50 protein-coding genes, 6 tRNA genes, 1 other RNA gene and 1 pseudogene (2 of these 58 running past the window's edge) are annotated in these 56,160 nt (G+C 71.6%); 34 read left to right on the plus strand and 24 right to left on the minus strand.

Annotated features, from left to right (window positions below):
- From hrpA to ACIQAC_RS08410, 3 genes are all read left to right on the plus strand, one after another.
- Window positions 1-3,062 carry the 3' portion of an ATP-dependent RNA helicase HrpA gene (hrpA, locus tag ACIQAC_RS08400; RefSeq protein WP_402188292.1) on the plus strand. It extends 904 nt beyond the left edge of the window, so 3,062 of the gene's 3,966 nt are visible here — the last part of the coding sequence; its start codon lies beyond the left edge, outside the window; it ends in the stop codon at window positions 3,060-3,062.
- A 94-nt stretch (window positions 3,063-3,156) separates the two neighbouring features.
- Window positions 3,157-3,231: transfer RNA gene (locus ACIQAC_RS08405), tRNA-Asp, on the plus strand.
- 192 nt (window positions 3,232-3,423) lie between these two features.
- Complete coding sequence (locus ACIQAC_RS08410; protein ID WP_402188294.1) at window positions 3,424-3,627, plus strand: DUF6274 family protein; 204 nt, start codon at window positions 3,424-3,426, stop codon at window positions 3,625-3,627.
- Between the two features lie 455 nt (window positions 3,628-4,082).
- Here ACIQAC_RS08410 and bldC read toward each other — a convergent pair whose 3' ends face one another.
- Both bldC and ACIQAC_RS08420 read right to left on the minus strand, forming a co-directional pair.
- Window positions 4,083-4,289, minus strand: a complete 207-nt coding sequence (gene bldC, locus ACIQAC_RS08415; protein WP_003949541.1) for a developmental transcriptional regulator BldC — start codon at window positions 4,287-4,289, stop codon at window positions 4,083-4,085.
- Between the two features lie 501 nt (window positions 4,290-4,790).
- Complete coding sequence (locus tag ACIQAC_RS08420; protein WP_402188296.1) at window positions 4,791-5,642, minus strand: hypothetical protein; 852 nt, start codon at window positions 5,640-5,642, stop codon at window positions 4,791-4,793.
- Window positions 5,643-5,852: 210 nt separating this feature from the next.
- Here ACIQAC_RS08420 and ACIQAC_RS08425 point away from each other — a divergent pair, with 210 nt between their 5' ends.
- Together ACIQAC_RS08425 and ACIQAC_RS08430 are read left to right on the plus strand one after the other, a co-directional pair.
- Window positions 5,853-6,950 carry a Leu/Phe/Val dehydrogenase gene (locus ACIQAC_RS08425; RefSeq protein ID WP_402188297.1) on the plus strand — a complete coding sequence of 366 codons (1,098 nt, stop codon included), beginning with the start codon at window positions 5,853-5,855 and terminating at the stop codon, window positions 6,948-6,950.
- A 317-nt stretch (window positions 6,951-7,267) separates the two neighbouring features.
- Entirely contained in the window at window positions 7,268-7,522 is a 255-nt protein-coding gene (locus ACIQAC_RS08430; protein ID WP_402188299.1) for a DUF3073 domain-containing protein, read from the plus strand.
- A 155-nt stretch (window positions 7,523-7,677) separates the two neighbouring features.
- Here the strand turns inward: ACIQAC_RS08430 and purM are convergent, their stop codons facing one another.
- From purM to purS, 8 genes are all read right to left on the minus strand, one after another.
- A complete protein-coding gene (purM, locus tag ACIQAC_RS08435; RefSeq protein WP_402188300.1) occupies window positions 7,678-8,748 on the minus strand; it encodes a phosphoribosylformylglycinamidine cyclo-ligase in 1,071 nt (356 codons plus the stop codon).
- 34 nt (window positions 8,749-8,782) lie between these two features.
- Window positions 8,783-10,309 (minus strand): amidophosphoribosyltransferase, encoded by a 1,527-nt coding sequence (gene purF, locus ACIQAC_RS08440; RefSeq protein WP_402188302.1) that lies wholly within the window; start codon window positions 10,307-10,309, stop codon window positions 8,783-8,785.
- Between the two features lie 72 nt (window positions 10,310-10,381).
- Window positions 10,382-11,182 carry an META domain-containing protein gene (locus ACIQAC_RS08445; protein WP_402188304.1) on the minus strand — a complete coding sequence of 267 codons (801 nt, stop codon included), beginning with the start codon at window positions 11,180-11,182 and terminating at the stop codon, window positions 10,382-10,384.
- 37 nt (window positions 11,183-11,219) lie between these two features.
- Window positions 11,220-12,017, minus strand: a complete 798-nt coding sequence (locus tag ACIQAC_RS08450) for a sterol carrier family protein (RefSeq protein WP_402188306.1) — start codon at window positions 12,015-12,017, stop codon at window positions 11,220-11,222.
- Window positions 12,018-12,027: 10 nt separating this feature from the next.
- Window positions 12,028-12,864 (minus strand): M23 family metallopeptidase, encoded by an 837-nt coding sequence (locus tag ACIQAC_RS08455; RefSeq protein WP_402188308.1) that lies wholly within the window; start codon window positions 12,862-12,864, stop codon window positions 12,028-12,030.
- A gap of 74 nt (window positions 12,865-12,938) precedes the next feature.
- Window positions 12,939-15,197 carry a phosphoribosylformylglycinamidine synthase subunit PurL gene (purL, locus tag ACIQAC_RS08460; protein WP_402188310.1) on the minus strand — a complete coding sequence of 753 codons (2,259 nt, stop codon included), beginning with the start codon at window positions 15,195-15,197 and terminating at the stop codon, window positions 12,939-12,941.
- Window positions 15,194-15,874 carry a phosphoribosylformylglycinamidine synthase subunit PurQ gene (gene purQ / locus ACIQAC_RS08465; RefSeq protein WP_402188312.1) on the minus strand — a complete coding sequence of 227 codons (681 nt, stop codon included), beginning with the start codon at window positions 15,872-15,874 and terminating at the stop codon, window positions 15,194-15,196. The genes purL and purQ overlap by 4 nt, the downstream gene beginning before the upstream one ends.
- The gene (purS, locus tag ACIQAC_RS08470) at window positions 15,871-16,137 is read right to left on the minus strand and encodes a phosphoribosylformylglycinamidine synthase subunit PurS (RefSeq protein ID WP_402188314.1); all 267 of its coding nucleotides are present in this window, start codon (window positions 16,135-16,137) and stop codon (window positions 15,871-15,873) included. The genes purQ and purS overlap by 4 nt, the downstream gene beginning before the upstream one ends.
- A gap of 331 nt (window positions 16,138-16,468) precedes the next feature.
- On the opposite strand from purS, the gene ACIQAC_RS08475 reads away from it, so the two are divergent.
- The 8 genes from ACIQAC_RS08475 (at window position 16,469) to ACIQAC_RS08510 (ending at window position 21,141) form a co-directional block, all read left to right on the plus strand.
- Entirely contained in the window at window positions 16,469-16,786 is a 318-nt protein-coding gene (locus ACIQAC_RS08475; protein WP_402188315.1) for an Lsr2 family protein, read from the plus strand.
- Window positions 16,787-16,952: 166 nt separating this feature from the next.
- Window positions 16,953-17,024 (plus strand) — tRNA-Gly (locus ACIQAC_RS08480).
- A gap of 80 nt (window positions 17,025-17,104) precedes the next feature.
- Window positions 17,105-17,180 (plus strand) — tRNA-Gly (locus ACIQAC_RS08485).
- 127 nt (window positions 17,181-17,307) lie between these two features.
- Window positions 17,308-18,276, plus strand: a complete 969-nt coding sequence (locus ACIQAC_RS08490; protein WP_402188317.1) for an ABC transporter ATP-binding protein — start codon at window positions 17,308-17,310, stop codon at window positions 18,274-18,276.
- Window positions 18,273-19,088, plus strand: a complete 816-nt coding sequence (locus ACIQAC_RS08495; protein WP_402188319.1) for an ABC transporter permease — start codon at window positions 18,273-18,275, stop codon at window positions 19,086-19,088. Before ACIQAC_RS08490 ends, ACIQAC_RS08495 begins: the two co-directional genes overlap by 4 nt.
- Window positions 19,089-19,160: 72 nt before the next feature.
- A complete protein-coding gene (locus ACIQAC_RS08500; protein WP_402188321.1) occupies window positions 19,161-20,441 on the plus strand; it encodes a sensor histidine kinase in 1,281 nt (426 codons plus the stop codon).
- Entirely contained in the window at window positions 20,438-21,046 is a 609-nt protein-coding gene (locus tag ACIQAC_RS08505) for a response regulator (RefSeq protein WP_402188323.1), read from the plus strand. The genes ACIQAC_RS08500 and ACIQAC_RS08505 overlap by 4 nt, the downstream gene beginning before the upstream one ends.
- A 22-nt stretch (window positions 21,047-21,068) precedes the next feature.
- A tRNA-Gly gene (locus ACIQAC_RS08510) sits at window positions 21,069-21,141 on the plus strand.
- Between the two features lie 49 nt (window positions 21,142-21,190).
- Here the strand turns inward: ACIQAC_RS08510 and ACIQAC_RS08515 are convergent.
- The 6 genes from ACIQAC_RS08515 to ffs all read right to left on the minus strand — a co-directional run bounded on the left by ACIQAC_RS08515 (window position 21,191) and on the right by ffs (window position 29,998).
- Entirely contained in the window at window positions 21,191-22,090 is a 900-nt protein-coding gene (locus ACIQAC_RS08515) for a phosphoribosylaminoimidazolesuccinocarboxamide synthase (RefSeq protein WP_402188325.1), read from the minus strand.
- 82 nt (window positions 22,091-22,172) lie between these two features.
- Window positions 22,173-23,669: a N,N-dimethylformamidase beta subunit family domain-containing protein gene (locus ACIQAC_RS08520; protein ID WP_402188327.1), complete on the minus strand. Its 1,497-nt coding sequence runs from the start codon at window positions 23,667-23,669 to the stop codon at window positions 22,173-22,175.
- 147 nt (window positions 23,670-23,816) lie between these two features.
- Window positions 23,817-25,802 carry a hypothetical protein gene (locus ACIQAC_RS08525; RefSeq protein WP_402188329.1) on the minus strand — a complete coding sequence of 662 codons (1,986 nt, stop codon included), beginning with the start codon at window positions 25,800-25,802 and terminating at the stop codon, window positions 23,817-23,819.
- 317 nt (window positions 25,803-26,119) lie between these two features.
- Entirely contained in the window at window positions 26,120-27,373 is a 1,254-nt protein-coding gene (gene purD, locus ACIQAC_RS08530; RefSeq protein ID WP_402188331.1) for a phosphoribosylamine--glycine ligase, read from the minus strand.
- A gap of 54 nt (window positions 27,374-27,427) precedes the next feature.
- Window positions 27,428-29,842, minus strand: a complete 2,415-nt coding sequence (locus tag ACIQAC_RS08535) for a DNA polymerase III subunit gamma and tau (RefSeq protein WP_402188333.1) — start codon at window positions 29,840-29,842, stop codon at window positions 27,428-27,430.
- A gap of 59 nt (window positions 29,843-29,901) precedes the next feature.
- An RNA gene (ffs, locus tag ACIQAC_RS08540) (signal recognition particle sRNA small type) lies at window positions 29,902-29,998 on the minus strand.
- 72 nt (window positions 29,999-30,070) lie between these two features.
- Here ffs and ACIQAC_RS08545 point away from each other — a divergent pair.
- The 3 genes from ACIQAC_RS08545 to ACIQAC_RS08555 all read left to right on the plus strand — a co-directional run bounded on the left by ACIQAC_RS08545 (window position 30,071) and on the right by ACIQAC_RS08555 (window position 31,927).
- Window positions 30,071-30,158: transfer RNA gene (locus ACIQAC_RS08545), tRNA-Ser, on the plus strand.
- Window positions 30,159-30,470: 312 nt separating this feature from the next.
- Window positions 30,471-30,692, plus strand: a complete 222-nt coding sequence (locus tag ACIQAC_RS08550; protein ID WP_402188335.1) for a hypothetical protein — start codon at window positions 30,471-30,473, stop codon at window positions 30,690-30,692.
- 461 nt (window positions 30,693-31,153) lie between these two features.
- Window positions 31,154-31,927: an SDR family oxidoreductase gene (locus tag ACIQAC_RS08555; RefSeq protein ID WP_402188337.1), complete on the plus strand. Its 774-nt coding sequence runs from the start codon at window positions 31,154-31,156 to the stop codon at window positions 31,925-31,927.
- Window positions 31,928-32,019: 92 nt separating this feature from the next.
- Here ACIQAC_RS08555 and ACIQAC_RS08560 read toward each other — a convergent pair whose 3' ends face one another.
- Entirely contained in the window at window positions 32,020-33,546 is a 1,527-nt protein-coding gene (locus tag ACIQAC_RS08560; protein ID WP_402188338.1) for a radical SAM protein, read from the minus strand.
- Window positions 33,546-36,158: a glycosyltransferase gene (locus ACIQAC_RS08565; protein ID WP_402188340.1), complete on the minus strand. Its 2,613-nt coding sequence runs from the start codon at window positions 36,156-36,158 to the stop codon at window positions 33,546-33,548. Before ACIQAC_RS08565 ends, ACIQAC_RS08560 begins: the two co-directional genes overlap by 1 nt.
- Before the next feature lie 286 nt (window positions 36,159-36,444).
- Here ACIQAC_RS08565 and ACIQAC_RS08570 point away from each other — a divergent pair, with 286 nt between their 5' ends.
- Complete coding sequence (locus tag ACIQAC_RS08570) at window positions 36,445-37,845, plus strand: MFS transporter (RefSeq protein ID WP_402188342.1); 1,401 nt, start codon at window positions 36,445-36,447, stop codon at window positions 37,843-37,845.
- A gap of 286 nt (window positions 37,846-38,131) precedes the next feature.
- On the opposite strand, the gene ACIQAC_RS08575 is transcribed toward ACIQAC_RS08570, so the two are convergent.
- Complete coding sequence (locus ACIQAC_RS08575) at window positions 38,132-38,581, minus strand: DUF5707 domain-containing protein (RefSeq protein WP_402188344.1); 450 nt, start codon at window positions 38,579-38,581, stop codon at window positions 38,132-38,134.
- 254 nt (window positions 38,582-38,835) lie between these two features.
- Between ACIQAC_RS08575 and ACIQAC_RS08580 the strand changes: the two genes are divergently transcribed.
- From ACIQAC_RS08580 to ACIQAC_RS08595, 4 genes and pseudogenes are all read left to right on the plus strand, one after another.
- Window positions 38,836-39,183, plus strand: coding sequence for a DUF1330 domain-containing protein (locus ACIQAC_RS08580; RefSeq protein ID WP_402188346.1), 348 nt, complete (start codon window positions 38,836-38,838; stop codon window positions 39,181-39,183).
- Window positions 39,184-39,268: 85 nt separating this feature from the next.
- Window positions 39,269-40,183, plus strand: coding sequence for a sigma-70 family RNA polymerase sigma factor (locus ACIQAC_RS08585; protein ID WP_402188348.1), 915 nt, complete (start codon window positions 39,269-39,271; stop codon window positions 40,181-40,183).
- Between the two features lie 87 nt (window positions 40,184-40,270).
- The gene (locus ACIQAC_RS08590) at window positions 40,271-40,717 is read left to right on the plus strand and encodes an SRPBCC family protein (RefSeq protein ID WP_402188350.1); all 447 of its coding nucleotides are present in this window, start codon (window positions 40,271-40,273) and stop codon (window positions 40,715-40,717) included.
- 25 nt (window positions 40,718-40,742) lie between these two features.
- Window positions 40,743-41,057, plus strand: a pseudogene (locus ACIQAC_RS08595) (heme-binding protein); the annotation flags it as partial.
- Between the two features lie 36 nt (window positions 41,058-41,093).
- Here the strand turns inward: ACIQAC_RS08595 and ACIQAC_RS08600 are convergent.
- The 3 genes from ACIQAC_RS08600 to ACIQAC_RS08610 all read right to left on the minus strand — a co-directional run bounded on the left by ACIQAC_RS08600 (window position 41,094) and on the right by ACIQAC_RS08610 (window position 46,032).
- Window positions 41,094-42,956, minus strand: a complete 1,863-nt coding sequence (locus ACIQAC_RS08600; RefSeq protein ID WP_402189257.1) for a copper resistance CopC/CopD family protein — start codon at window positions 42,954-42,956, stop codon at window positions 41,094-41,096.
- Window positions 42,957-43,130: 174 nt separating this feature from the next.
- Window positions 43,131-43,769 (minus strand): GNAT family N-acetyltransferase, encoded by a 639-nt coding sequence (locus ACIQAC_RS08605; protein WP_402189259.1) that lies wholly within the window; start codon window positions 43,767-43,769, stop codon window positions 43,131-43,133.
- Between the two features lie 154 nt (window positions 43,770-43,923).
- Window positions 43,924-46,032 carry a penicillin acylase family protein gene (locus ACIQAC_RS08610; RefSeq protein WP_402188352.1) on the minus strand — a complete coding sequence of 703 codons (2,109 nt, stop codon included), beginning with the start codon at window positions 46,030-46,032 and terminating at the stop codon, window positions 43,924-43,926.
- 83 nt (window positions 46,033-46,115) lie between these two features.
- On the opposite strand from ACIQAC_RS08610, the gene ACIQAC_RS08615 reads away from it, so the two are divergent.
- The 5 genes from ACIQAC_RS08615 (at window position 46,116) to ACIQAC_RS08635 (ending at window position 49,163) form a co-directional block, all read left to right on the plus strand.
- On the plus strand, window positions 46,116-46,826 hold the full coding sequence (locus ACIQAC_RS08615; protein ID WP_402188354.1) for a siderophore-interacting protein: 711 nt from the start codon (window positions 46,116-46,118) through the stop codon (window positions 46,824-46,826).
- A 435-nt stretch (window positions 46,827-47,261) separates the two neighbouring features.
- Window positions 47,262-47,858 (plus strand): HhH-GPD-type base excision DNA repair protein, encoded by a 597-nt coding sequence (locus tag ACIQAC_RS08620; RefSeq protein ID WP_402188356.1) that lies wholly within the window; start codon window positions 47,262-47,264, stop codon window positions 47,856-47,858.
- A 70-nt stretch (window positions 47,859-47,928) separates the two neighbouring features.
- Window positions 47,929-48,528: an HdeD family acid-resistance protein gene (locus tag ACIQAC_RS08625; RefSeq protein ID WP_402188357.1), complete on the plus strand. Its 600-nt coding sequence runs from the start codon at window positions 47,929-47,931 to the stop codon at window positions 48,526-48,528.
- A 113-nt stretch (window positions 48,529-48,641) separates the two neighbouring features.
- On the plus strand, window positions 48,642-48,974 hold the full coding sequence (locus ACIQAC_RS08630) for a hypothetical protein (protein WP_402188359.1): 333 nt from the start codon (window positions 48,642-48,644) through the stop codon (window positions 48,972-48,974).
- A gap of 54 nt (window positions 48,975-49,028) precedes the next feature.
- On the plus strand, window positions 49,029-49,163 hold the full coding sequence (locus ACIQAC_RS08635) for a hypothetical protein (RefSeq protein WP_402188361.1): 135 nt from the start codon (window positions 49,029-49,031) through the stop codon (window positions 49,161-49,163).
- 50 nt (window positions 49,164-49,213) lie between these two features.
- On the opposite strand, the gene ACIQAC_RS08640 is transcribed toward ACIQAC_RS08635, so the two are convergent.
- Window positions 49,214-50,872: a helicase HerA-like domain-containing protein gene (locus ACIQAC_RS08640; RefSeq protein ID WP_402188362.1), complete on the minus strand. Its 1,659-nt coding sequence runs from the start codon at window positions 50,870-50,872 to the stop codon at window positions 49,214-49,216.
- Window positions 50,873-51,012: 140 nt separating this feature from the next.
- Between ACIQAC_RS08640 and ACIQAC_RS08645 the strand changes: the two genes are divergently transcribed.
- Together ACIQAC_RS08645 and ACIQAC_RS08650 are read left to right on the plus strand one after the other, a co-directional pair.
- Window positions 51,013-51,309, plus strand: coding sequence for a type II toxin-antitoxin system VapB family antitoxin (locus ACIQAC_RS08645; RefSeq protein WP_004943146.1), 297 nt, complete (start codon window positions 51,013-51,015; stop codon window positions 51,307-51,309).
- Between the two features lie 147 nt (window positions 51,310-51,456).
- Complete coding sequence (locus ACIQAC_RS08650) at window positions 51,457-52,116, plus strand: LytR C-terminal domain-containing protein (RefSeq protein ID WP_402188364.1); 660 nt, start codon at window positions 51,457-51,459, stop codon at window positions 52,114-52,116.
- Between the two features lie 444 nt (window positions 52,117-52,560).
- Here the strand turns inward: ACIQAC_RS08650 and upp are convergent, their stop codons facing one another.
- Window positions 52,561-53,196 (minus strand): uracil phosphoribosyltransferase, encoded by a 636-nt coding sequence (upp, locus tag ACIQAC_RS08655; protein WP_402188366.1) that lies wholly within the window; start codon window positions 53,194-53,196, stop codon window positions 52,561-52,563.
- A gap of 96 nt (window positions 53,197-53,292) precedes the next feature.
- Between upp and ACIQAC_RS08660 the strand changes: the two genes are divergently transcribed.
- The 6 genes from ACIQAC_RS08660 to ACIQAC_RS08685 form a co-directional block, all read left to right on the plus strand.
- On the plus strand, window positions 53,293-53,586 hold the full coding sequence (locus tag ACIQAC_RS08660) for a hypothetical protein (RefSeq protein ID WP_402188367.1): 294 nt from the start codon (window positions 53,293-53,295) through the stop codon (window positions 53,584-53,586).
- A gap of 282 nt (window positions 53,587-53,868) precedes the next feature.
- Window positions 53,869-54,423: a hypothetical protein gene (locus ACIQAC_RS08665; protein ID WP_402189261.1), complete on the plus strand. Its 555-nt coding sequence runs from the start codon at window positions 53,869-53,871 to the stop codon at window positions 54,421-54,423.
- 56 nt (window positions 54,424-54,479) lie between these two features.
- Window positions 54,480-54,911, plus strand: a complete 432-nt coding sequence (gene tadA / locus ACIQAC_RS08670) for a tRNA adenosine(34) deaminase TadA (protein WP_402188369.1) — start codon at window positions 54,480-54,482, stop codon at window positions 54,909-54,911.
- A gap of 75 nt (window positions 54,912-54,986) precedes the next feature.
- A tRNA-Ser gene (locus ACIQAC_RS08675) sits at window positions 54,987-55,071 on the plus strand.
- Between the two features lie 250 nt (window positions 55,072-55,321).
- Complete coding sequence (locus tag ACIQAC_RS08680) at window positions 55,322-55,810, plus strand: hypothetical protein (protein WP_402188371.1); 489 nt, start codon at window positions 55,322-55,324, stop codon at window positions 55,808-55,810.
- 254 nt (window positions 55,811-56,064) lie between these two features.
- A protein-coding gene (locus ACIQAC_RS08685; RefSeq protein WP_402188373.1) for a hypothetical protein crosses the window boundary here: on the plus strand, window positions 56,065-56,160 show its 5' portion. Its footprint extends 84 nt past the window's final position; the window shows 96 of its 180 coding nt (coding positions 1-96); it begins with the start codon at window positions 56,065-56,067; the stop codon falls past the right edge of the window.

Here is a 56,160-nt window from a genome sequence, read left to right on the forward strand (position 1 = left end):
AGCGCGAGATCCGCGACACGGCGGACGCGCTGGAGAAGAAGAAGTACCGGTTCACGGAAGTCCTGCCCTTGTACGCGCGGCTCTCGCACGCAGAGCAGCACCGCGTGTTCCAGCAACACACCGGCCGCAGGATCGTTCTGGCGACCAACGTCGCCGAGACCTCGCTGACCGTCCCGGGCATCAAGTACGTCATCGACCCCGGCTTCGCCCGTATCTCCCGCTACAGCCACCGCACCAAGGTCCAGCGGCTGCCCATCGAGGCGATCTCGCAGGCCAGTGCCAACCAGCGCAAGGGCCGCTGCGGCCGTACGTCCGACGGCATCTGCATCCGGCTGTACGACGAGGACGACTTCCTCGCCCGGCCGGAGTTCACGGACGCCGAGATCCTGCGCACGAACCTCGCCTCCGTCATCCTCCAGATGACCGCGGCCGGCCTCGGGGACATCGAGAAGTTCCCGTTCATCGACCCGCCGGACCACCGCAACATCCGTGACGGCGTCCAGCTCCTCCAGGAACTCGGCGCGATCGACCCGGGCGAGAAGGACGTACGCAAGCGGCTCACCGACAGCGGCCGCAAGCTGGCGCAGCTGCCCGTCGACCCCCGTCTGGCCCGGATGGTCCTGGAGGCCGACAAGAACGGCTGTGTCCGCGAGGTCATGGTCATAGCCGCCGCGCTCTCCATCCAGGACCCGCGCGAACGCCCCGCGGAGAAGCAGACGCAGGCCGACCAGCAGCACGCCCGGTTCCGCGACGAGACCAGCGACTTCCTCGCCTATCTCAACCTCTGGCGTTATCTGCGCGAGCAGCAGAAGGAGCGCGGCTCGTCGTCCTTCCGCCGGATGTGCAAGCAGGAGTACCTCAACTTCCTGCGCATTCGCGAATGGCAGGACATCTACAGCCAGCTGCGGACCGTCGCCAGGCAGATGGGCATCCACCTCAACGAGGACGACGCCCCCGCCGACCGGATCCACGTCTCGCTGCTTTCCGGCCTCCTCTCCCACATCGGCATGAAGGACGTGAAGGAGTCCAAGGACGCGAGCCCGCGCAAGGAGCGCAACGAGTATCTCGGCGCCCGCAACGCCAAGTTCGCGATCTTCCCGGGCTCCACGCTCTTCAAGAAGCCCCCGCGGTTCGTGATGTCCGCCGAGCTGGTGGAGACCTCCCGCCTCTGGGCCCGGGTCAACGCGAAGATCGAGCCCGAGTGGGTCGAGCCGCTCGCCGAGCACCTCCTCAAGCGCACCTACAGCGAACCGCACTGGGAGAAGGACCAGGCCGCGGTCATGGCGTACGAGAAGGTCACGCTGTACGGCGTCCCGATCGTCGCCCAGCGCAAGGTGAACTACGGCCGGATCGACGCCGAGGTCTCCCGCGAGCTGTTCATCCGCAACGCGCTCGTCGAGGGCGACTGGCGCACCCACCACAAGTTTTTCGCCGACAACCGCCGGCTGCTCACCGAGGTCGAGGAGCTGGAGCACCGGGCCCGGCGCCGGGACATCCTGGTCGACGACGAGACCCTCTACGACTTCTACGAGCAGCGGGTCCCCGAACACGTGGTGTCCGGCGCCCACTTCGACTCCTGGTGGAAGCGCAAGCGGCAGGAGCAGCCGGAGTACCTCGACTTCGAGCGCGAGATGCTCATCCGGGAGTCGGCGGAGGCGGTCACCAAGGACGACTACCCGGACTCGTGGCGGCAGGGACCGCTGAAGTTCCGGGTCACCTACCAGTTCGAGCCGGGCGCGGACGCCGACGGTGTCACCGTGCACATCCCGCTCCAGGTCCTCAACCAGGTCACCGACGAGGGCTTCGACTGGCAGATCCCGGGCCTGCGCGAGGAGGTCGTCACCGAGCTGATCCGCTCCCTGCCGAAGCCGATCCGCCGCAACTACGTGCCGGCGCCCAACTTCGCGAGACGCTTCCTCGACTCGGCGGTCCCCCTCCAGGAGCCGCTCACCACGACGATGGCCCGCGAGCTGAAGCGCATGGTCGGTGTGCCGTTCGACGCCGAGGACTTCGACTGGTCGCGGGTGCCGGAGCATCTGCGCATCACCTTCCGGATCGTGGACGAGCGGCGCCGCAAGCTCGCCGAGGACAAGGACCTGACGGCGCTGAAGCTCCAGCTCAAACCGAAGGCACGCCAGGCGCTCTCGCAGGCCGCCGCGGCGACCGCCTCCCGCGAGGGCGGCGAGTCCCTGGAGCGGTCGGGCCTGACCGACTGGACGATCGGCTCGCTGACCCGCGTCTTCGAGACCCGCCGCGCCGGCCAGCCGGTGAAGGCGTACCCGGCGCTCGTCGACGACGGCGACACCGTCTCGGTCCGTCTCTTCGACACGGAGGCCGAGCAGCAGCAGGCGATGTGGAAGGGCACACGCCGGCTGATCCTGCGCAACATCCCGGTCAACCCGGCGAAGTTCGCCTCCGAGAAGCTGACGAACGCCCAGAAGCTCGCCCTGTCCGCCAATCCGCACGGCTCGATCCAGGCGCTCTTCGACGACTGCGCCATGGCCGCGGCGGACCGGCTGATCGGCGACTTCGGCGGCCCGGCGTGGGACGAGGAGTCGTACCGGAAGCTGTACGAGAAGGTGCGCGCCGAGATCGTCGACACCACGGTCCGTACGGTGGACGCGGTGCAGCAGGTGCTGGCCGCCTGGCAGGCCTGTGAGCGCCGTCTGAAGGGCGTACGCAGCGCCGTGCTGCTGGCGAACCTGGCGGACGTCAGGAAGCAGCTGGACGGGCTGGTGAAGCCGGGCTTCGTGACCGAGGCGGGGCTGCGCCGACTGCCGGACGTGATGCGGTACATGGTCGCGGCGGACCGCCGGCTCCAGCAGATGGCGACGAACGTCCAGCGGGACACCACGCGGATGCAGAAGGTCCACGAGATGCAGGACGAGTACGCGTGGCTGCTGGAGCAGATGCCGCAGGGGCGTCCGGTTCCGTCGTCGGTCCTGGACATCCGCTGGATGATCGAGGAACTCCGGGTCAGCTACTTCGCCCACGCGCTGGGCACGGCGTACCCGGTCTCCGACAAGCGGATCGTGAAGGCGATCGACGCGGCGGTCGGGTGACGGGGCCTGTACGCAGGGTGAGTTCGACCAGGACACTCACCCTCCTGTACAGTCTCTTCTCGCAGCGCAACGCACGAATCGCACTGCGAAACCAGGTCCTGTGGAGCAGTTTGGAGTGCTCGCCACCCTGTCAAGGTGGAGGCCGCGGGTTCAAATCCCGTCAGGACCGCAACAAGGCAAAATGGGCCCGCACCCCTCAGGGTTGCGGGCCTTATGCATGCCCGGGCTTCCAGATGGCGGGCCCTCTTGGTGCCGCCCGCGTCAACCCCCGCGTAGCGCCCCGTCTTGACGGGGCCACGTTCCGTGGGTACCCAGAAGTCAGGGACCCCTTCCGGCGGCCCCCGGCGCGCGGAGGTGGCGTATGGCGGCAGGGGCCAGGCACGAGACGCGGGCGCTGCTCCGCGCGCACCTGTCGGCCGCGACGTCCTACCGCCACCGAACGCGCCACTGCCCCATCTGCCTCCGCCTCCAGCGGCTCGCCATGGACGGCGCCCCGGCGCCGGGCGAGGCCCCCGAGGACGGCTTCGAGGGCGGCCGCGAGGACGAGCGCCCCACCCCCACGTGACCCGGGCGGCCACACAGGCCCCAACAGCCCCTGGCGCAAGGGACGCTGGAACACCCGGTTCCATTAGCGCAGATAAGCCAGCGGCAACAAGTACCCTGGCATGTGACGGTAGTCACCGGGTGAGTTTCCGAAACCTCAGGGCTTACCCCGGCCCTACAACTGGTCAATTTAATATGTGCAATTGCACCAGCCTGTGAGCGCATCCACAGCGGATCCGACAGGCCTCCCCAGACTCCGACAAGGCCGCTCACAGCAGGCCCCGGGCCCCTTCGCGCGGACACAAAAAAGATCGCGCTGGACTCGGCGGAGTCCAGCGCGATCAACGACGTGCCCTGTGAAATTCTTGAAGATCCTGGGAGTGGGCTCTGTTGGGGCAGAACCCGCGTCGCTTGGAGCTTTGGTTCCGGGCGCCTCGGCGGGTTGGGGACCTACCGGTTTGCCCGATATTGAGTTGTTCAGGCCTCGCTGCGCTGCTGCGGGATGCCCGCGAGCAGTGCACGGACCTCCGCCTCGCGGTAGCGACGATGCCCGCCGAGCGTGCGGATGGAAGTGAGCTTGCCGGCCTTCGCCCACCGCGTGACCGTCTTGGGGTCGACACGGAACATGGTGGCGACCTCAGCCGGGGTCAGCAGCGGCTCGGCATCAGGGGTGCGAGCGGTCATGAGCGGCCTCCTCGGGAGAACCGATCGTTCTCGGTTCATTCCTCTAAATTCTGCACCTTGACCCGCGTTGCCCGAAATGGCGGACGCGAGTCGAGTCGGTTATAGGACGAACGGCTTGTCCTCGGCACTACAACTACACCATCTGTCCAACCGCGTCGGCCAAACCGATGGAATTGCCCTCCCAGGTGTCCATCAGCGACGGAAGCCGATGGACCATGCCATAGCGGACAGTCACGCCACTGTGACGATCAGTCACAGGGCGATCAGGAGTCACGAGACCCCCCAAAGCGTGTAATGCCAAGACAGAGTCCTCCCCGGACTCCTTGTCCTATTTTGGCACGAGGAGGGGTGTGGGAGGCAAGAGCCGTGTACGTGCGGTCTGTCACGCTTGACACAAACGCCCGGATCGGGACCTACGTCCCGTCAACTCCGGCATGTGCGGTAGACCGTACGCGGTATTCGGACCGTAAAGCCGTGACCTACGTCACTCCTGTCACGCCGTCAGTTCGCCGACCGCAGGTCCCGGACCGAGCGCCAGCGCTCCACCAGCCGCCCGTACGCCTCCGCGGCCGCCTCGCCGTCGCCGTTGCGCAGCGCCTCGATGCCCTCGGCCACGTCCGCCGCCGAGTGGTCGCCCTCCAGCTCGCCGGCCGGCACGGCGTGCACCAGGCCGCCGTAGTCCAGCTCGACCAGGGAGCGCGGGTGGAACTCCTCCAGCCAGCGCCCCACGTCCACCAGGCCGTCCACGAGCGGGCCCTCGTCCACGGTGTTGCGCAGGGTCCGCAGGCCCCGGGCGACCCTGCGGCGGGCCTGCACCATGGGCGTGCGGTAGCGCAGCACGGGTGCCTCGCCGCCGTCCGCGCCGGCCGCCTTCGCGTACTCGCGCTCGTCGTCGGAGACCAGCACGAACCAGTTCAGCGGCACCTGCCAGGTCGCCGTGCGGATCCACGGGCGGGCGTCCGGGTTGCCGGCCAGCCAGCGCTCGTAGTCCTGGGTCGCCTGGTGGCGCACCAGCGGCGGCAGCAGCGCGTCCAGCACCGGCGCGGGGAACTCCTCGGCGAGGTCGCCCAGCGCCTGCCAGCCGCGCAGCCGGGTCCGCCACGGGCAGACGTGGATCACGCCGTCCGCCTCCAGGACGAACGCGTCACCGCTCTCGTGCACCGGCACCGCGATCGGCGGGGTGGGCAGCAAGTCGGCCAGCGAGCGGCGCAGTTCGTCCTGGTACGAGGGACGGTCGGGGCGGCGGGCGTAGCGCGCCCAGTGGCCGCGCTCCGCTTCCGGGAAGGCGGCCAGCGGCTCGTACACACGCAGGTACGTCGCGTACGGGACGATCACCTCTGACACCTTGGGCACGCCTGCTCCCTCCCCCGCGCTCTGCCGGGGAAACCTGCGGGGCCCGCACACAAATCGCACGGGAAAACTATCCAAATCGTCGCACGGTCCCACCCCGTCGGTGGGTGATCCTGAGCACTGCGCGGTCATCGGCCCACAGGGGATCTACTCTCGTCTCGGGCGGCCCACCGGCCGTGCCCATCGCCGCTACTTGCTTCAGGAGTCACCACCGTGACCGACGTAACCGGCGCGCCCGCTGATGTACTGCACACCCTGTTCCACTCGGACCAGGGCGGCCATGAGCAGGTCGTGCTCTGCCAGGACCGGGCCAGCGGCCTCAAAGCCGTGATCGCCATCCACTCCACCGCCCTGGGCCCCGCCCTGGGCGGCACGCGCTTCTACCCCTACGCGAACGAGGCCGAGGCCGTCGCCGACGCCCTCAACCTGTCCCGCGGTATGTCCTACAAGAACGCCATGGCCGGTCTCGACCACGGCGGCGGCAAGGCCGTGATCATCGGCGATCCCGACACGATCAAGACCGAACAGCTGCTGCTGGCCTACGGCCGTTTCGTCGCCTCCCTCGGCGGCCGCTACGTGACCGCGTGCGACGTCGGCACCTACGTCGCCGACATGGACGTCGTCGCCCGCGAGTGCCGCTGGACCACCGGGCGTTCGCCCGAGAACGGCGGCGCCGGCGACTCCTCCGTCCTCACCGCCTTCGGCGTCTACCAGGGCATGCGGGCCAGCGCCCAGCACCAGTGGGGCGACCCCTCGCTGCGCGGCCGCCGGATCGGCATCGCGGGCGTCGGCAAGGTCGGCCACCACCTGGTGGAGCACCTGGTGGCGGAGGGCGCCGAGATCTTCGTGACCGATGTGCGCGAGGACGCCGTACGCCGGATCACCGAGCGGCACGGCACGGTCACGGCCGTCGCGAACACCGCCGACCTGATCCGCGTCGAGGGCCTGGACGTCTACGCCCCCTGCGCGCTCGGCGGGGCCCTGAACGACGTCTCCGTGCCGGTGCTGACGGCCCGGGTGGTGTGCGGCGCGGCCAACAACCAGCTGGCCCACCCGGGCGTCGAGAAGGACCTCGCGGACCGCGGGATCCTCTACGCGCCCGACTACGTGGTGAACGCCGGTGGCGTGATCCAGGTGGCCGACGAACTGCACGGGTTCGACTTCGAGCGGTGCAGGGCGAAGGCCGCGATGATCTACGACACCACGCTGGCCATATTCGCACGTGCGAAGACGGACGGGATTCCGCCGGCCGCGGCGGCCGACCGGATCGCCGAGCAGCGGATGCACGAGGCGGTCGCGGCCCGCCGCTGACCGGTGTCCGGCACCCGGTTCGCCGGGGCGTCACGGGGTTTGCGCGGTACCCGCCGGTGGGCAGTTGGAGAGAACTCTCACTCCGACCGGCGGGTCGCCCGCCAAGAAGTGGTTAAAATCGCCATTGACCAGCGAGGACGGGGCGCCTCACTGGGCCTGGGCACACGCCCTTCCTGCGGGCGACGTACCGTATGGGCGCGGGCTCAGGTACCGTGGAAGCCCTACGGACCGGTCTCTCCACGGAGGGCCCGTTCCAGATCATGAACGCGTGTCAAGACTCTGGGGCCGCCGGGCCCCGTATCCGAGGGGGTCGAGCCATGGGGCGCGGCCGGGCAAAGGCCAAGCAGACGAAGGTCGCCCGCCAGCTGAAGTACAGCAGCGGCGGGACTGACCTCTCGCGTCTGGCCAATGAGCTGGGCGCTTCGACTTCGAGCCAGCCGCCGAATGGCGAGCCGTTCGAGGACGACGACGAGGAAGACGACCCGTACGCGCAGTACGCGGATCTCTACAACGACGACGAGGACGAGGCCGACGAGCCCGGTCCGTCGTCCCAACAACGTCGCGGCGCTTGACTGTCTAGCTGTGCGTGACCCGGTCCAGTGCGGTTCCCACCGCCGGGCCGGGTTTTGCGCTGCCCGTGACGGGGCTTCGCCCCGCACTGTGCCCCTCGGTCGCCGAGGGGCCATTTCACGTTGCGGCGGGCGCCGGCTTCACGCTGCGGCGGGTGCTAGCGCGCGTCGTGGTCGCCGACCAGCTCCGCGCCCGTCGTGTGGTCGCCCCGGTCGGTGATCTCGCCGGCCACCCAGGCCTCCACACCGCGGTCCGCCAGGGTCGCCAGGGCCACGTCGGCCGACTCCTCCGGGACCATCGCGATCATGCCGACGCCCATGTTGAGGGTCTTCTCCAGCTCCAGGCGCTCGACGTCGCCGGTGCGGCCCACGAGGTCGAAGACCGGGTCCGGGGTCCAGGTGGAGCGGTCCACGATCGCGTGCAGGTGGTCCGGGACGACCCGGGCGAGGTTGGCCGCGAGTCCGCCGCCGGTGATGTGCGAGAAGGCGTGCACGTCCGTCGTACGGGTCAGGGCGAGACAGTCCAGCGAGTAGATCTTCGTGGGTTCGAGCAGCTCCTCGCCGAGGGTGCGGCCGAGCTCCGCGATGTGGGTCTCCAGGGCCAGGCCCGCCTTGTTCAGCAGGACATGGCGGACCAGGGAGTACCCGTTGGAGTGAAGACCGGACGACGCGATGGCGATCACCGCGTCACCCTTACGGATACGATCCGCGCCCAGCAGCCGGTCGGCCTCGACGACGCCCGTGCCGGCGCCGGCGACGTCGAAGTCGTCCTCACCGAGCAGGCCCGGGTGCTCGGCGGTCTCACCGCCGACGAGGGCGCAGCCGGCCAGCACACAGCCCTCGGCGATGCCCTTGACGATGGCGGCGACCCGCTCGGGGTGGACCTTGCCGACGCAGATGTAGTCGGTCATGAAGAGCGGCTCGGCGCCGCACACCACGATGTCGTCCATGACCATGGCGACCAGGTCGTGGCCGATGGTGTCGTAGACGCCCAGCTGCCGGGCGATGTCCACCTTGGTGCCCACACCGTCGGTGGCGGAGGCCAGCAGGGGGCGCTCGTAGCCCTTGAGGGCGGAGGCGTCGAAGAGGCCGGCGAAACCGCCGAGGCCGCCGAGGACCTCGGGGCGCCGCGTCTTCTTCACCCACTCCTTCATGAGCTCGACGGCGCGGTCGCCCGCCTCGATGTCGACGCCCGCGGACGCGTAACTGGCACCGGTTGTCTCAGACATGGCTGGTGAGAACTTTCGTGTTGTACGGCTGGGCTTACGGGCGACGGATCGCGTCGGCCGCGGCCGTGGCTGCCGGACCGGCGGCCAGTTCGGTCTCCAGGAGCTGCTTGCCGAGCAGCTCGGGGTCCGGGAGGTCCATCGGGTACTCGCCGTCGAAGCAGGCGCGGCACAGGTTCGGCTTGTCGATCGTGGTCGCGTCGATCATGCCGTCGATGGAGATGTACGCCAGGGAGTCGGCGCCGAGGGAGGTGCCGATCTCGTCGATGGTCATGCCGTTGGCGATGAGCTCGGCGCGGGTGGCGAAGTCGATGCCGAAGAAGCAGGGCCACTTGACCGGCGGCGAGGAGATCCGGATGTGGACCTCGGCGGCGCCCGCCTCGCGGAGCATCCGGACCAGGGCGCGCTGGGTGTTGCCGCGCACGATCGAGTCGTCGACGACGACCAGCCGCTTGCCCTTGATGACTTCCTTGAGGGGGTTCAGCTTCAGCCGGATGCCGAGCTGGCGAATGGTCTGTGAGGGCTGGATGAAGGTCCGTCCCACATACGCGTTCTTCACCAGACCCGCACCGAACGGGATACCGCTGGCCTCCGCGTAGCCGATCGCGGCCGGGGTGCCGGACTCCGGGGTCGCTATGACGAGGTCGGCCTCGGCGGGGGCCTCCTTCGCCAGCTTGCGGCCCATCTCGACGCGGCTGAGGTACACGTTCCGGCCGGCGATGTCGGTGTCCGGGCGGGCCAGGTACACGTACTCGAAGATGCAGCCCTTGGGCTTCGCTTCCGCGAATCGCGAGGTGCGCAGGCCGTTCTCGTCGATGGCGACGAACTCGCCCGGCTCGATCTCGCGGACGTAGGCGGCACCGCAGATGTCGAGGGCGGCGGACTCGGAGGCGACGACCCAGCCGCGCTCCAGGCGGCCGAGGACCATCGGGCGGATGCCCTGCGGGTCACGGGCCGCGTAGAGGGTCTGCTCGTCCATGAAGACGAGGCTGAAGGCGCCCTTGACCTGCGGGAGCACCGACATGGCGGCGTCCTCGATGGTCAGCGGCCTGCCCTCGGCGTCGCTCTGGGCGGCGAGCAGGGCGGTGAGCAGGTCCGTGTCGTTGGTCGCCGCGACGCGCGGGGTGCGGCCCTCCTGCTTGGGCAGGTCGGCGACCATCTCGGCGAGCTGGGCGGTGTTCACCAGGTTGCCGTTGTGGCCGAGCGCGATGGAACCGTGCGCGGTCGCGCGGAACGTCGGCTGGGCGTTCTCCCACACGGAGGCGCCGGTGGTCGAGTAGCGGGCGTGTCCGACCGCGATATGACCCTGGAGCGATCCGAGCGAGGTCTCGTCGAAGACCTGGGAAACGAGCCCCATGTCCTTGAAGACGAGGATCTGCGAGCCGTTGCTGACCGCGATTCCCGCGGATTCCTGGCCTCGATGCTGGAGGGCGTAGAGCCCGAAGTAAGTGAGCTTGGCGACCTCTTCACCGGGAGCCCAGACTCCGAAGACGCCGCAAGCGTCCTGGGGTCCTTTCTCGCCGGGGAGCAGATCATGACTGAGTCGACCGTCACCACGTGGCACGGCACCGAGTGTAGGCGAGATCGACCACTGGTCCGAATTGGGGAACGGTGACCGCCCGGAGGGGCAAGTGGATCACTTGCCCGCGACCGCGGTGACCGTCTCGCCGTTTTCGCTGGTCAGCGTGAGGGTGCGATGGTCCAGGCGGTAGTCGACCTTGGAGTCGAAGAGCCGCAGCAGCGACTTCTCGGCGTCCATGAGTGAGGCGTCGCACATCATGCGTGTCGTGGCCGGAGTGCCGAGGGTGATATGGCCGTCGCCGACCGTCGCCTTCGCGTTCACCTTGTTGCAGCCGAGGCTTCCGCCGACCTCGCCGGCCGCGCGGTCGAACGTGAGGTGCGCTTCCGCCTTTTCCGGGAGGGACTGGGCGACGCCGTCGGCGCCTCCGGCACCCAGTGCCGTGACGGTCCACTTGGTGCCGTACAGCTCGGCGGGCCGTTCCTTGGTGAGGTGCACCGTGTCGCCGTCGCCGGTGGTCAGGGTGAGGCGGTCGCCGCTGACCTTCGTGGTGAGTTCGCCGCCCGCGAGGGTGGTGGCGAGGGTGTTCTCGAAGGCCATCGGCGCGTCCTCGCACGCCATCTCGGTGGAGAAGACGTCGTCGAGCCGTACGCGGTCGCCTTCGAGGTCGGCCTGTGCGCCGAAGTCGTTGCAGCCGTAGTTGCCGTCGGCCTTGCCGTCCTTGCCGATGGTGACGTGGGCGCCGGCGGGGGCGTCCTTGGTGGTGCCGTCGACGGTGACGCTGTCGATGTTCCAGTGCACCCCGGTCAGGGGCTGCGGTTCGGCCACCGAGGAGGAGCCGGTCTTCTCCGTGCCACAGGCCGCCGCCAGCGGGACGAGCGCGGCCACTGTCAGTGTGAGTCGCTTGTGCCGGTACATGTCCGTTCGACGGGACGGGTGGGGCGATCGGTTCCGCTCAGCTCATCAGCGGCAGCAGGGCGGACAGGTCGGCTCGCTCGCCGCTCGCGCTCACCTTGGCGTCGTCGACGGCGTCCGGCCAGGTCAGACGGCCGGTGGCGAGGCGGATCCAGGTCAGAGGGTCGGTCTCCACGACGTTCGGCGGTGTGCCGCGGGTGTGGCGGGGGCCCGCCACACACTGCACCACGGCGTACGGCGGGATCCGCACCTCGGTGGCGCCGCCGGGCGCCTTCGCGGCGAGGGCGTCGGCGAGCAGCCGGGTACAGGCGGCGAGCGCCTGGCGGTCGTACGGGATCTTCAGCTCCGGCACCGCGGTGTTGAGGTCGTCGGTGTGGACCACGAGCTCGACGGCGCGGGTGACGAGGTAGTCCGCGAGCGGCAGGGCACCGGCGTTGGTCTGGAGCAGCCGGGTGCCGGGGGTGGTGTCGAGCTGCTCGGCGAGGGTGCGGGCGATGCCGGCGAGGTAGTTGTCGAGGTCGGGATGCTCCTGGACGAGCCTCTTCGTGAACGCGTCGATGTCCGGCGAACTGGCGGAGGTGGCGAACGGCCAGTCGAGCAGTACGGCGTCCTGCTTCGGCGGCTCCGGCAGGTCGAGCGAGCGTCCGATCGCCGTCAGCGCCATCCCGATGTGCGCGACCAGCTCCCGCACGGTCCAGTCCCCGAGCCGGGTGCGCAGCGCGAACTGCCCGGGCCCGAGCCCCCGTACGGCTTCCTGGACGTGCGTGAGCTGCGCGAAGACCGCGGTGCGGGTCCTGACGGAGTCATAGACACGTGCGCGTTTCCTGGCCGGAGGCATACGGACGAGATTAGCCGGGGGGACTGACAGCGGGGTCGGCCACCTCGAACACCTCCTGGTTGCGCGGCACTCCGACGCCCCGCCAGCGGAAGGGGACACCGCGGGCGGCGTCCGGGTCCGGGCCGTCCATCAGCTGGAAGTGCAGATGCGGTTCGGAGGAGTTGCCGGAGTTCCCGCAGCGGGCGACGACCTGTCCGGCCCGCACCCGGTCGCCCTCCCGGACGGTGAGTGAACCGCGCCGCAGATGGGCGAGGGCCGCGTAGGTGCCGTTGCCGAGGTCCAGGATCAGATGGTTGCCGAGGATGCGGCTGACCCCGGCGATCTCGCGCACCGAGCCCTCGACCAGCATCAGATACAGCAGCCCGGGCAGTGAGTTGCGGCTGAGGTGGTCGCGCTGGCGGTCGTGTGCGCGTACGACCATGGCGTCGGCGACCGCGAGGACCGGCACCCCGAAGGCGGGGAAGTCCTGGGGCTTCATGACGACCGGCCACACCCAGCGGAAGCCGGGGCGCGCGCCGGGCTCCGGCTCGGCGATGACGTCGATGGCGTAGGTCTGCCCGTGCGCGTGGATGCCGTGACTCGGCGTGCGGTCGGCCGGACTGTTCAACGCGGACCAGCGCCCGGTAACGGGCGGCACCACCTCGACGGGTTCCACCACCCGCCGGGGGCTGTCCGGGGCACCGCCCCAGCGATGGCCGACGGTGACGACGACATAGGCGAGGAAGAGTGGCAGCAGGTCCCACCACACCGAGTAGCTCCAGCCGAAGCCTATGTGCGCGAGCACCAGGGCGACGAAGAGCAGCTGAAGCCCTCGAAAGGCCACCATGGCGAACTTGATCACGGACACGGTTTCCCCCTCGGAAGTCCAGCACTGAAGGCTCCGTCCGATGTCCGGGCGGAGCCTTCAAGGTGTGCGGGTGACTATGCCAGCAGTGCCGGGATCGTCGCCTCGTGGGTCTCGCGGAGTTCCGTCAGGGGGAGGGTGAACTCGCCCTGGAGTTCCACGGTCTCGCCGTCCACGACGCCGATGCGGGTGGCCGGGAGGCCGCGGGCTCCGCACATGTCGTTGAAGCGGACCTCCTCCGAGCGCGGGACGGCGACGACCGCGCGGCCGGCCGACTCGGAGAAGAGGAACGTGAAGGCGTCCAGGCCGTCGGGGACGACCAGGCGGGCGCCCTTGCCGCCGAGCAGCGCCGACTCCACGACCGCCTGGATCAGACCGCCGTCGGACAGGTCGTGCGCGGAGTCGATCATCCCGTCGCGGGAGGCGGAGATCAGGATCTCGGCCAGCAGGCGTTCGCGCTCCAGGTCGACCTCCGGCGGAAGTCCGCCCAGGTGGTCGTGGACCACCTGCGACCAGGCCGAGCCGCCGAACTCCTCGCGGGTGTCGCCGAGGAGGTACAGCAACTGGCCCTCCTCCTGGAAGGCGACCGGTGTGCGGCGCGCCACGTCGTCGATGACGCCGAGGACCGCGACCACCGGGGTGGGGTGGATGGCCGCCTCGCCGGTCTGGTTGTAGAGGGAGACGTTGCCGCCGGTCACCGGCGTGCCGAGCTGCTGGCAGGCGTCCGCCAGGCCGCGTACCGCCTCGGCGAACTGCCACATGACCGCCGGGTCCTCGGGCGAGCCGAAGTTCAGGCAGTCGGAGACGGCGAGGGGCTTGGCGCCCGTCGTCGCCACGTTCCGGTAGGCCTCGGCGAGGGCCAGCTGGGCGCCCTTGTACGGGTCCAGCTTGGCGTACCGGCCGTTGCCGTCCGTCGCGATCGCCACGCCCAGGCCGGTCGACTCGTCGATGCGGATCATGCCGGAGTCCTCCGGCTGGGCCAGCACGGTGTTGCCCTGCACGAAGTGGTCGTACTGGGAGGTGATCCACGACTTGGAGGCCTGGTTGGGCGAGCCGACCAGCCGCAGGACCTGCTCGCGCAGTTCGTCCGAGGTCGCCGGGCGGGGCAGCCTGCCCGCGTCGTCGGCCTGGAGCTCGTCCTGCCAGGCGGGACGGGCGTACGGACGCTCGTAGACCGGGCCGTCGTGCGCGACCGTGCGCGGGTCGACGTCGACGATCTTGCCGCCGTGCCAGTAGATCTCAAGACGGTCGCCGTCGGTGACCTCACCGATGACGGTGGCGATGACGTCCCACTTCTCGCAGATCTCCAGGAAGCGGTCGACCTTCGAGGGCTCGACGACCGCGCACATCCGCTCCTGCGACTCGCTCATGAGGATTTCCTCGGGCGAGAGGGTCGAGTCACGCAGGGGCACGTCGTCCAGGGTCACCGTCATGCCGCCGGAGCCGTTGGACGCCAACTCGCTGGTGGCGCAGGAGAGTCCGGCCGCACCCAGGTCCTGGATGCCGACGACCAGCTTCTCCTTGAAGGCCTCCAGGGTGCACTCGATGAGGAGCTTCTCCTGGAAGGGGTCGCCGACCTGCACGGCGGGGCGCTTCGAGGGCTTCGCGTCGTCGAAGGTCTCGGACGCGAGGATCGAGGCGCCGCCGATGCCGTCGCCGCCGGTCCTGGCCCCGTAGAGGATGACCTTGTTGCCCGCGCCGGACGCCTTCGCGAGGTGGATGTCCTCGTGCCGCATCACACCGATGGCACCGGCGTTGACCAGCGGGTTGCCCTGGTAGCAGGCGTCGAAGACGACCTCGCCGCCGATGTTGGGCAGGCCCAGGCAGTTGCCGTAGCCGCCGATGCCGGCGACGACACCCGGCAGGACGCGCTTGGTGTCGGGGTGGTCGGCCGCGCCGAAGCGCAGCGGGTCGACGACCGCGACCGGGCGCGCGCCCATCGCGATGATGTCGCGCACGATGCCGCCGACGCCGGTGGCCGCGCCCTGGTAGGGCTCCACGTACGACGGGTGGTTGTGCGACTCGACCTTGAAGGTGACCGCGTAGCCCTGGCCGACGTCCACCACACCGGCGTTCTCGCCGATGCCGACGAGCATCGCGTCGGACTGCGGGGCCTTCTCGCCGAACTGACGCAGGTGCACCTTCGACGACTTGTACGAGCAGTGCTCGGACCACATCACGGAGTACATGGCGAGCTCGGCGCCGGTCGGGCGGCGGCCGAGGATCTCCACGACCCGCTCGTACTCGTCCTTCTTCAGGCCGAGTTCGGCCCAGGGCAGCTCGACGTCGGGGGTCGCGGCCGCGTGCTCGACCGTGTCCAGAGGCGTCCTGCTCATGCGGTGACCAGCTTCTTGAGGATCGAGGTGAAGAACGGGAGGCCGTCGGTGCGGCCGGTGCCGATGAGCGGCTCGACGGCGTGCTCCGGATGCGGCATAAGACCTACGACGTTCCCGGCGGCGTTGGTGATGCCGGCGATGTCGCGCAGCGAGCCGTTGGGGTTCGTGTCCAGGTAGCGGAAGACGACCCGGCCCTCGGCCTCCAGCTCGTCGAGCGTGCGCTCGTCGGCGACGTACCGGCCGTCCATGTTCTTCAGCGGGATGTGGATCTCCTGGCCGGACGCGTAGTCACCGGTCCAGGCCGTGTCCGCGTTCTCCACCCGCAGCTTCTGGTCGCGGCAGATGAAGTGCAGATGGTCGTTGCCGAGCATCCCGCCGGGCAGCAGATGCGCCTCGGTGAGGATCTGGAAGCCGTTGCAGATTCCGAGAACCGGAAGGCCGGCCTTCGCCTGCTCGATGACGCTCTCCATCACCGGCGAGAAGCGGGAGATGGCACCGGCGCGCAGATAGTCGCCGTAGGAGAAACCGCCGGGCAGCACCACGGCGTCGACCTGCTTGAGGTCCTTGTCCTTGTGCCAGAGGGCGATCGGTTCGGCACCGGCGTGGCGGATCGCGCGCTGCGTGTCACGGTCGTCGAGGCTGCCCGGGAAAGTGACGACGCCAATACGAGCGGTCACTTCGCGGCTCCCGCGGCGACTTCCTCGACCTTCACGGTGAAGTCCTCGATCACGGTGTTCGCGAGGAAGGATTCCGCAAGATCGTGGATGCGGGCGAGCGCGGCCTCGTCGACCGGTCCGTCAACTTCCAGTTCGAATCGCTTTCCCTGACGTACGTCGGAGATGCCTTCGAAACCCAGACGCGGCAGTGCGCGCTGCACCGCCTGGCCCTGGGGGTCGAGGATCTCCGGCTTGAGCATGACGTCGACTACGACGCGTGCCACTGGCACTCCCGGTGTTGTGGTGCTGAGCAGGTTCCTGCGGGTCTTCGACAGGTGGCTTCAGACTACCCGCACAAAATTTCTACGCGGGTAGAGTTGTAGGAAGCTACGGAACCGGCATCACGATCGCGCATCGGGGCGACCCTTCACGAAAAGTTCAGGGAAAGATCCCCGATCCGCGCCCGATAGCTATTGCACCGGGACACGCGGGAAGATTTAGTCGGGCTTCACATTGCTTTGCCGGGCACTGTACAAATGAATTGGCAATAGCCGACACTCGGCACGTCACCACAGTTGAGCGGTATCGATGTGCCGCACGAAGGGACCGATATTCGTGGCGCAGAAGGTCGTGGTCACTCTCTTTGACGACATCGACGGCTCGGAAGCGGCGGAAACGATCGCCTTCGGACTCGACGGCAAGTCGTACGAGATCGACCTGAATCAAACCAATGCCAAGAAACTGCGTAAGGCGCTCGCGCCCTACGTGGACGCGGGCCGCAAGCGGTCGAAGTCCGGCCGCGCGTACAAGCAGACCGAGGTGGCCCCCGACCCGGCCGCCGTCCGGGCCTGGGCCCAGGCGAACAAGATGGACGTGCCGGCCCGCGGCCGGATCCCCAAAAAGGTCTACGAGGCGTTCGCCGACGCCCGCTAGGGCCTGATCCGCCGGACGGGCCCCGGGGCGGTCGCCCCCCTCAGGCCCCCTCAGGGCCCGTCAGCGGGCCCTGAGGGCAGCGGACTTGCGCTACCCCCCTGCTGATCAGCTAATGTCTGGAGCACGCCGCCGGGCGGGGCAGAAAAGCCCAGCTCACGGAGTACGCGCGGGTGTAGTTCAGTAGTAGAACATCCTCCTTCCAGGGGGAAGGCGCAGTGTGCGATTCCTGTCACCCGCTCTGCATCACCGTCCGGACCACGAAAGTGGATCAGGTAGGCTGGTGCTCGCGCCGGTCAGTGAAAGCTGGTCGGATGCAATGCGGACGTAGCTCAGTTGGTAGAGCGCAACCTTGCCAAGGTTGAGGTCGCCAGTTCGAACCTGGTCGTCCGCTCCATGGAGGAAGCTCCGGTCACCCGACCGGAGCTTTTTTCTTGTCCCGGGCCCCGGCATCTGACATTTGTCATGCCGAGCGATGACAGCACGCACTGCCATGACGCCTTCGCCGCCGGGACGCTGAGGTCATGGAAACGAACGAGCACGTGATCGATGTCACCGACCTTCGGCGGGTGTACGGGGGCGGCTTCGAGGCGGTTCGGGGGATCACGTTCTCCGTGGACCGCGGTGAGGTCTTCGCACTGCTGGGCACCAACGGCGCCGGCAAGACCTCCACCGTCGAGCTTCTCGAAGGGCTCTCGGTACCGAGCGGCGGGCAGGTGCGCGTCCTCGGCCACGACCCCTACCGCGAGCGGTCCGTCGTACGGCCCCGGACCGGGGTGATGCTCCAGGAGGGCGGCTTCCCGTCCGAGCTGACCGTCGCCGAGACCGTACGGATGTGGGCGGGCTGTGTGAGCGGGGCGCGGCCCCAGCGCGAGGCACTGGGCCTGGTCGGGCTGGCCGACAAGGAGTCCGTACGGGTCAAGCAGCTGTCCGGCGGTGAGCGGCGGCGGCTGGACCTGGCGCTGGCCCTGATCGGGAGGCCCGAGGTGCTCTACCTCGACGAGCCGACGACCGGCCTGGACGCCGAAGGGCGGCGGGACACCTGGGAGTTGGTCGGCTCGCTGCGCGACACCGGCACCACCGTGCTGCTGACCACGCACTACCTGGAGGAGGCCGAGACCCTCGCCGACCGGCTGGCCATCATGCACAAGGGGGAGATCGCCGCGACCGGCACCCCGGCCGAGGTGACCGGCGCGCAGCCGTCCCGGATCTCCTTCGAACTGCCCCCCGGCTACTTCCTCGGCGATCTGCCGCCGCTCGGCGAGCTCGGGGTGAGCGGACACGAGGTGCACGGCGACGTGGTGCGGCTGCGGACCATGGAGTTGCAGCGGGCCGCCACCGGGCTGCTGGTGTGGGCCGAGCGGGCGGGCGTGGAGCTGCGCCGGCTGGATGTGCGGTCCGCCTCGCTGGAGGAGGCGTTCCTGGGAATCGCCGGCCGCGCGGCCGGGCACGGAGACGAGCACGAGCCGACGAAGACGGAGCTGGCCCGATGAGCACCACGACCACGACCCACACCCCGACCGCCTCCGGGCGCTCCGGCGCGACCACGACCGCCAGCCGCCTCGGCGCACTCGCACGGGCCGAGCTGACCCTGCTCGGACGCAGCCGGGCCACGCTGGTGACGGCGCTCTTCGTCCCCTTCGTACTGACGCTCAGTCTGCGCAGCGCGACCGACGACATGCAACTGGCCGACCACGGGCTGAGCGTCGGCGCGGTACTGCTGCCCGCGGCCGTCGGCGTCTCCCTGCTCTTCGCCATCTACGCCTCGCTCACCAGTGTCTACGTCGTGCGCCGCGAGGAGCTGGTCCTCAAGCGGCTGCGCACCGGTGAGCTGCGGGACACCGAGATCCTGGTCGGGGCCGCGCTGCCGTCCGTGATGATCGGGCTGGCGCAGAGTGTGCTGCTGGCGATCGGCTACACGGCGCTGTTCGACATGGACGCGCCCCGCGCCCCCGTGCTCGCCGTCGTCGGGGTGCTGCTGGGCGTGGTGCTGTGCGCGGCGTTCGGCGCGGTCACCGCGGTGGTCACCCGGACCTCGGAGAGCGCGCAGGTGACCAGTCTGCCGTTCCTGTTCGTGGGGCTGCTCGGCTCGGGCATGGCCGTGCCCCTCGAACTGCTGCCGGAGCGGGCCGCCTCGCTGCTCGAACTGCTGCCCCTGTCGCCGGTGATGACCCTGATCCGCGGCGCCTGGACCGGCGACCTCTCGGGCTACGAGGTGCTGGGCGCCGTCGCGACCGCGCTGGCCTGGACCGTTCTCTCGGTGTTTGCTGTACGCCGGTGGTTCCCCTGGGAGCCGCGGCGCTGACGGTCGGGGGCCGACCACGGAGAACGTCGGGGGCCGACCACGGAGAACACGGCGAGGGCGAGGGGTACGGACATGCGCAGGCCCAGAGGCTGGTGGCAGAGCAAGAGCACGCCCGCGAAGGTCGAGACGTACACCCGCCTGTCGTACCACTTCTTCACGGTGATGGAGATCGGGTTCTTCGGGCTTCCGCTGCTGGCACTGCCGGGGCTGCCCGGCGCCGGCTGGGTGATCCTTCTCGTGTCCGTGCACGCGCTGCTCTGCTCGCTGACCACGGCACGGGGGCTGGACTGGGTGCGGGGGCGCCGGGAGCGGCCGGTGGGACTGATGTGGGCGCTCTCCACGGTCAGCCTGCTGATCGCGGGCATCGCCCTCACCCTGACCAAGAACATCTCCGACGACGACGCCCGGGGCGGACTGAGCGCGGTGACGGCCGCCGTCCTGATCTTCGGGGTCGGCGCCATCACGATCGCCCTGCACAACCGGCGGCACACCGTCTACCTGGTGACGGGGTGCACGGCGGTCGTCCTGGTCGTGGCGCTGGCGCTCGGCGTCTCGGCCCCGTCCGTCGGGGCGGCCACGGCGGGCACCCTGGTCGGCGGGATGTTCGCCGCCGCCGCCTCCCATTTCTCCGTCTGGCTGCTCAACGTCGTCTTCGAACTCGACGCCGCCCGCGAGACCCGCGCCCGGCTCGCCGTCACCGAGGAGCGGCTGCGCTTCGGGCGGGACCTGCACGACGTCCTGGGCCGCAATCTCGCGGTGATCGCCCTGAAGAGCGAGCTGGCGGTGCAGCTGGCGCGGCGTGAGCGGCCGGAGGCCGTGGAGCAGATGATCGAGGTGCAGAGCATCGCGCGGGAGTCCCAGCGCGAGGTCCGCGATGTCGTACGGGGCTACCGGGAGGCCGAGCTGGGCGTCGAACTCGCCGGCGCCAAGGGTGTGTTGGCGGCGGCCGGGATCGCCTGCGAGGTGCGTGGGGAGGCGCTGGCGGGCGGGCTGCCGGGCGGCGTGCAGTCGGCGCTCGCCTGGGTCGTGCGGGAGGCGACCACCAACGTCCTGCGGCACGGGGACGCGAAGCTGTGCTCGGTGGGTCTGCTGGCGAGGGAGGGGCGTGTGGTGCTGACGGTGGAGAACGACGGCGTGCGGGCCGTGAGCGGTGCGCGGACCGGCGGTGCGGGTCTTCGCAAGGACGCGGGGTCCGAGGGGGGCGGGTCCGGGCTCGCCGGGCTGCGCGAGCGGCTGTCCGCCGTCGAGGGGACGCTGGAGGCGGGACCGGTCGGGAAGGAGAGCTTCCGGCTGGTCGCGGAGGTGCCGTTGGAGACGCCCGTGGCGTCCGGAGCGAACGAGGTCGTGGCATGACACTCCGGGTGCTGCTCGCCGACGACGAGCACCTGATCCGCGGGGCCCTGGCCGCACTGCTGTCCCTGGAGGACGATCTGGAGATCGTCGCGGAGGCGGCGAGCGGGCCGGAGGCGCTGGCGATGGCCCGGGTCCACCGGCCCGACGTGGCGGTCCTCGACCTCCAGATGCCGGGCGCCGACGGTGTGAAGGTCGCCACATGGATCCGGGCCGAGCTGCCCGGCTGCCAGGTGCTGATCGTCACCAGCCACGGCCGCCCGGGACATCTGAAGCGGGCACTTGCGGCGGGTGTACGCGGGTTCGTCCCGAAGACCGTCAGCGCCCAGCGGCTCGCCGAGATCATCCGTACGGTGCAGGCCGGAAACCGTTACGTGGACCCGGATTTGGCCGCCGACGCGATCTCCGCGGGTGACTCGCCGCTGACCGCGCGCGAGGCCGAGGTGCTGGAGCTGGCCGCCGACGGGGCGCCGGTCGCGGAGATCGCCGAACGGGCCGCGCTCTCCCAGGGGACCGTACGCAACTACCTGTCGTCGGCCGTCTCGAAACTGGGGGCGGAGAACCGTCACACGGCAGTGCGTCTCGCACGGGAGCGAGGTTGGGTATAGTTGGCGACGCGCCACCGCGCATGCGGACGTAGCTCAGTTGGTAGAGCGCAACCTTGCCAAGGTTGAGGTCGCCAGTTCGAACCTGGTCGTCCGCTCCGAAGAGAAAGACCCCGGTCCACTGGACCGGGGTCTTTCTCTGTGTGCTCAGCTCCAGCTCGTGCCGGTCAGACGCTCGTACGCCTCCACGTACTTGGCGCGGGTCGCGGCCACGACCTGCTCCGGCAGCGGCGGCGGGGGCACGTCGGCCGCGCGGTCCCAGCCGGACTCCGGCGAGGTCAGCCAGTCCCGCACGAACTGCTTGTCGTACGACGGCTGCGCGCGGCCCGGCTGCCACTCGTCGGCCGGCCAGAACCGCGACGAGTCCGGCGTGAGCACCTCGTCAGCCAGGACGAGTTGATCACCTTCGTAGCCGAACTCGAACTTGGTGTCCGCGAGGATGATCCCGCGCTCCCGGGCGATGTCCCGGCCCCGCGCGTAGACGGCGACGGTGGTCTGCCGCAGTGCGGTGGCGGTCTCGGCGCCGACCTGGCGGGCGACCTCCTCGTAGGAGACGTTCTCGTCGTGCTCGCCGACGGCCGCCTTGGTGGCGGGGGTGAAGATCGGGGCGGGCAGCTCGGAGCCGTCCACGAGTCCCTCGGGCAGGGCGAGTCCGCAGACCGTACGCGTCTGCCGGTACTCGGCGAGGCCCGAGCCGGTGAGGTAGCCGCGGGCCACGCACTCGACCGGGACCATCCGCAGGGACTTGCAGACCACGGTGCGGCCCGCCCAGTCGGCGGGGGCGTGCTCCGGCAGGTCGGTGCTCAGGACGTGGTGCGGGACCAGGTCGGCGAGCTGGTCGAACCACCACAGCGACAGCTGGGTGAGGACCCGGCCCTTGTCGGGGATCTCGGTCGGCAGCACCCAGTCGAAGGCGGACATACGGTCGCTGGCCACCATCACGAGGTCGCCCGCTTCGTTCTGGTACAGCTCGCGCACCTTGCCGGTGTGCAGGTGCACCAGGCCCGGAACCTCGACCGGCTGGGGCTTTTCTACGAATCCGGACACGGTTCCTCCCCGTGGTTCTGTCTGATGGGTCGATTCTCCCGTATCCGGAGGATCGCCCTCGACCAGGGTCGCCGGACGGGGCTCAGTCGCGTTTGCAGATGCGGTCGAGGAGGTTCGCGGTGGCCCGCTGGACCCGGGTGTCGACATGGCCGGGCCGGTCCAGCGCGGGGGACCAGGCGAACGTCCCGGAAGCGAAGACCAGGGCGCCGGACGGAGCCCGGTACAGGGATGTCTCCTGGTGCCGGCCGGTGCCCTCGCCGTCCGCGTACGGCGAGTGGGCGAGCAGAACGCGCTCCTCGTGCTCGGGGAGCGGGGTGCGCGGGAAGTAGCGGTCGGCCTCGCCCGCGACCAGGTTCTCGATCTCGTCGCCCTCGTGGGCGCCGGTCGCCTCCCACATCCAGTGGCCGGCGTTGCGGACGATCAGCGGATGCGGCTCGGGGACCCGTCCCGCGTACTGGATACCGACCAACTGCTGCTCCGCGCGGTCGACTTCGCGCCAGAGCACCGGGCGGCCGGGCCCTCTGCGCTTGCGGCAGGTCAGCAGGCGGTCGGCGACGCCGGACGGGGACGGGCCCAACTCGACCTGCCAGTACATGGTGTTGGCGGAGAGGAAGACCAGCGAGGTGCCGCTGTCCCGGGCCAGCTCGACCGTACGGCGCATCCGTGCCGACCAGTACTCGTCGTGCCCGGGGAAGACCAGGCCGCGGTAGCGCGTGGGGTCGATCCGGCCGGCGTGCAGATCGCGGGCGTCGGCGTAGGCGAGGTCGTAGCCGTAGCGCTCGGCCCAGCGGATGAAGTCGTAGGCGTGGCCGACGTGCAGGGGGAGGCCCGCGCCCGCGTAGGGGCGGTCGAAGGAGACGGTGGTCGCCGCGTCCGCCTCGCCGAGCAGCCGGCCGTGCTCGTCCCAGGCGTGGTAGAGGCTCGCGCCGGTGTGCCCGTCCTCCGGATAGAGGTTGTACGCCTGCCAGGTGACGTCCGGCAGGAGCATCAGTAAGTCCGCCGGCTGGTGGTCGCGGACGGTGAACGGGATGTGCGACCGGTATCCGTCGGCCGTGGTGAGCACGGCGACATGGGCGCCGGTGCTCCAGTACGAGGGGATCTGGAGCCGCCAGGACAGCCACCAGTGGTGGCAGGAGACCGTACGGTCCGCGGCGAGCGGCGGGGGCTGCACGATGCCGGACAGGCGCGGGCTGGTGGTGATCTTCGCGGCGCCGTCCCCGCCGTAGTGGCCGATGCGGTAGACGTCGACGGCGAACTCCTGGGGCGGGTCGACCGTGATGTGGAAGTCGACGGCCTCGCCGGGTGTGACCGCGCCGGTGGAGGTGAAGCCCTTGATCTGCCGGTGCACGTCGTCGGCGGAGCGGGGGCCGCCGGCGGTGCGGGGGGCGGGGACCCTGGGGGTGCCGGCGCCGGACGGCTGCGGCTGGTGCGCGTCCACGTACCAGGGGACGACGTGGCCGGTGTCGTCGAAGTAGGTCTCGGTGCCGCGCAGCCACGGGACCGGGCCCTGCCCGAAGGGGTCCGTGACCGCGTGCGCGAGCGCTCCCGACTCCCAGCGGCGGATCTGCTCCGACCCCATGTTGCCCCCTCCCTCGACCCCCGTGTGCCTGTGTCGTACGCGCTTGCCATATGCGCGAACGGTCCCAGCACATCACATTGCGCACCTACTCCGTCACTGTTCGTCTTCGATTGACCGAAAATGGAAGGAGGGGTTCCGGTCGACTAGTCAGACGAGGCGTACGGGCTTCTCCGGGCGTATGCCGACCTTGGTGAGCCAGCTGCGGAGCGGGGCCTGGTCGCCGTGCTCCAGGAGGCTGAGCACCTTGGGCGTGAGGTCGGCCGCCCGCTCGCCGCCGAACATCAGGGACGGGCCGTCCAGCCAGTCCAGGCCCGGCTTCGCGCCCGCGGTGTCCATCGCGGCACAGCAGACCATGGCCGTGACGTGGTCGGCGAGCAGCTCGCGCGGGCTGCGGGGCGGCTGGAGCGGGAAGAGGGGGAGGGCGCCGATGTCCCAGAGGTCGGCGTCGGGAGTGCGGGTGTGGTGGTCGGCGCGACCGGTGGCAGCGGTGGTGCCGGTGGCGGCCTCCGCGGTGGCCCCCGGGGTGGGGCTTGCGGTGGGGCTCGCGCCGGCGGCGGTGGCGGCGCGGGCCGCGGTCGTGGCGGCCGTGGCGGCTTCCTCGCGGGTGAGCTCGGCACTGAGGCGGTCGGCGAGGGTGGTGCTGCGGGGGGTGGAGAGGGGGTGATCCTCGTCGTCGAAGAGGTCGTCCCGGGAGAGGCCGCCGTCAGGGAGGCCGCCGTCAGGGAGGCCGCCGTCAGGGAGGCCGCCGTCAGGGAGGTCGTTTTCGCGAAGGTCTTCGCCGGGGAGGTTCCGGGCGGCGGGGTGTGTGACCCCGGGGCGGGATTCCGGGGCGTCGGTGTGGGGTGGTGCCGGGTTGGCCAGGTGGTTGAGGACTCGGTCGAGGGTGGGGGCGTCGGAGTGGCGGTCGGTGCGGCGGACGCCGAGGGCGTCCAGGACGCGGTGGAGCCGGGCGGCGTCGATCCGCCACTTCCGGTCCACGACCTCCTCCGGATACTCCTGCCAGTCCACCGGCGACCAGTCCGGGCCAGGCTCGGCGGGGCCGCCGTGGAAGAGGCGGGCGGCGAGCAGCGAGGTGGCCTCGTCGATGGCGCCCGGCTCTTCGAGCAGGTCGCACGCGGGGCGCTCGCCGAGCCGGGAGGTGAACCCCTCGGCCAGCCGGTCGCGGCGGGACAGCTCGGTCAGCGCGGCGACGACACCCGCGTCCAGCCGGGACGGCCAGCGGCCCATCCGCCAGGCGGGCAGCGCGACCCGGGTGAGCAGCCGGTCCCAGCCGGCGTAGGCCAGGCCGACCTGCTCCTGGGCGACGATCCGCAGTCCGTAGTCCACAGCCTGTGCACGCTCGGCGGCCGCGGCGGCGACTCCGCGCTCCATCTCGGCCGCGTGCACCCGGCAGCTGTGCAGCAGCAGCCGGGCCACCCGGCCCACACCGGCGAGGAACACCCCGGCCACGGGGTTGCGGCCGGGCGTCGCGGCGACGGCCACGGCGGCGTCCAGACCCCGGACGAAGCGCCGGGCCGCGGCTATGTCCGGCTGGGCCGAAGGGCCCGTACCGGCGACGACCGGGGCGAGGACCGCGCGGAGCTCTCCGACACGCATCCACCACAGGAAGGGGGAGCCGATGACGAGGACGGGGGCGGTGGCGCTCCGGCGCTGTGCGCGGCCGGTGCCGGCCGGTTCGTCGGCGTCGGCCGGCGGGGGGGTGCCGTGGGCCGGGGTGCCGTGCGCCGGATGCGTACGGTCCTCCAGCCAGCTGTCGCAGTCCGGGGTGAGCGCTATGGCGGAGGGCGCGGGTACGTCGAGGCGGTCGGCGAGGTCGCGCACCATCCGGTAGAGATCCGGCGCGGAATCCTCGGCGATCGTGACCGTCGGCGTCACGGCGGGGCGGGCCCGGGCGACCACCAGGGCGACACCCCCAGCGGCGGCGAGCACCAGCACCGCGAGCACGGACATCACCCAGCGGGCGACGTCCCAGGCGTGGCCCACGAGATGTCCGGAGGAGCCGCCGGCCAGCAGGATCACCGCGGCGGCGGCCGGCAGCAGGGCCACGGCCAGCGCGCGGCTGCGCACCCGCAACACGGCCAGAGCCCTCGCACGAGCGGCCTGGGCTCCCACTTCCACACCGATCCCGGTCACGACCGGACCTCACCCCCTCCCTGCCGTTCTGAACCTTTCCTGGCGATGCTCACTCCCCCACTGTGGCACCCGCCACTGACATCGCAATGCCGGTGGGCCAAGTGCCCGAACGCTTGCGCCGCACCCTAGTTGGGGGTCGCGCCCCCGTCAGCCGGATGGGGCACCGGTCACTCGATGGAATGGCTTTGGGGAGAGGTGGATGACAGAGGGCAAGCATCAGGCCCCGAATCCTGAGACGGATCCGGGGCCCTGGGGGTTCAGTCTGGTTTCTTCGGATGTGGTGCAAATGCGGTCGGCGGGGGCGCGCGCCGCCCGGACTACGCGCCGGTAGCCGCCTTGGCCGCGATGTCCGTGCGGTGCTGGGAGCCGTCGAGGCCGATCCGGGAGATCGCCCGGTAGGCGCGCTCGCGGGCCTCGGTGAGGTCGTCGCCGGTGGCCGTGACCGACAGCACCCGCCCGCCCGCGCTGACGACCGCGTCGGCCTCGCGCCGGGTGCCGGCGTGCAGGACGTACGCGTACGGGGCGTCCTCGGCGGCGACCGCGTCGAGCCCGGTGATGGGGTCGCCGGTGCGCGGGGTGCCGGGGTAGTTGTGCGAGGCGACGACGACCGTGACGGCCGCGTCGTCGCTCCAGCGCAGGTCGGCCAGGTCGGCCAGGGTGCCGTCCGCGGCGGCGAGCAGCAGCCGGGCGAGCGGGGTCTTGAGCCGGGCCAGCACGACCTGGGTCTCCGGGTCGCCGAACCGGGCGTTGAACTCGATGACCCGCACACCGCGCGAGGTGATCGCGAGACCGGCGTAGAGCAGACCGGAGAACGGGGTGCCGCGGCGCTGCATCTCGTCGACCGTCGGCTTGAGGACCGTCTCCAGCACCTCCTCCACGAGCTTCGGGTCCGCCCACGGCAGTGGGGAGTAGGCACCCATGCCGCCGGTGTTCGGGCCCTCGTCGCCGTCGAGGGCGCGCTTGAAGTCCTGGGCGGGCTGGAGCGGGACGACCGTCACGCCGTCGGTGACGGCGAAGAGGGAGACCTCGGGGCCGTCGAGGAACTCCTCGATGACCACCCGCTCACAGGCGTTGGCGTGGGCGCGGGCCGTGTCGAGGTCCGGTGTCACCACCACACCCTTGCCGGCCGCGAGACCGTCGTCCTTCACCACGTACGGCGGGCCGAAGGCGTCGAGCGCCTCGTCGACCTCGTCCGGGTTCGTACACACGTACGAACGGGCCGTGGGGACGCCGGCCGCCGCCATCACGTCCTTCGCGAAGGCCTTGGAGCCCTCCAGCCGCGCGGCCTCCTTGGAGGGGCCGAAGGCCGGGATGCCCGCCTCGCGCACGGCGTCGGCGACCCCCGCGACAAGCGGGGCCTCCGGGCCCACGACCACCAGCCCGGCGCCGAGCTCGGTGGCCAGCGCGGACACGGCCGCGCCGTCCAGCGCGTCGACCGGGCGCAGCTCGGCGACCTCGGCGATCCCGGCGTTGCCGGGCGCGCAGTACAGCGCGGTGACCGCGGGGTCGAGGGACAGGGAACGGCACAGGGCGTGTTCGCGGGCACCGCTGCCGATGACGAGGACCTTCACGGGGTCAGCCTAACGGGAGGGTCGGGGTGCCCCTCCGTGCGGGCGCTCTCGCGCCTACTCGTTGGTGAACTCCTCCATCACCGTGGCGCCCAGCTCCCGCACGATCAGTTCCTGCCCGGACAGGGCGGACTCGTCGAGGTCGGGGTCGTCGTCCTCCGGGACGTCGTCCTCGGGAGCGACGGGCTCGGGTGCGCGCGCGGGCGGGGCGGCGGGGGCCTGGGCGGGCGCGGGTCCGGAAGGGGCGGCCCCGGACGCCGGCCCGGCCCCGGCCCGGGGTGACGGCTGCTGCTGTACGGCTGTCCCGGTCCCGCCGCCGTAGCCCCCGGCGGAAGGTCCGGCGCCGTACGCCGTGGCGGTGCCGCCTCCGCCGCCGGTGAAGCCGGACCCCCCGGACGGACCGCCCGCACCGGCCGGGCCCGGGGATCCGAAGGAGCCGGACGGGCCGGCGCCGCCACCCGCGGACGGCGGGGCCGAGCCGCCGCCGGACGGGTCGACGACGGCGTCGATCTTCCAGTGGACGTTGAACTGCTCGACCAGCGCCTGCTTCAGGACGTCCTCGCTGCCGCTGCCGGAGAAGTTGTCACGTGCTCCGGCGTTGATGAAGCCGAGTTGGAGGGTGGTGCCGTCGAAGCCGATGACCTGCGCGTTCTGGCTGAGGAGGATCCAGGTGAAGCGGCGGCGGTTCTTGACCGCCTCCAGGATGTTCGGCCACAGGGCACGGGGGTCCGGACCGCCGGCCGCAGGCACGGACGCCGGTCCGGCGGGGGCCGGAGCCGCGGCGGGGGGTGCGGCCGGGGTGCTGGGAGCCACGGGGGGTGCCGGGGCCGCGGGCCTGGTGCCGCCTCCGGCGGGGGTGGCGGTGGGCCAGCCGCCGGGCCGCCGGGCACCACCGGTGGCGGCGGCGGTGGGCCAGGCGCCGGGGGCCGGGGCGGAAGCCTGGGGTTCCGGAGCTGGGGCCGGAGCCGGGGCCGGGGCCTGCGGCTCAGGGGCGGGGGGCGCGTCGGGAGCGGGAACCGGAGCAGGAGCCGGAGCCGGATCACCGTAAGCACCCGCGGCACCCGCGGCGCCCGCAGCACTCACCGCGCCCGGAGCGCCCGCGCCCCCGCCCGCCGGAGCCTCGCCCGCCCCCTGAGGACGTACGGCCGCGCGTGCGGCGGCCGGGCCACCGCCGGGCGGGACGGGCGGACCCTGCGGCGGGGGCGCGGCCTGCGCGGGGGGAGCCTGGGGTGCCGTCGCCGGATATCCGTGGGCGTCCGGCCCGGGTACGTACCCCATGGCGGGCGCACCGGTGGCCGGGCCACCGGAGAAGTGGACACCGCGCTCCAGTTTGTCGAGGCGGGCCATGACCGAGCGCTCGTCGCCGTAGGCGGCGGGGAGCATCACGCGGGCGCAGATCAGTTCGAGCTGGAGGCGGGGGGAGTTGGCGCCCCGCATCTCGGTGAGGCCCTCGTTGACGATGTCGGCGGCGCGGGTCAGCTCGGCGGCGCCGAAGACACCGGCCTGGGCCTGCATCCGCTCGATGACGTCGACGGGGGCGTCGATCAGGCCCTTCTCCGCGGCGTCCGGGACGGCGGCGAGGATCACCAGGTCACGGAGGCGCTCAAGGAGGTCGGTGACGAACCGCCGCGGGTCGTTGCCCCCCTCGATGACACGGTCCACGACCTCGAAGGCGGCGGCGCCGTCACCGGTGGCGAAGGCCTCGACGACGGAGTCCAGCAGGGAGCCGTCGGTGTAGCCGAGGAGCGAGGTCGCCATCGCGTAGGTCACACCGTCGGCGGCGGCGCCGGCGAGCAGCTGGTCCATGACGGACATGGAGTCACGTACGGACCCGGCGCCCGCGCGCACCACAAGAGGGAGCACCCCTTCCTCCACGGGGATGTCCTCCTTCTGGCACACCTCGCCGAGGTACTCGCGCAGGGTGCCGGGCGGGACGAGCCGGAAGGGGTAGTGGTGGGTCCGGGAGCGGATCGTCCCGATGACCTTCTCGGGCTCGGTGGTGGCGAAGATGAACTTGAGATGCTCCGGGGGCTCCTCGACGACCTTCAGCAGCGCGTTGAACCCGGCCGACGTGACCATGTGGGCCTCGTCGATGATGTAGATCTTGTACCGGCTGCCGGCCGGGCCGAAGAAGGCCTTCTCGCGCAGCTCACGGGCGTCGTCCACACCACCGTGGGAAGCGGCGTCGATCTCGATGACGTCGATGGAGCCGGGACCGGTCCGCGCGAGGTCCTGGCAGGACTGGCACTCGCCGCACGGCGTCGGTGTGGGCCCCTGCTCGCAGTTCAGACAGCGGGCCAGGATGCGGGCGCTGGTCGTCTTGCCGCAGCCGCGCGGACCACTGAACAGGTACGCGTGATTGACCCGGTTGTTGCGCAGCGCCTGCTGCAACGGGCCGGTGACATGCTCCTGCCCGATGACCTCGGCGAACGACTCCGGGCGATAGCGGCGGTACAACGCGAGAGACGACACGCGTACGAGGTTATAGGCGCCCACTGACAAGAGGGGTCGGTGCGGATGCCGGGGGGAAAAGAAGACGCCCCCCACGCACCCGCCAGAGCCGACCTACCCTTGCTGCCTTCCGGCCCTGGGGGAGTTCAGTCAGATAGCGCCGCGTGGGGAGCTTCGTAGAGACTACCTGATCCTGAGGTGCGGGAACGAGTTCGCTAGCACTCCCCTCGGTCATGTAATGTTCCCGGCGGAGGATTCGCCTAGAGGCCTAGGGCGCACGCTTGGAAAGCGTGTTGGGGGCAACCCCTCACGAGTTCGAATCTCGTATCCTCCGCCAGTGCCTCACCGGGCACGAAGTCGAAGGGCCCCACCGTTCGCGGTGGGGCCCTTCGACGTTCAGCGGGTGTTCGGTGTCCGGCGGTCTGCCCGGCCCGGATCCCGGGCGGCGGAGTACAACAACTCGGCCACGATCGATGACATTGTTCCGGCGGCCGGGCGACCCCGCGTCCCGACGGGGCGGGAAGCCCCTGGTCAGGGACGCGGGCCCGGAGTGGCGCCCCGGAAGCGGCTTCCGGCGCCGGTGCCCCGCCGGGTAATGGACATGGATGAGCGCAGCCAACGTGATACAGGTGGGCACATACTGGGGGCAATGACAAAGCCTGCTGCTCCGAAGCGTCACTTGCCTACCAGTCCCTTCAAAGCCCCGGTCACACGAGCCCCGGAGAACTTTGCCGTGGGCGACCAGGTCACCCACGACATGTACGGCCTCGGCCGAGTGATCGGCATCGAGGACGGAGTCGCGGCGCTCGTGGATTTCGGCTCGAAGCAAATGCGGATCCTGAGCCCGTACTCGAAGATGACCAAGTTGTAGAACCGCGGTGCCCGGTCACGGCACACCGGGCGCCCTCGGGCGCCTGTAACGAAGGAGAGAACCTCTCATCGATCCGACCTCGCTGTTCTCCGCTCCGGAAGGGCACATCCGCCGCTCCACCGCGGCGTCGCCGCCTCCGACGACAAACCCCTTCCAGGCCCCGGACTTCGGGGAGGACGACACGTACGCGCCCGTCGAGGACGCGCAGGACGTCCCTGGAGTGCCCACCCCGCACTCCAGGGCGGCCTAGCCCGCCGGGAGCGACCGCTCCACGTACGTACCGCCCGTTCCGGAGGGCCGGACCACACCCGTGGTCCGGCCCTCTGGCGTGTGCGGGGCCGCCGGGGCACCCGACTCCTCACTGTCGGGCGGAACAACCGGCCTTTCCTGTCCTGGAGTTGGCGGCCATGCCGTAATGGCAAGTGCAGTTGTCGGCCTCTCCGGAAGGAATGACAGACACGATGAGCACTGAGCGAACGGCATCGCTGCGCGGCAGGACCGCGATCGTGACCGGCGGGTCCCGGGGCATCGGACGGGCGATCGTACGGCGGCTGGCGGCCGACGGCGCCGCGGTCGTGTTCAGCTACGGACGCGACGAGGCCTCGGCGCGGGAGACCGTCGAGGAGGTCACCGGCGCCGGTGGTGTGGTGTGGGCGGAGCGCGCCGAGCTGTCCGACCTGGCCCAGATCGAGCGGTTGTTCCACGCCGCGGACGAGTGCTTCGGGGCGCAGAAGCTGGACATTCTTGTCAACAACGCCGGCACTTTCTTACGCACGCCGATCGGGGCGACCACCGAGGCCGACTTCGACCGGCAGATGACCGTCAACGCCAAGGCCCCGTTCTTCGCCATCCAGCACGCCGCCGAGCGGATGGGCGAGGGCGGGCGGATCGTCAACGTGTCCACCGTGACCACCCGATGGCCCCGCACCCAGGAGGCCGTGTACGCGGCGAGCAAGGCGGCGCTGGAGCAGTTCACCTGGATCGCCACCCGGGAGCTGGGCGGACGCGGCATCACCGTCAACGTGGTGTCGCCCGGCCCCACGGACAGCGGTGAGAAGGGGATCCTGCGCAGCGCCACCACCGACGAGTCGCGTGAGGAGGTCGCCCGGCAGACACCGCTCGGGGCGCTCGGCCGTACGACCGACGTCGCGGGCGCGGTGGCCTTCCTCGTCGGCCCCGACGGCGGCTGGATCACCGGGCAGAACCTCCGGGTCGACGGCGGCCTCGTCTGGTAGTCCGGACCGACGACCGGACCCGCCACCCCGGCAGGACCCCACGCCGGCCGGTGTGGCGGGTCCCCCGTGCTCCTCGCACGGTCGGCCCGTTCCTAGGCCGCCGTCGCCGGTTCCGCCATCAGTTCCGTGTTGATGATCGCCTCCACCAGCGTCTCGCCCACCGGTGTCAGCGTCACCGTGCCCGCGGTCTCGTCGGTGCGCAGCAGACCGCGGTCGCTCAGGGTGCCGAAGACCGCCCGCCACTGCGGGGAGAAGAGCGACGCCCCGGGGAAGCGGCGGCGGTGCACGTCCTCCCGGAGCGGCTGGAGGGTGGAGAGCGCCATGTTCACGGCCCGGGTCTGCTGGGCCCGCTCGGTGAACGCGGTCGCCGAGCCGAGGGGGATCCGGCCGGCGTCCACGGCTTCGGCGTACGCGCGCGCGTCGACGTTCGTCATGCCCTCGGAGGCCCGGCAGCTGGAGCTGCCGCCGAGGCCGATGGCGACCTCGGGCCGCTGCTGGTCCTGGTCGGCCATGAGGGCCTTCCACTTCTCCGGTCCGGCGCCGGGCCTGGCGAAGTACATGGTCGGATGCTCGGTCCAGCCCGCCGCCCGCAGGCCCTCGGTGAGGATCTCCCGCATCTGGTACTGCTCGCCGAGCGTCGGCCAGCGGTGGCCCCGGGACTCCAGCCTGGTCCGGTACTCGGGGAGTTGCCAGGCCGCGGGACGCACCCCGGAGACCCCGGTCCGGGTGTCGGCGTAGTCCCGCAGATGGAGCTTGGTGCAGACCACGGCGGTCGGGTCGTGTTCCAGCACGGTGTCCAGGTCGCGCCGGACACTGTCCAGGGACTGGTCGAGCAGGCCGTACATGAGGTCGATGCTGATCCAGTCGAAGCCGGTGGCCTTCGCCCGGTGGATGAACTCCGTGCAGGCGGCGGCGGTGTGCTCGCGGCCGCTGAGGGGCAGCACGTGGTCGTCGAACGACTGCACCCCGCTGGAGACCTTGGTGCAGCCCAGCTCGGCGAGCAGCTCCAGTTTGGGCGGGGTGAAGGTGGTGGGGTCGCCCTCGAAGCGGATCGTGGTGCCGGGGCCGAAGGCGAAGTTCTCCCGGTAGAAGTCGAGCAGCCGGCGGATCTCGCCGGCGGGCAGCAGCGAGGGCGTACCGCCGAACACGTTGAACTCGCCGACCGGGGCCGAGGCCAGGTGCGGGACCCGGCGCAGCCACAGCCGGGCCTCCCGGATGTTCCAGTCCACCCACTGCGCCGCCCGCCGGTTCACGGTCTCCTGCGGGCCCTTCACGATGACGACCGGGTACTGGCAGAACCGGCAGCGGTAGGCGCAGGTGGGGATGTACGCCCACAGGTGGATCGGGGGAGTGGTCCGGAGCTGGTGGTCGAGGTCGTCGAGGAACGCCTCCGGGTCGTAGTCCTCGATGTTGCCCGGGAAGACGTGCGCGCCGAACGGGTCCTCGCGTACGTACTCCAGCAGATGCCGGTTGCCGGGGGCGGCGAGGGCGTGGACGGCGGCCGGGACCGGGGCGGTCGGATCGACGGCCAGAAGGGATTCCAGGGCGGGGTCGGGGGAGCCGGGGGCCGAGCGGGGAACAGGATCGGGGTCGGGGGCGGGGTCGGGGGCGGTGGTCATCAGAAGACACCTCCGTTGCCGAAGTAGTCGTGGGCCTCGCCGGATTCGCGGTCCTCGCAGTAGTACGCGACGAACTCCCGGAACCGGTCGCGGGGGATCTCCTCCAGACAGGGCGGCAGCGGGGGCGGATGGCCGATGTCGTCGCCGACCGCGGCCCGCAGCCGCTCGAAGAGGGCGTCGGCGAACTCGAAGTAGAGCCGGAAGGACGGTGTCTTGTAGGCGTGGATGGGGGTGAAGTCGACGATCCGCATCTCGTCGACCAGCTCGGCGATGCGCTGGCGCAGGGCGTCGGCGAGGGAGGCGCCGAAGAACTCCCGTACGGGTTCGGTGGTGAGCAGGTCCGGGTCGAGGAGGAGGGGCAGGAGAAGGTTCTTGGGGGTGAAGTCCTTGATGGAGAACTCCCAGGCACGCAGGGCCTCTTCCGCCGTGAGGTCCCGCTCGGCGGACGCCTCCCCGTCGGGCCGGATGTCCCGCATCACGATCGTCCCGTGGGATCCGTACGCCCTGCCCTCGACGACCTCCTCCAGCGCGTGGTCCACCCGGCGCGGGTTGATCTCCACCCGGGAGTCGGGGACGTAGGTCCGGCTGCCGCCGAGGGCCGAGACCTTGATGCCGAAGTCCCAGTCGTCGGAGAGGTGGTTGACGAAGTGCCCGTCCTGGAGCTGGTAGAAGATCTCGATGCCGCCGGCCCGGTCGTGCGCGGTGCGTTCGACGGCGAAGCCCTTGCCGTCGGGGAAGCCGCCGAACAGGGCGAAGGCGACCGCGCGGCAGCGCAGGGTGCGGGAGATCGCGTCCCAGAGGCGGGGGCGGTCCCTGAAGTGCTCCTCGCGGTAGTAGTAGTCGCAGACACCGAGGTCGGCGCCGATGTCGTCCATCGCCGTCAGGAGGGTGGACAGCCAGGTGTCGTCCACCTGGCAGTCGGCGTCCGCGGAGACCAGGTAGAAGCGGTCGTCGGACGCCGTGCCAGCGGGGCGGCCCGCGCTCCGGTCGGCGGCGAACCGCATCCCGGTCCGGCGGGCGCACGAGACGCCCTGCTCGGGTTCGTGGACGACGTGCAGCGGCAGGTCGGGGTGCTCGGCCGCGAAGGCCTTGGCCAACTCCACCGTTCCGTCGGTGGAGTTGTTGTCGACGAGGACGATCTCGTACAGCTCCGGGTCCAGCCGGCGCCCGCTGCCGTCGGAGGTGCGCTGGTCGTGGAGTGATTCCAGTACGGCCCGCAGGTTCGCGGCCTCGTTGTAGACGGGCAGGATCACGCTCATCCGGGTTCTGGCGCCCATCGGGGTGAGCACGAGCCGGTCGAGCAGGCGCTCCGCGCTGGAGCGGCCGAAGTGGCGGTTGCCCAGGCGGTGGTTGTGCTCGGCCGTGGCGGACCGCAGAGTGTCGTCGTTCAACAGCTGTGCCACCTCGTTCACGAATGCGGGGGTCGGCAGGTCGTCGTGCAGGACGGGCGCGCGGAAGCCCTTGTCGCCGTAGACCGTCGGATACAGCTCGTAACCGCTGGTGATGTAGGGGACCTTGGCGGCGATCGCCTCGCCGATCGGGTTTCCGTAGCTCTCGTAGTCGTAGGACGTCAGGAACGACACCAGGTCGGCGTGGGCGAGCAGGTCGCGTACCGAGTGGCCGCCGCCGGCTGGGGCGCCGGCCGCGTCGGTGTCGGGGGCGAGCCAGCCGGCGAAGACGACCCGGTCGGTGACGCCGAGTTCGCGGGCGAGCGAGGTCAGCCGCCGGTACTCGTGCGGGTCCTCGCCGGTGTCGCCCGCCACCAGGAGCCGGACGTCCGTCCGCGGGGCCAGGGCGGCGACCAGGTGGATGTCCCGGTCGATCCGCTTCTGCGGGATGATCCGGGTGGTGCGGGCGATCAGCCGGGCGGTGTGCGGCACGGCGTGCTCGGCGCGGAAGGTCAGGTTCTCCGGGCCCACGGTGGCGGGCCTTCGGGGGAAGGCGTTCGGCAGTACGTCGATGTCGCGGACGTGCGGTGCCCAGGCGCGGGTCAGGGTGCGGGCCCGCTCGTGCAGGGCGAGATAGCGGACGTGGACGGAGTCGAGCAGCGGCGGCACGTGCGGGTAGGGCGGGCTGCCGTACTTGCCGGTGCCCGGTTCGCTCTGCCACATCAGGTCGTGGTCGCGCCACAGCACGAAGCGGCCCAGCCGGTGCCGGGCGCCGTGGACGGTGATCGCCTTCTGGAGGGCACGGGTGACCATGATGTTCTCCGGCAGGGTGCCGTTCTCCACCAGTACCCGGGTGACGCCGAGCGACTCCCACAGGGCCAGTACCCGTGCGCACAGGGCGTCCGTGATCCGCTCCACCTCGGGCAGCAGCCGTACGTCACCCTTCTCCACGACCTCCTGGAGGACCGCGGTGACCAGGGAGGCGTCGTAGCCGTCGACGGTGTCGAGGCCGGGCAGCCGGGACAGCCGCACCCACGGGGGCAGCAGCCGGGCCTCGTCGCGGTAGGGCACGAAGAACCTGCCCTTGTCCGCCTTGATGTCGTAGCCGAGGTCGAGGTGGACCTCGTAGCCGCGGTCGTGGAAGTGCCGGGCGGTCTTCACGAACTCGACGACCACTCCGGACAACGGGGTGGCGTCGAAGGACACACCCCACAGGACGGCCATGCCTCGCCTCCCTCCCCCCGGCGTCGCGGCCGGGGCTCGTCGGGCCGACTCCTGTGCCGGGGAGGGCACTTACCGCCACGGTACGGGCCGGGTCCCGGCGGTCCACGGGTCCGCCGGGGGACTGCACGGCCGTACCCGAGGGTGTACCCGTCCGGGTAGGGAGAGGGCTTTGCGGCGTGCGAACGGGAAGGAGAGGCACGCCCCACCCCTTACGGTCGGCTTCCCGGCACGCGGATCCGGTTCCCGGGTACGCGGATCTGATGCCTCGACACGTCGGAGGACGGACATGCTGCTGGCCCGCGTCGCCGTGTGCGCGGTGTTTCTGCTCGACGGCGCCGTCTACGGATCGTGGGCGGCGCAGGTGCCGGCGCTGGCCCGGCAGGCACACGCCGGGAACGCCGTGCTCGGGCTTGTGCTGCTGGGGCCCGCGGCGGCGATGGTCCTCACGGCCGTCCCGGCGGGCCGGGCCTGTGCGCGGTTCGGGCCACGGGCGGTGACGGCGGTCTGTCTCGGCCTGGGGTTCGTGGTGCTCGCCCTGGTCGGCACGGCCGGCTCCGCCCTCCGGCTCGGTCTCACCCTGGCCGTGCTCGGCGGCCTCATGGGCATGGTCGACGTCGCCGCGAACGTCGCCGGAGTCGCCGTCGTCCGCGCTCTCGACCGGCCCCTGATGCCGCTGTTCCACGCCCACTTCAGCATCGGCGGACTGGTCGGCGCGGGGGGTGCCGCGCTGGGCGCGGCCGCCGGTGCGGGTACGACGACCCAGCTCGCCGCGGTCGCGGGCGCCGGCCTGCTGACACTCACGGTCGTGACCAGGTGGCTGCCCGACGAACGCCCACCGGCCCGCGAGGACCGCCACCCCCGACGAAGTGCGGTGTCCGGTGACGACCGGAGCGTGGGGGTCGGTGACGGCCGGGGTGCCGTTGCCGGTGATCGGCGGCGTGCGGTTGCCGGTGACCGGCGGCATGCGGTTGCCGGTGACCGGCGGGGTGCGGTGGCCGGTGACCGGCGGCGTGCGGTTGCCGGTGACCGGCGGTTGTGGGCCGTCGCGGCCGGGGCGGTGCTCGTCGCGGTCGCCGAGGGCGCCTGTTCGGAGTGGTCGGGCATCTTCCTCGTACAGCAGCACGAGACCGCCGACGTGGTGGGCGTCGGCGGCTACGCGCTGTTCACGGCGGTCGTCGCGGCGACCCGCCTCGGGGGCGAACGCCTCGAACGGCTCCTGGGGGCCCATCTGTTGGTGGGCGGCGGAGCGCTGCTGGCCGCGGCCGGACTGCTCCTCACGGCGACCGCGCCGGCCGCGTCCGTGGCGATCGCCGGGCTCGGCCTAGCCGGCGCCGGCCTGGCATGCGCCTTCCCGGTCCTGATCGGCCTGGCGGGCCGCGCGGGTGAGGCGCGGGACAGGGACGGAGACGGAGACGGAGACAGAGGCGGGCGGGAAGATGGGCGCGGAGGCGAGGGTGCGGAAGTGGGCAGAGGCGGCGGGGAACGGGAGATCGCCTTCGTCACCACCGTCGCCTACGCCGGCATGCTCGCCGGTCCGCCGCTGATCGGCTGGACGGCCGGGGTCGCCGGACTCCCCCTCGCCATGGGCACGGTGGCCGTGGCCTGCCTGGCGGTGGCACCGGCCGCGTGGATCGCCCGCCGGACGGCACCGGAGACGAAGCCGGCACGTTCTCCGGCGGCGACCTGACGACCAGCCCGCCGGTTCCCCTCGCTCCCGACGGCTGCCCGACCGCGCACGCCACCAACTCGTCCGCGCCGAACCGCTGCCCGACCGCGATTGCGACCAACTCCCCCGCTTCGAACGGCTGCACGACCGCGAAAGCCGCCAGCACCCCCGCCCCAAACCACTGCCCGACCGCGCACGCCACCAACTCGTCGGCCCCGAACCGCTGCACGACCGCGAAAGCCGCCCGTCCCCTCCGCCGAGGACTGCTACTTGGGCGTGGCCGTCGGCGGATCCCCGCCCCGGCGGGCTACTTGACGGTGAAGGTCGTCGTCTTTGTGTTCAGGGTCGTGGTGCCGTCCTTGGCCGTGGTCAGGGTCGCGACGTACCAGTCGCCCTTCGGGGTCGCCTCGGCGGCCGGGACCGGGGTCCTGTAGGTGCACTTCGTGGTGTCGTCGCCCGTGGACTCGCAGGTGGCGGCCTCGACGTCCGCCATCTCCTTGGCCGTCGGCTCCTGTTCGGCGAGGGACGAGTCGGCCGGCCAGGCCAGCACCTTCACGCTCTTGACGCCGGAGGACGCCGTGACGTCGGTGGTGAAGGTGAAGGAACCGTCCCGGTCGCCCTGCGGCGCGGTGTAGCGGGCGGTGCTCCCGTCCAGCGCGGGCGCCTGCTCGTCACCGGCGTAGGCGAGGGCGAACGCTCCGGCCCCGCCGAGGACGACAACAGCGGCGGCCGCGGAGAGAGCGATACGTCGGGACATGAGGAGGTCTCCATAACTGTGAGCCGGTGCGGAGCCGGCGCCCTTGGCTGCGCCGCTGCGTCGATGCTGTCAGCGGGGCGATGCCCCGGACCTGAGCACGGATACTCATCCCGCCTGAGTGATCACTCCCCCGCCGGCTCCGCACCGGTTCCGCCGGCGCCGTCCATTACCCACGACGTCATCGACCCCGGGGGCCCCGCACTGCGACGATCACGCCAGTACGGAGAAGCCCGCACGCCGACCAGGAGGACCGTATGCCCGCCTATGTCATCGCCCATCTTCAGGACGCCGCCCCGCACCCGGACGTCGCCGAGTACATCGAGCGGATACCCGGCACCTTCGCGCCGTACGGCGGCCGCTTCCTCGTGCACTTCGCGCAGCACGAGGTGAAGGAGGGGACATGGCCCGGGGCCGTCGTGGTGATCGGGTTCCCCGGGACCGCCGAGGCGCGGGCCTGGTGGGACTCGCCCGCCTACCAGGAGATCGCCCCGCTGCGCGCCCGCCACATCGCGGGCGACATCATCCTGGTCGAGGGCGTCCCGGACGGCTACGACCCGGCCCGCAGCGCGCAGACCGTACGGGAGGCGGCGGCCGCGGAGTAGGCCGAGAGGGGGCGTACGGGTCGCCGTAGGATCGGAGGGGGAGCGGGGGCTCCCCGACGGTCGTCCCGCGAAAGGCATCGGCATCATGGACCAGCAGCAGCCGCTCGCGGAGGACTCGCTGGAGGAGGCGGCGGACGCGTTCCAGCGGGTGCGTCCACGGCTGTTCGGCATCGCCTACCGGATCCTGGGCAGCGTGTCCGAGGCCGAGGACGTCGTGCAGGACGTATGGCCGCGCTGGCAGGGCACCGACCGGGCCGCGGTCCGGGACCCGGCGGCGTTCCTCGCGCGGATCACGACCCGGCTGGCCATCAACGTGGCGCAGTCGGCGCGCGTCCGCCGCGAGGCCTACGTCGGGCAGTGGCTGCCCGAGCCGGTGGACACCAGTGTGGACCCGCAGATCGGCGCCGAGCGCGGCGAGGCCATGGAACTGGCCGTGCTGCTCGTCCTGGAGAAGCTGAACCCCGTGGAGCGGGCGGCCTACGTGCTGCGGGAGGCGTTCGACTACTCGTACGACGAGATCGCGAGCATGCTGGACCTGACGCAGGCCAACTGCCGGCAGATCATCAGCCGGTCCCGCAAGCGGCTGTCCACCGAGCGCCGCGCACCCGTCGACATGGACCAGCACCGGCGGCTGCTCAACGCTTTCGTCGCCGCCGCGCGGGGCGGGGACGTGGCCGCCCTGGAGGACGTGCTGGCGGCCGACGCCGTCGCCTACGCGGACGGCAACGGCATGCGGGGCGTGGCGCGGCTGGAGATCGCGGGCGCCGAGCGCGCGGCCCGGGTCACGGCCTTCGCCCACCACTTCTTCCCGGACGCCGAGTACAGCGTGGTCGAGGCCAACGGCCTGCCCAGCCTGCGGCTCGCCCAGGACGGCGTCACCGTCGCCCTGGTCACCATCGACGCCGGACCGTCCGGGATCGAGGCGCTGTACTGGGTCATCGCGCCGGACAAGCTGCGGGCGTACGACCGTTCCACGCTGCGGCCGGCGGTACGGCCGTAGGGGCGGACCCTCCGTCGTGCGGGCCGGTCCCGGCCCGGCCACACTGGGACGACACGCTGCCTGCTGCCGCGGAAGGACGTGATCGGTGTGGCCCGGACGCGTCGGCTGATCCTGAGTTCGCCGGACGAGGTGTGGGCGCTGCTGTCCGAGGGCCGGCGGTACGGGGAGTGGGTGACCGGGACCCGCGAGGTGCTCGCCGTGGATCCGGGCTGGCCGGACGTGGGCGCCCGGCTGCGGGTGCGGGTCGGCGCCGGGCCGCTCACCCTCGACGACACCTGTGTGGTGCGGATCTGTGAACCGGGACGGCGGCTGGAGCTGGAGGCGAAGGCCGAGCCGTTCGGCGCCGCCCGGATCGCGATGCGGCTGCTGCCCTGGGGCGAACACACGCTGTTCACCCTGGACTGGCACGCGCTGCGCGGCCCCGGCACCCGGATGCACGGGCTCCCCGTCGACTACGTCGTCGCCGTCCGCAACGGCATGATGCTGACCAAGCTGGCCCGGATCGCCGTACAGGAGCACGGCCGGAACGTGTGACGGGCCCGGCGTCCGGCGTCAGCCCAGCGTGGCCGTGGTCGACCGCAACGGCAACACTCTGGTCACCCTGCGCGGCGACGGCGCGGGCCCGCAGTCCTACGAGTCCGCCGAGCGCAAGGCGTTCACCGCCGTCTCCTGGAACGCCCCCACGTCCGAGCTGGCGGGGCGCCTGGAGCAGACGCCGAACCTGAAGGACATCCCCGGCACGCTGTTCCTCGGCGGCGGCGCCCCGGTCGCCGTGAAGGGCGCCCCGGTCGCGGGCATCGGTGTCGCGGGCGCCCCGTCGGGCGACCTGGACGAGAAGTTCGCGCGGGCCGGGGTGGCCGCGCTCGGCCGCTGAGAGCCGCCGAGCCGCCGAGCCGCCGTCCGCCGGGCGTCAGCGCTCGACCCGGATCGTCCGTACCTCGCTCACCTGGTCCACCTCGGACACCCGGATCGTCATCTTCATGGTCCAGGAGCCCTCGATGGGCAGGTTGAGCGAGTCGGTGGCCCAGTAGCCGCCGCGGTCGGTCAGTTCGGCGTCGATCGGGCCGAGTTCCTTGCTCGGCAGGCTGAAGGACAGCCGCAGCTCCGGCACGATCGAGACGCCGTTGTCCGGTCCGAAGACCACCGCCTGCACGGAGTTGTCGCCCACCCGGGCCGGATCCAGCGTGATCTGCACCTTGCCGTACGCACCGCCCCCGGCGTCGAAGGCCACCGTCTCGGTGACGGTACGGGGCTGGCCGACCGTCGACGCGGCGGCCGCCTCGTCCGCCGCCCGGCCGGGCAGGGTGGCCGTCAGCACGGTGGTGACGATGAGTACGGCGAGCCCGATCCCCACCTCGGCGAACACGGACCGCTTCAGCGCCCGGCGGTGCAGCCCGTCGTCACCGCCGCCCACCGGGGTCCGCGCCGGCGTGGACGCCACGTCCGGCCGCTCCGGCCCGGCGTCCGACGGCTCGCCGTCCGGCAGTCCGGACCCGGTGTCCGCCCGCTCCGGCTCCACCTCCGACGTACCGCTCCTGCCACCGTCTCCGCCACCGGCCCCGCTCCCGGCCCCGATCGCCGCCGGAACCCGCTCCTCCACCGGGCTCTCCACCCGCGCCCCGGCCGTCGCCCACCCGATGGTGAACCGCCGGGAGAAGCCCGCGGTCGCGAGCAGCGCGCCCACCACCACCAGCTTGATCAGCAGCAGCCGCCCGTACTCGGTGCCGGTCAGCGCCTCCAGGGAGCCGAGGCCGCGCCAGGACTGGTAGAGCCCGGTCACGACCAGCACGGTCACCGAGGCGAACGCGACCCGCGAGAAACGGCCGACCGCGGCCACCGACAGGCTGTCGGTCCGGTACAGCGTGACGAGCAGGGCCGTGAGCCCGCCCAGCCAGACCGCCGTGGCCAGCAGATGCAGCGTCGACGAGGCGATCGCCACCGGCACCTGGATCCCGGCCGAGGCGTGCTCGGCGGCGGCCCAGGTCACGGCGAGCCCGACCGCGACGGCGCCTCCCGCGCCGAGCAGGGCCGGCGAGGGGCGCCTGGACAGCCGTACGAGAAGCAGGGCCGTCAGGGCCAGCAGGGCGAGGCGGACCAGGAGCAGGATGCCGGGGCGGCCGGACAGGGTGCGGGTGAGGCCGTCGGGGTCGAAGGCGTCCGCAGGGCCGGTGCCCGCCTCGTAGGGGGCGCGGAGCAGCAGCAGGGCGAGGGTCGTGGCCAGCAGGGTCCACCAGGCGGTGCGCAGCAGCGGGCGCAGCGCGGAAGTGTCCGCCGGCCGGCAGACGGCCGCGAAGACGGCGGCGCCGATGAGCACGGCACCGGCGAGGTAGGCGAGATAGCGGGCGGTCTGCTGGAGGGCGTTGGTGGCCGGGTTCTCGGGCGGCCCGGTGTCGACCACGGCCGAGGTCGGCGAGGGGGCGCCGATGGAGAACGTGAACGCGCCGGAGACGGGATGGCTGTCGGACGACACCACCCGCCAGGCCACCGTGTAGGTGCCCTTGTCCAGGCCGGACGCCGGCAGGGGGACCCGGATCTCGTCGGAGCTGCCGGGCACGTGCGCGACGGTGCCGAGCCGGACCCGGTGGTTGCCGGGGTCGTAGACACGCACCGAGCCGTCGAGCAGGCCGACGGACTCGGTGAAGGTCAGGGTGAGATCGCGCGGGGCGGTGGCGACGACGCTTCCGTCGCCGGGATCGGTGCCGCGGAGAGCGGCGTGCGCGGACGCCGGTCCCGTGCCGGCGAGGAACACGACCAGCAGGGTGCCCAGCAGCACCAGCCCGCGAAGCCACCGCCCTCGGCGGTCGCCGGGGCGTTCGCTGTCACGGCCGCCGTAGCCGCCGGGTGTTCCGGGTCGGCCCCGGTCGCCGTGTCCGCCATCGCACACCACGTCGTCTCTCCGTCTTCGGATGCCCTTCCGGAATACGTACGGACGGCGGCGTCCCGCTGCTCACCCTGCGGGCCGCCGGTGTCGCGGGACCCGGGAGAACGCCGTCTCCCGCCGGAGGAACGCCAGCTGCGCCCGCTTCTCCGGCAGGTACACGTCCGGCAGATCGATCTCCGGCAGCACCACGACCGGCCCCGGGGTGAAACCCTGGCGCAGGAAACGGGCGATCGCCTTGCCGTTGTCCACGTCCGGGTCGGCCACGATACGCGGCCGGTCGAGGGTCACCAGGACGTACGTCACCAGCACCGACGCCAGCGCGGCCGACCAGCCGGGACGCTCGCCGTCCGGGCCGGCGGGCGCGAGCAGCAGATGGACGCCGATGTCGCCGGGCTCCACCTCGTAGCAGTCACCGACGCGGTCGGCGTCCGGCTCGTAGGTCTGGAGCAGGGCGACCGGGGTGCCGTCCTTGACGGCGAGGAAGGCGTGGTGGGTGTCCAGGCCGTCCATGTGCGCGTAGATCCCGGCGACCCGCTCGCGGTCCAGGCCGGTCATGCCCCAGAACACGGCCCGCTCCTCGCTCACCCAGCCGTGCACCACCCCGGCGTCCGCGTCGGCGTCGAGCGGCAGCACCCGTACGGTCCCGAACCCGCCGACGGTCTGCTCGTGGACGGCGGGGCGGTGGGCGTACGGGTCCGCGGGCAGCGACGGCCCATCGGTGACCGGGCTCTCGGTGACCGGGCTCTCGGCGACAGGCCTGTCGGCCACGGGTCTGTCGGCCACGGGCCTCTCGGTGACGGGCCCATCGGTGACGGGCCTCTCTGCCACGGGCCCCTCTGCCGGCCCGGACAGCGGTCTCTCAGACATCGGTCTCCTTGGTGAGCTTGTGCCAGTCGGTGACGACGGGAGCCAGTTCTCCCCCGAGCCACAGGGGGAGTTGGTCGCGGTGATGGGGTGTGCCGGGGACGCCGGACGCGCCGAGGGGCACCACCCACAGGCTGTCCTCGCGCCGGGCCAGGTCCCACACGTAACGGGCGGCCGGGCCACGGGCGGCCCGGTCGGTGATCCCGGGTACGGAGGACACGCACAGCACACAGTCGTGGTCGCCGGACAGCCCCGGTTCGTCGGCGGATCCCCCTCGCGCGGGCAGCGCCCGCCAGGGTGCGAGGCGGTGGGTCTCGCCCCAGGTGCGGTCGGGCAGCCCGGCGGCCTCCTCCAGTGCCGCGCGCACAATCGCGTCACGGTCGACGCCGTACAACTCCTCGGCGTTCAGCAGGTGTTCGAGGGCGAAGCCGACGCGCGGGACGAGGGCCAGCCAGGGCTGGAGGGCCTCGGGGTAGGCGGGCGGTTCGGTGAGGGCGGCGAACGCCGGGTGCGCGGCGAGCCGGCGGACGACCAGCGAGCGCAGGGCGGCGAAGGCGGCGGCGTCGCGGTCGGCGGCCTCCATCCGGCGGTCCCAGCGCAGCAGCCGCTCGCGCAGGGCCACGGCCCCGGGTGTGAGGGCGCCGGCGGGCAGGGCGGCGAGGCGGTCCAGGAGGGGGCCCGCGGACGTCAGCCGGGTGTCCATGTGGACGGTGGGCATGTCGGCGGCCGACCAGTGGTCCTTCCCGGCGAGCAGGGCGGCGATACGGTCGGCGCGGTGGGGCGGGGCGAACTCGACACCGAACGGGGTGGCGAGGCCACGCTGGTTGGCCATCACCGCGACACCGTCCACGAGTGGGGTACGGGGCATCTCGTGCCAGCCGGTCCACTCGTGGCCGGGCTCCCAGGCGGGCACCAGGCGCAGCCGGTTGGCCTCGGCCCGCACCGGCACCCGGCCCGCGACCCGGTGCAGGGTGCCGCCCCCGGTGTCGGCGGCCTGCACCACGTTGACCGGCTCCACCCAGCGGTCGAAGGCCCGGTCGACGTCGGCGACCGTACGGGCGCGCAGCAGGGGGAGCAGGGCACCGAAGCCGAGGTCGGAGGTGACGCGGGGCGGGTGGCGCAGACTGAGCGCGACCGGTACGGCGTCCTCGCCGCCGTCCGGCAGGGCCCCGCCCTCAAGGCCCTCGGGGCCCCCGGCGATCACCGGCCCCCGCTCCGTCTCGATCACCTCGACGGGCACCCGCTCCTCACCGGCGACCTCGATGAACTCGGTGTGCAGACGGGCCCGTCGCCAGGTCCCGTCGGGGCCGAGGGCCTCCACGCCGGCGCCGGTGCGCCGCAGCCGCTCGCGGTACAGGTCCTGGTAGTCGGCCATGGCGTTGGTGATGGCCCAGGCGACCGTGCCGGTGTGGCCGAAGTGGGCGATGCCGGGGATGCCGGGCACGGCGAGGCCGAGGACGTCGAACTCCGGGCAGGCCAGGCGTATTTGCTGGTAGACGCCGGGGTCCTCGATGAAGCGGTGGGGGTCGCCGGCGATGACCGCGTGTCCGGTGGCGGTGCGGTCGCCGGAGACGAGCCAGCCGTTGCTGCCGGAGGTGCCGGGTCCGTCGGTGGCGAACAGGCCGACCGACTCCGGGCCCAGGTGCCGGATCGCCTCCTCGCGCCAGAGTTTCGCCGGGAAGCCCGCGAAGAGGATGTGCGTGGCCAGCCAGACGCCGAGCGGCGTCCAGGGCTGCCAGCGGCCCGCGGTGACGCCGGCCGCGGCGAACTCCGGTGCGCGCAGGGCGCCTTCGGTGAGCGAGGCGTTGACGCCGTCGACGTAGGCCCGTACGAAGTCGGCGGTCTCCGGGTCGTTCGCGGCGAGTTGGTCGAAGCAGCGGCGGGCGGTGTCGGCGAGCCGGGCGCGGCGGGCGAGGACGTCCCAGGGCAGGGCGGGGGTGCCGAGGAAGGCGGCGGAGGTGCCCTCCAGGCGGTGCCGTTCGATCTCCAGCTGCCAGGCGCGGTCGAGGGCGGTGGCGCGGCCCTGGGCGTGGGCGAGTGCGCGAACCCCGTCGGCGCGCAGGTGCGGGATGCCGTGGGCATCGCGGTAGAGCTCGGAACTCACCCTGTTTTCCTTCCGGACTTTAGGTTAGGCTTGCCTAAGTAAGCAGATGTGGCGGAATGGTACGTGAAGGGTGAAGGGGCACCATGGGGCAGGGTCACGGCTGGCAGGGCACGGTCCTGAAGCTGATGGGCGCGAAGGACTTCGTCCTCACCGTGACGGGAGGCGAGGACGCCGGTCCCGACTACCGGCGGGTGCACTTCACCGACGGCGGCCTGCTCGCGGCGCACGGTGTGCACCCGACCATGTGGGTGCGGGTGTGGTTCGACAACGGGGGCAAGCCCCACCAGCGCGCGTACACGCTGGTCGACCCGGACCCCGACGCCGGCACGTTCTCCTTCGAGTTCGCACTCCACGAGGGGTGCGCCAGTGACTGGGCGCGGGCGGCGAAGCCCGGGGACACCATCGAGGCGACGGTGATGGGTACGGGCTTCCAGCGGCCCCAGCCCGAACCCTCGCACGTCTTCGCGATCGGTGACCCGGCTTCGCTGCCCGCGCTCAACTCCCTTCTCGACGAGCTGGGTTCCGCGCCGGCGACGGTGTGGTTCGAGGGGAGTGTGGACGGGCTGCCGTGCCGTGCCGACTCCGGGCGGCACGAGATCCGGGAGGTGCCGCGCCGGGACACGGACCTTGTGGACCGGGTCCGCGCCGATCTCCCCACGCTCCTTGGGGCGACCCCGGACCCCTATGTCTGGATCGCCTGCGACACGGCCACGACCCGCACGCTGGCGTCCTACGTCCGTAAGGACCTGGGAGTCCCCAAACAACGCCTACACGCCTTGGGCTACTGGCGCTGACCATGCAGTACGCACCGGCGGCACCCCGTCGCGCCGGGTGGTGTTGTCGGGTGCGGCGCCGTCGTGGCCGTTCGCGCAGTTCCCCGCGCCCCTGGAGGGGTGACGGCTGTCGTGACGGTGCGGCAACGTCGTGGCTCGTCGCGCAGTTCCCCGCGCCCCTGGGGGGTGACGGTTCTTGTGACGGTGCGGCGCCGTCGTGGTCGTTCGCGCAGTTCCCCGCGCCCCGGGGGGGGGTGACGGCTGTCGTGACGGTCCCTCTTCGAGGTACGTGAGCCTCACGGCTTCAAGGGGCGCGGGGAACTGCGCGACCAGCCCCCACCGGCCCGCACCCGGCGTCGGGGCTGGAGGGCGTGCAGCCCGGCATTCGCGGGTGCCGCCCTGCGGCACGCCTGCCCGCGTCGAGCGCAGCCCCCGTACTCGCGGAATCATGGGCACATGGACGTCACACTTCACATCGCTCAGGATCCCGCCGCCGACGCCTTGCTCGGGCGGTCCGCTCTCGCCGCCCTGACCGGCATGCTGCTCGATCAGCAGGTGCCGATGGAGTGGGCGTTCAAGGGACCCCGGACCATCGCGGACCGGCTCGGCGCGGACGACCTGGACGCGCACGACATCGCCGCCCAGGACCCGGACACCTTCGCGGCGGTCCTCTCCGAGAAGCCCGCGGTACACCGCTACCCCGGCTCGATGGCCAAGCGCATCCACCAGCTCTGCCAGTACCTCGTCGAGCACTACGACGGTGACGCCGAGGCCGTCTGGCGCGACGCCGAAACCGGCGCCGAACTTCTCGGGCGCCTGGAGGAACTCCCCGGCTTCGGCAAGCAGAAGGCCCAGATCTTCCTGGCCCTGCTCGGCAAGCAGCTCGGCGTACAGCCGAAGGGCTGGCGCGAGGCGGCGGGACCGTACGGCGAGGTGAAGTCCTACCGCTCGGTCGCCGACATCACGGGCCCGGAGTCGCTGGCGAAGGTCCGCGCGCACAAGCAGGAGATGAAGGCCGCGGCGAAGGCGGCCAAGTCCGCCAAGCAGTCCTAGGCCACCGCCGGGTCCACCGCTTGGCCCGCCCCCGGTGGCGCCCCCGCCGCCCCCGGTCCAAGCATGGATCATGACCGACGCGTACGACGACCGGCCCGAACCGCCCTTCGAGGGCCCGCTGCACAGCCTCTCCCGGGCCGCCTGGCAGGTCGTCCTGGTGACCGGTATCGCCTCCGTGGTCCTCGGTGTGCTGGTGCTGGTCTGGCCCGGCGCCTCCCTGTTCGCCGCCGGTGTCCTCTTCGGCCTCTACCTCCTGATCAGCGGCGTCTTCCAGCTGGTCGCCGCGTTCGGGACGCACCGGACCACCTCGCTGCGGGTGCTCGCGTTCATCAGCGGCGCGCTGTCGATCCTGCTGGGCCTGTTCTGCTTCCGCGGCCCGATGCAGTCGATCCTGCTGCTCGCCCTGTGGATCGGCATCGGCTGGCTGATCCGCGGCATCACCCAGACGCTGGCCGCCGTGCACGACAGCACGATGCCGGCCCGCGGCTGGCAGATCTTCCTCGGCGTCGTCACGTTCCTCGGCGGCATCGTGCTGATCGACTCCCCGTTCGAGTCGGTCGCCGTCCTGACCCTGGTCGGCGGCATCTGGCTGCTCGCGGTGGGCGTCACCGAGATCATCACCGCCGCCCGTATGCGGGACCGCGCCCGGCAGGTCCCGCACACGCTGTGAACGCCGGTGAGGGGGACGGCCACCCGCGCGAAGACGCCCCCTCCCTACGCCGAGCGGGCGGATCTCCCACCCCGCGCGCGGAACCCGGCCCCCCGCACGGGGACATCACCCCCGTGAACCCCGCCCGGCGCACTCCCGCACGGCACGGTTGGCTGCGGATCGCGGTCCTGCTGCTCGCCCTGCTGGTCCCGGGCGCACACACGGGAACGCACGCCCTCCCCGTCGCCCTGGCCGCCGGCGAGAACAGCGGCCAGGTCGCCGAGTGCGACGTACTGGACACCGTCGTACGCCCCACCGCCCGCGCCGCCCGCCGCCCGGCCGCTCCCCGGCGCCCCGCACCACCCCCGGCCAACGGCCCCGCACGCCCGGCCCACTCCACGCACCCCGCGCCGCCCCGGCCCCCGTACACCCCACGCTGCCTCCGCTCGGTGGTCCTGCGCTGCTGACGGGCCCCGCCCCGCAACGGCACCCGACCCCACCACCGAGCGAGGAACACCAACATGCCCACAGACCCGTACGCCGTGCTGCGCGCCCTGCTGCGCGCGGAGGCCGTCCGCAACGCGCCGAAGCCGGACCCGAAGGAACCGAAGCAGTCACGCGCCGCCGCTCCTCTCAGGGAGCGCAGGCAGGGCTGACCGGAGCGCCGGACGCCCCCCGTGGGCGTCCGGCATCCCGACCGTCCCGCTCAGCGCCGGCGGCGGGCCGTGCCGAAGACCGAGCGGGTGATCTCCCGCCCGATCTGCGTACCGATCGACCGGGCCAGGGACTTGAACATGCCACTGCCGACGACCTGTTCGACGACGTTTCCCTGCGGCTTCTCACTCCGCGTCCGCTTCGGCTCCGCGGCGGGCTCCGGTGCCGGCTCCGGTGCCGGCTCCAGTGCCGGCTCCGGTGCGGCCCGCCGCTCCAGCTTCTCGTACGCCGACTCGCGGTCGACGGCCTGCGCGTAGCGCGCGTGCAGCGGCGAGGCGGCCACCGCCCGGTCGAGGGCCGCCGCGTCGACCGGCGCCATCAGGGACTCGGGGGCGCGCAGCCGGGTCGCGGCGACCGGGGTGGGCGCGCCCTTCTCGCTCAGTACGGTCACCACCGCCTCCCCGGTGCCGAGGCCGGTGAGCAGCTCCTCCAGGTCGTACGCCGAGTTCGGGAAGGTCTTCACGGTCGCCTTGAGCGCCTTCTGGTCGTCCGGGGTGAAGGCGCGCAGCGCGTGCTGGACGCGGTTGCCGAGCTGGGCGAGGACGTCCGCGGGCACGTCCTTCGGGGTCTGCGTCACGAAGAACACACCGACCCCTTTCGAGCGAATGAGCCGCACGGTCTGTGTGATCGAGTCGAGGAACGCCCGGGACGCGTCGTTGAAGAGCAGATGCGCCTCGTCGAAGAAGAAGACGAGCTTCGGCTTCTCCGCGTCCCCGACCTCGGGCAGATCGTGGAAGAGATCGGCGAGCAGCCACATCAGGAACGTCGAGAACAGCTGCGGTCTGTCCTGTACGGCGGGGAGTTCGAGGACCGACACCGTGCCGCGTCCGTCGCTCGCCGTGCGCAGGAACTCGGCCGTGTCGAACTCCGGTTCACCGAAGAAGTCGCCCATGCCCTGGCCCTCGAACGCGGTGAGCGAGCGCAGGATCACCCCGGCCGTGGCGGTGGACAGACCGCCGATGTTCTTCAGCTCGGCCTTGCCCTCGTCGGAGGTGAGGAAGGCGACGACCGACCTGAGGTCCTTGAGGTCGAGGAGTTCGAGGCCCTTCTGGTCGGCGTAGTGGAAGATCAGGCCGAGCGACTGCTCCTGGGTCTGGTTCAGCCGGAGCACCTTGGAGAGCAGGACCGGCCCGAAGCTGGTGACGGTGGCGCGTACGGGGATGCCGTGACCGATGCCGCCGAGCGCGTAGAACTCGGCCGGGAACCCGGTCGCCGTCCACTCCTGGTGCACGTCGGCGGCGCGGGCGCGGACCTTGTCGTTGTCGGCGCCGGGCGCCGAGATACCGGAGACGTCGCCCTTGATGTCGGCGAGGAACACCGGCACGCCCTGCGCGGAGAGCTGCTCGGCGATCAGCTGGAGCGTCTTGGTCTTGCCGGTGCCGGTGGCGCCCGCGACGAGCCCGTGGCGGTTCAGCATCGGCAACGGGATCCGGATCTGCGCGTCGGGCAGACACACCCCGTCCCAGAGCAGGGCGCCCAGATCGAGGGCGGGCCCGGTGAAGGCGTACCCGGAGGCGATCTCCAGGGCTTTCTGGGGGAGGGCTTCCTGGGGCAGAGCTTCCTGGGGGAGGGCGGGGGTGGTACCGGGGGCCGTGCCTGCCGGTTCGGTGGACGATCCGGTGGCCGCGGATGAAGCCTTGCTGTCGCTCATGTCGGACCCCTGTGTCGGACCTTCGTGTCGGACCTGCACAGTCCAGTCTTCCGGTTTGCCACGATTTACGGCATCTTTTCCGGTGTCGCACTCCCTCTCCATGGCTGCGCCGCGAAGCTCTTGACCGGTAGGCTTTCCGTGTGATCTTCAAGCGCATCGGAAACGGCCGGCCGTACCCCGACCACGGCCGGGAAAGCACCCGGCAGTGGGCGGACGTCGCGCCGCGCCCGGTCCGCCTCGATCAGCTCGTGACCACCAAGCAGCAACTCGACCTGGAGACGCTGCTCGCCGAGGACTCGACCTTCTACGGCGACCTCTTCGCGCATGTCGTGAAGTGGCAGGGCGATCTGTATCTGGAGGACGGACTGCACCGCGCGGTCCGCGCCGCGCTCCAGCAGCGGCAGGTGCTGCACGCGCGCGTCCTCGAACTCGACTGACGCCCGCGTCGCTCGCCGCCCACCGCTCCCCGTTCTCCGCCCTTTGCGGGCACCCGTGGGAAACCTGTTGGCCCTTTCGGGTTGGACTGGGCGGCGTCGAATGATCATCTAGTAGGCATCGTCGCCCAAGCGCACTACGCTGCGCTCATGAGCATGCTGACTCCCCCTGGCATGGGCGGCCAGTACCGGATCACGGGGGACAAATACCCACGAATGCGCCGTCCCCGGCGGCGCGGCAGGATCGTGCTCGCCGTGGTGGCCTCGACCGCCGCGATCGGCATGGTCGGCTGGGGCACGTTGCAGCTCATCGACGTCTTCACCGGCGGCGACGAGGCGTCGGCCGCGGGGCTGAAGTCGGACTGCGGGCGCGGGGTGAGTCCGTCGCCCAGCGCGAGTGGCTCCGCCGTGGCCGGTGCGGTGCCCGTGCCCGTGCCCGGGAAGATCACGGTGAACGTCCTCAACGCCACGACGAAGGCCGGGCTTGCCAAGCGGACGGCGGACGAGCTGGCGAAACGTGGCTTCAAGATCGGGGATGTGGGGAACGCGGCGAAGGAGTACGACAAGAAGGTGAAGGGCACCGGGATACTTCTCGGGCCTTCGGCCTCCTTGAAGACGTCGTTGCCGGTGCTGGGTACGCAGTTGGGGGGCGCGGAGCGGCGTACGGACGCGGCCCGCAAGGGTGCCGAGATCGACCTGATCATCGGGAACGCGTTCAAGTCCCTCTCCCCCCGCGCCACCGCCGACAAGGCCCTCACGACCTTGACGTCCCCGAAGCCGACCCCAACCGGAACCAACCGCCACTGCTGACACGGCCCCGGCGTGGGGGTGCGGGCAGGGGGCGTTCACGCAACCCGGCGCCGCCGTGGTGCCGCCGCGCCCACCCGTGCCGCCCCAGCGGCACGACTGCCCGCGGCTACGCGGATACCGGCGCGCCGCGGCTGCGCCGCGTGAGCGGGCACCGCCCGGCGACACGCTTCCACCAGACACGAGCCCCAAGGCTCCGAGGGGCGCAGGAAACTGCGCGACCAACCCCCACCGGACCCGCGCCCGAACGACTACCCCTTCAGGGGCGCGGGGAACTGCGCGACAAGCCCCCACCGGCCCGCGGCCGAACGACGCTTTCCCAGGGGCGCGAGGAACTGCGCGACAAGCCACCACCGGCCCGCGGCCGAACGACGCTTTTCCAGGGGCGCGGGGAACTGCGCGAACAGGCACCACCGGGCCGCGGGCGGAGACGAGACCAGGTCCGGGTCAGTCCACCGTGCCGTACATGCGGTCGCCCGCGTCCCCCAGCCCCGGCACGATGTACCCGTGTTCGTTGAGCCGCTCGTCCACCGACGCCGTCACGACAGTGACCGGCGTCCCCGCGAGCTCGCGCTCCATGACCTCCACCCCCTCCGGCGCAGCCAGCAACACCACCGCGGTGACATCGTCGGCCCCCCGCTTGATGAGCTCCTGGATCGCCGCGACCAGCGTGCCCCCCGTGGCGAGCATCGGATCCAGCACGTACACCTGCCGCCCGGACAGATCCTCCGGCATCCGCGTCGCGTACGTGGACGCCTGGAGCGTCTCCTCGTCGCGGATCATGCCCAGGAACCCCACCTCGGCGGTCGGCAGCAACCGCACCATGCCGTCCAGCATGCCGAGCCCGGCCCGCAGGATCGGCACCACCAGCGGACGCGGGTGGGAGAGCTTCACGCCGGTGGTCGGGGAGACCGGCGTGACGATGTCGACCTGTTCGGTCCGCACGTCCCGCGTGGCCTCGTAGGCGAGCAGGGTGACCAGCTCGTCGGCGAGCCGACGGAAGGTCGGGGAGTCGGTGCGCCGGTCGCGCAGGGTGGTGAGCTTGTGGGCGACCAGGGGGTGGTCGACGACGTGGAGACGCATGTCCACAACAGTAACCGTGCCGCCTCCCCGTGCGCGCTGGCATCAAACGGGCCGTCCGGGGGAAAGTGGGAGGGACGGACCCGGGGTGGTGAACCCATGCGTGACCTGCCAGACCTGCCCGACCTGCCGGACGGCGGCCTGCCCCGACGAAGGGGCACTCCGGCCGGCCGGCGCGAGAACGACCGCCGGTACGACCGCGAGAACGACCGCGAGAACGGCCACGAGCACGACCGTGACCGCGAGGAGTCGGAGGCCGAGCGCCGCCGACGGCGCGCCCAGTTCCTGCGGGAGCTGGCGGAGGCCCGCGCGCTGCGCGACCGGGTGCAGCCCCGCCGCGCGAAGACCGCACGGCTGAGGCGCGCCATGCGCATGCGAACATTCCGCTGGTAGGGAAGATCCGCGCCCCGCACGGGCGTTGACCGGGTGGTCGTGCGAAGCCGTGGGGAAAAGCCGCGTACGATCCGCTGGTGGCGGCGACAAGTGCGCTGGTGACTCTTTACGCACGTGCGATCAAAAGAGCCGGACACAGGGAGCCGAAGACGTCCCCTGGGCGCCTTGTTTCTGCCACGATTCCGAGTGGGTGGGGCTCGGAGCACCGCTCCCTCCCCCCGCCCGAAGCCTCCGCCGGGGGGACCCCCAACCGGCACGCCTATGACCAGTGGGAGAGTCACGGTGTACTTCGCCGCACTGCTCGCGCGCACCGAAGACGGGTGGGAAGCGAGCGATACAGAGCTCGATGATGTGGAAACCCTGTCGGATCTGGCCGACCTGGCCCGGGAGGCCACTCCCGACGAGGACACGGTGCTCGTGCTGATCGAGCAGGAGGACGCCTGGTTCGGCGTCGTCCGTCTCGACGGCGAGGAGGACCCGCGTATCTACGTCTCCGACGCCGCCGCGGCTGCCCGCAGCAGCTACGGCGAGATCCTGCTCACCGACGAACTGCTCGGCCGGGAGCCCGGCGGCGACGACACCGCCGACCTGGACTCCCTCGACCTCGACGGTACCGAGGACGGTGAGCCCGACGAAGATGACGACGACGGCGACGGGGAAGGCGCAACGGAGGGCGGCGGCTCCGCCGACTCCGTGCCGCACGGCCCGGTCGGCGACACCGCCATCCTGGACGACCTGGGCGTCAGCGTGAAGGAACTGCTGTCCCTGACCGAGGACGCGCTGACCGAGATCGCCGAGTCCCTCGGCGCCTCGGAGGTGCTGGAGACCGTGCGCTGACCCCGACCCCCTCCGACCCAGCCCCTGACCCGGTACGCGACCGGTGGCGGGCCGCGATGCGGCTCGCCCTGGACGAGGCCGGGCGGGCCGCCGACGGCGGTGACGTGCCCGTCGGCGCCGTCGTACTGGCCCCGGACGGTACGACCGTCCTGGCGGCCGGGCACAACGAACGCGAGGCCACCGGCGATCCCACGGCCCACGCGGAGGTACTGGCGCTGCGCAGGGCGGCCGCCGTACTCGGGGAGTGGCGGCTCACCGGCTGCACGCTCGTCGTCACCCTGGAACCCTGCACGATGTGCGCGGGCGCGCTGGTGCTGTCCCGCGTGGACCGGGTCGTCTACGGCGCTCGCGACGACAAGGGCGGCGCGGCCGGCTCCCTCTGGGACGTCGTACGCGACCGCCGGCTCAACCACCGGCCCGAGGTGATCGAGAGCGTGCTCGCGGAGGAGTGCGCCCGCGTCCTCACCGACTTCTTCCGCGACCGCTGAGCCCCCGGAACTGCCTCCCGGGAGCCCTCAATACCGATTTCAAACCACGCCCCACCTTGCTGTAAGGTCTCTCTCGGTAGCGTGTCCGAGCGGCCGAAGGAGCTCGCCTCGAAAGCGAGTGTGGCGCAAGTCACCGAGGGTTCAAATCCCTCCGCTACCGCGGCAGACGAAGGGCCCGGCTCAATGAGCCGGGCCCTTCGCGCATGCCCGGTGCGGTTTCCGCCCCGGGCGGCCGGCACGCGCACCCGTCGCGGTGGCGCAACCCGGCAATCTCCAGAAGAACCCTTCCGTTCCAGATGGTTGTCTTGCGGCGGCGCCGCCGGGGTTCGGTGTGCGGTGCCCACAGCCCGCGCTGTGCCCACAGCCCGCGCCTTGCCCGCTGTCCGTCTTCCGAGGGGAAACGCACCGTCATGACCAGACGTGCCATTGCCAGAGCCGCCTGTATCGCCGCCGCCGGCGTTGTGCTGGCGGGAGGGGTCACCGTCGCCACGTCGGGCACGGCGACGGCCGCCCGTTCCGACTGCGAGCGCAGCACCAACGGCTTCCGCGACATCTCCGACAGCCTGGCCGGCGTCCAGGCCGGTCCGCAGGACAAGCTGCTGCGTTCGAACGACCCGCAGGGCCTCACCGGGCGCATCAGCCTGCGCGCCGCCCGGATCAACGGCGACATCCACGGGTTCGCCGCGCTCGCGGCCCCGCGTGTGGGGGACGACGTGTGGATGGACTGGTCGGTCGACGGCGGCCACAGCGTCCTCGTCCAGTGCGGGCCCTTCGTCGCGAGCCGTGACGGCTTCCAGATCACCAGCGCCGCGAAGGTGACGTCCAACGACGCGAACTACAAGTTCCGTGCCTGCGGCGGAGGCCGCGGCCAGGCGGTGCAGTGCACCGACTGGTGGTAGGCGGACCGGGCGGTCCGCGCGGCGCGGGAGGACACGGAACCGGACGGGGGACGGCCCCGGTGTCCCCCCGTCACCGCTGAGAGAAGGGCCCCGTCGCCAGACGGGGCCCTTCCTGCCGTCCGGACACCGCGCGACAAGGGGCTTTGTCCGGTGGGCTGTTGGTCCTCAAATACGACGTGAAGTTACACTCACCGCCGGCAAGCAGCGGACTCTCGGGCGGGGCAGTCGCGAGGGCAGTCACAGGGGAGGCCGCTTTGGCGGTGAATGCGAAGAAGGTCGCCGTCTATGTACTCGTGGTCTTCGCGCTGTACTTGATCATCACCGACCCGGGCAAGGCGACCGACTACGTC

This window comes from Streptomyces sp. NPDC088387, from assembly GCF_044753385.1.
GTDB lineage: Bacteria > Actinomycetota > Actinomycetes > Streptomycetales > Streptomycetaceae > Streptomyces.

What these genes read in the sequence shown, in the direction of transcription:
- ACIQAC_RS08650 (WP_402188364.1), top strand. Translation starts at nt 51,457, where the DNA reads ATGAGCATGCTGACTCCCCCTGGCATGGGCGGCCAGTACCGGATCACG.
- ACIQAC_RS08615 (WP_402188354.1), top strand. Translation starts at nt 46,116, where the DNA reads ATGGGGCAGGGTCACGGCTGGCAGGGCACGGTCCTGAAGCTGATGGGC.
- ACIQAC_RS08620 (WP_402188356.1), top strand. Translation starts at nt 47,262, where the DNA reads ATGGACGTCACACTTCACATCGCTCAGGATCCCGCCGCCGACGCCTTG.
- tadA (WP_402188369.1), top strand. Translation starts at nt 54,480, where the DNA reads ATGCGGCTCGCCCTGGACGAGGCCGGGCGGGCCGCCGACGGCGGTGAC.
- ACIQAC_RS08580 (WP_402188346.1), top strand. Translation starts at nt 38,836, where the DNA reads ATGCCCGCCTATGTCATCGCCCATCTTCAGGACGCCGCCCCGCACCCG.
- ACIQAC_RS08490 (WP_402188317.1), top strand. Translation starts at nt 17,308, where the DNA reads ATGGAAACGAACGAGCACGTGATCGATGTCACCGACCTTCGGCGGGTG.
- ACIQAC_RS08410 (WP_402188294.1), top strand. Translation starts at nt 3,424, where the DNA reads ATGGCGGCAGGGGCCAGGCACGAGACGCGGGCGCTGCTCCGCGCGCAC.
- ACIQAC_RS08505 (WP_402188323.1), top strand. Translation starts at nt 20,438, where the DNA reads ATGACACTCCGGGTGCTGCTCGCCGACGACGAGCACCTGATCCGCGGG.
- ACIQAC_RS08450 (WP_402188306.1), bottom strand. Translation starts at nt 12,017, where the DNA reads ATGCCTCCGGCCAGGAAACGCGCACGTGTCTATGACTCCGTCAGGACC.
- ACIQAC_RS08640 (WP_402188362.1), bottom strand. Translation starts at nt 50,872, where the DNA reads ATGAGCGACAGCAAGGCTTCATCCGCGGCCACCGGATCGTCCACCGAA.
- ACIQAC_RS08585 (WP_402188348.1), top strand. Translation starts at nt 39,269, where the DNA reads ATGGACCAGCAGCAGCCGCTCGCGGAGGACTCGCTGGAGGAGGCGGCG.
- ACIQAC_RS08625 (WP_402188357.1), top strand. Translation starts at nt 47,929, where the DNA reads ATGACCGACGCGTACGACGACCGGCCCGAACCGCCCTTCGAGGGCCCG.
- ACIQAC_RS08520 (WP_402188327.1), bottom strand. Translation starts at nt 23,669, where the DNA reads ATGGGGTCGGAGCAGATCCGCCGCTGGGAGTCGGGAGCGCTCGCGCAC.
- ACIQAC_RS08430 (WP_402188299.1), top strand. Translation starts at nt 7,268, where the DNA reads ATGGGGCGCGGCCGGGCAAAGGCCAAGCAGACGAAGGTCGCCCGCCAG.
- ACIQAC_RS08635 (WP_402188361.1), top strand. Translation starts at nt 49,029, where the DNA reads ATGCCCACAGACCCGTACGCCGTGCTGCGCGCCCTGCTGCGCGCGGAG.
- ACIQAC_RS08445 (WP_402188304.1), bottom strand. Translation starts at nt 11,182, where the DNA reads ATGTACCGGCACAAGCGACTCACACTGACAGTGGCCGCGCTCGTCCCG.
- ACIQAC_RS08550 (WP_402188335.1), top strand. Translation starts at nt 30,471, where the DNA reads ATGACAAAGCCTGCTGCTCCGAAGCGTCACTTGCCTACCAGTCCCTTC.
- ACIQAC_RS08565 (WP_402188340.1), bottom strand. Translation starts at nt 36,158, where the DNA reads ATGGCCGTCCTGTGGGGTGTGTCCTTCGACGCCACCCCGTTGTCCGGA.
- upp (WP_402188366.1), bottom strand. Translation starts at nt 53,196, where the DNA reads ATGCGTCTCCACGTCGTCGACCACCCCCTGGTCGCCCACAAGCTCACC.
- bldC (WP_003949541.1), bottom strand. Translation starts at nt 4,289, where the DNA reads ATGACCGCTCGCACCCCTGATGCCGAGCCGCTGCTGACCCCGGCTGAG.
- ACIQAC_RS08500 (WP_402188321.1), top strand. Translation starts at nt 19,161, where the DNA reads ATGCGCAGGCCCAGAGGCTGGTGGCAGAGCAAGAGCACGCCCGCGAAG.
- ACIQAC_RS08555 (WP_402188337.1), top strand. Translation starts at nt 31,154, where the DNA reads ATGAGCACTGAGCGAACGGCATCGCTGCGCGGCAGGACCGCGATCGTG.
- ACIQAC_RS08660 (WP_402188367.1), top strand. Translation starts at nt 53,293, where the DNA reads ATGCGTGACCTGCCAGACCTGCCCGACCTGCCGGACGGCGGCCTGCCC.
- ACIQAC_RS08680 (WP_402188371.1), top strand. Translation starts at nt 55,322, where the DNA reads ATGACCAGACGTGCCATTGCCAGAGCCGCCTGTATCGCCGCCGCCGGC.
- ACIQAC_RS08495 (WP_402188319.1), top strand. Translation starts at nt 18,273, where the DNA reads ATGAGCACCACGACCACGACCCACACCCCGACCGCCTCCGGGCGCTCC.
- ACIQAC_RS08560 (WP_402188338.1), bottom strand. Translation starts at nt 33,546, where the DNA reads ATGACCACCGCCCCCGACCCCGCCCCCGACCCCGATCCTGTTCCCCGC.
- purM (WP_402188300.1), bottom strand. Translation starts at nt 8,748, where the DNA reads ATGTCTGAGACAACCGGTGCCAGTTACGCGTCCGCGGGCGTCGACATC.
- ACIQAC_RS08575 (WP_402188344.1), bottom strand. Translation starts at nt 38,581, where the DNA reads ATGTCCCGACGTATCGCTCTCTCCGCGGCCGCCGCTGTTGTCGTCCTC.
- purL (WP_402188310.1), bottom strand. Translation starts at nt 15,197, where the DNA reads ATGAGCAGGACGCCTCTGGACACGGTCGAGCACGCGGCCGCGACCCCC.
- ACIQAC_RS08570 (WP_402188342.1), top strand. Translation starts at nt 36,445, where the DNA reads ATGCTGCTGGCCCGCGTCGCCGTGTGCGCGGTGTTTCTGCTCGACGGC.